We start from the raw sequence: 56,304 nt of genomic DNA on the forward strand, positions 1-56,304 counted from the left end.
GCTCTTCCTCGACAACGCCGACCGCAAGGTGCCGGCGCAGTTCAACGAGTACGACGAGCTCACGATCTCCCGCAAGATCGAGCGCGGCCAGGGTTCCGCCTATCGGATCAATGGCATGGAGACGCGCGCCAAGGACGTACAGCTGCTGTTCGCCGACGCCGCGACGGGTGCCCATTCCACCGCCTTGGTGAGCCAGGGCCGCATCGGTGCCATCATCGCCGCCAAGCCGACCGACCGCCGTGCTCTACTCGAAGAAGCGGCCGGCATCACCGGCCTGCATTCGCGCCGTCATGAGGCGGAGCTGCGATTGAAGGCGGCCGAAGCCAATCTCGCTCGGCTCGACGACGTCATCGTCACGCTGGAAAGCCAGCTCGCAGTCCTCAAGAAACAAGCGCGGCAGGCCTCGCGCTACCGCAACCTGCAGGACCACATCCGCCGGCAGGAAGCGATCCTGTTCCACCTGCTGTGGACGGATGCCGAGGCGCGGCTGAAATCCGCCGAGGAAGCCTTGATGGCGTCCGAGAGCCTGGTGGTGTCCCTCACCTCCTCCGCGGCCGTTGCAGCGACGCGCCAGGGAGAGGCGGCTGCCGTCCTGCCCGGCCTGCGCCAGGCGGAAGCGGAAGCGGCGGCCGAGCTGCAGCGCCTCACGATTGCACGCGCGCAGCTCGATCAGGAGGAAGCGCGGGTCGCACAGCAACGCGCCGATGCCGACCGCCAGCTGGCTGACATCGCCGCCGATACCGAACGCGAGACCGCGCTTGCCGCCGACGCAGCCGAAGCCCAGGCGACGCTGAAGACGGAATCCGAGGAACTCGCCGAAGTCGCCGCGCGCGAAGCCGCCATCGCCGAGGAGGCCGCGCGCGCGGTCGAGGTGGCCGCCGCCGAGGTCGAGGAGACCGAGACCGAGCTTGCCAACCTCACGCAGAACGTCGCCGCGGGCGAAGCGCGGCAGTCGGCTCTGTCGCGCCGGCGCGATGAATTGGCGGTTCGCCTCGAGCGCCTGCGCCAGCGCATTGCCGACGCCAATGCCGAACGCGACCGGTTGCAGGCCGAGATCGCTGCAGATGAATCGCTGAACGCCGCGCGTGCGGCAACCAACGACGCGGAGCACGCGCTGGAAGCGGCGCAAGGGGCCATGAGCATGGCCGAAGCGGCGCGCGAAAGCGCTGTCGACACCGAAGCCGCGGCGCGCGAGAAGCTGACCGCGGCGCAGTCTGCCCATACCTCTTTGAAAGCCGAGATCGACGCGCTGTCGGCGCTGTTCCAGGACAGCGATCAGCAGATCTGGCCGCCGTTGATCGACGCGCTCTCCGTCACGCCGGGCTACGAGGCAGCGCTGGGCGCGGCGCTCGGCGACGATTTGCAGGCTTCGGCCGATACCGGCGCACCGTTGCATTGGCGTGAGTTGGGCACTGATCCGTCGGCGCCGGCCCTGCCGTTCGGTGCGCGGCCTTTGTCGGATTTCGTGACCGGCAGCGCCGCCCTGCTCCGCCGCCTCTCCCAGGTTGGCGTTGTGGAGAACGAGGCGGGCTGTCGCGCGCTCGCGCTGCAACTGGCGCAGGGTCAGCGGCTGGTCGGACGTGACGGCTCGATGTGGCGCTGGGACGGTTTCACCATCCAGGCCGGCTCGCCGACCGCCGAAGTGCAGCGCATGCAACAGCGCAACCGACTCAAGGATGTGACCGCAGAGATGGAGGGCATCGCTGCCAACCTCTCGCGCGCCCATGCCGAATACGACCTTGCTAAGGCCGCCCTGTCGCAGGCTTCGGCCGATGAGCAGGCGAAGCGCCAGGAGCTGCAGGCCGCCTACCAGACGGCGCGCAACGCCCGCGAAGCGCTGACCCGTGCCGAGCAGGCGCTGAGCCAGGTGAATGCGAAGCTCACCGGCTTGCTGCAGTCGCTCGCCACGCTCGAGACCGATACCGCCGAAGCCGAGCAGCAGCTCGGTTCGACGGATGAAGAGATCGCCGGTTTGCCCGACCTGGGCGAAGCGCGCAACCGCATCGCCGAGCTGAAGCCGATCCTGACCGACCGGCGTGCGAAGCTGATCGAATGCCGCTCCACCGACGATCGCCTGCGCCGCGAGGCCCAGCAGCGCCAGCAGCGGCTGGAGCAGATCGAGCGCGAGCTTGGCTCCTGGGGCCAGCGCGCAGATGCGGCGGCGCGGCACCTCGAAGCGCTGGCGCAGCGCCGCGAGGCGATGGAAGCGGAGATCGCGCGCCTCGCCGCATTGCCCGAGCAGCTGGCACAGCAGCGCAACGAATTGCTGAGCCTGCTGTCCACTGCCGAGCAGGCGCGGCGCGATCGCGCCGACGAGCTGGCGGCGGCGGAGAACAGCCTCGCCGAAGCGGACCGTGCGCTGAAGAACGAAGAGCACCGCCTGGCCGAGATGCGCGAGAACAAGGTGCGCGCCGAATCCGCGGTCGAGCAGGCGCGCGAGGCCGAACAGTCGCTGACCGAGCGCATCCGTGAGCGCCTGGAATGCACGCCGGCGGACGTGCTGCCGCTGGCCGAGCTCGATCCCAGCGAGCCGCTGCCGGACAAGACCACGGTCGAGCAGAAGCTGCAGCGCCTGCTGCGCGAGCGGGAGAACATCGGCCCGGTCAACCTGCGCGCCGAGGTCGAATCCAACGAGCTGGACCAGCAGCTGGCCGGCATGCAGACCGAGCGGTCGGACCTGGTCAATGCGATCGCGCGCCTGCGCCAGGGCATCAACAGCCTCAACCGCGAAGGGCGCGAGCGTTTGCTGGCGGCCTTCGAGCTGGTCAACCGCCATTTCGAGACGCTGTTCACCCGCCTGTTCGGCGGCGGCCGCGCGCATCTGACGCTGACCGAGGCGGAGGACCCGCTGGAAGCCGGCCTCGAGATCCTCGCCAGCCCGCCAGGCAAGAAGCTGCAGGTCATGTCGCTGCTGTCGGGCGGCGAGCAGGCGCTGACCGCCACCGCCCTGCTGTTCGCCGTGTTCCTGGTAAATCCGGCGCCGATCTGCGTGCTGGACGAGGTCGACGCGCCGCTGGACGACGCCAACGTCGAGCGCTTCTGCAATCTGGTCGACGAGCTCGGCCGCGCCGGCGACACCCGCTTCCTGGTCATCACGCACCATCGCCTGACCATGGCCCGCATGGACCGCCTGTTTGGCGTCACGATGTCCGAGCGCGGCGTCTCGCAACTGGTGTCGGTCGACCTACAGGATGCGCACGAGTTGAAGGCGGCGCAGTAGGCGCTCTCCACGCCGGTTCTCACGCTCTTGGAGGCCACCATGAGCGCAGTCGCGGACCATGCTCTCTATCGCCTGCGGCGAACACGGCGCGACGGCGTCCCGCCCAAGCACTATCGCGGCACCTGGGTGCTGAGTGACGAAGCGACAAAGCAGGTGCTTGCGACCTGCGAGCTCTTGGGTGTGGTGACATTCCGCGAGCACGCGATCGTTGATAGCAGCGGGCAGGTTTGGCGCCTCAAGGCTAACCGTGCCATCATGCCGTCGCGCTGGTTGCTCAGCGATCCGACGCAGTGTTTGGTGCTGCAGTTCCACCAGCAGATTCTGCGCAAGTTCATCAATCCGTGGGGGCGGACCGGCCTTGTCCTGCTCGATCCGCATGGCAAGGAACTATTCCGTCTCCTCGATGGCAGCACCGGGCTGCTTGACCGGATATTCGGTCCACGCGTCCATGACTGGGTAATCATGGAGACGGGCCGGCCGGTTGCCAAAGTGGTCCGATTACCAAGGGAGCAAGAGGAAGCGAAACGACTGCTCGACTACGTGAACAAGCTGCTGGTGCGATCGGACCAGGGCTTCGCCAGCGAGGGTTCCGTGCACATCCTGCCACCCGCCGCGGCGCTCGCGCTGTTGATGCTGCTCAACGAGCTGACGGATTCATCTGCGGTGGCGTAGGACAACGTCCGATGGCGTCCTTGATCATTCGGCGCCTTCACACGTCAGCCGAGCAGTGCCATTGAATTCATAGAGCATGTAGGCCCGGCCACCGCCATGGGGCGCCAGGGACGGCGGGACGTATCGGCTCTCGAGCGCGATCGGCAGCGTCAGCGGGGCGCAGCCTCCGGCCGAGATCGCCACGCTTCTGGCGCGGCGCGCGTCCACGGGACGCAGCTTGCTGGTTTCATGGGTGCTATGCGCCCACCAATGGATGTTGTTGTCCCAGGACGGAGACTCGTCGAGAGCGATCTCGACGATAGCGCGGCCATCGGCATCCAGGAATGCGGCACGCCCGTCCGCCGTGATCTTTCTACCCCGCTGATTCTCCAGTGCTATGGTGATGGACGAAACGGAGACGAGCGGCAGCGCACAATAGCCGACAAGCACACAGAGCAGGAGGGCGGCGAAGACCTTCTTCAAGCTTTGTCAAACTCTCGAAACCGAATCCGTCAGCGCGACTATAGCCCATTCGTGTCATCCACGGTCTATCGATCACCGCTTGTCATTGCGCTGCCCCTTGCCTAGCGTCATCGCATCAGCCACGTCGGGGACGAGACGCTGAGATGGCCAGGAGCAACAAGAACAAGATCATGCGGCAGGGCACCGCGCCGGGGGCGAAGCCGAGCCAGCCGGCCGGCGGCACGCTCATCGCGCAGCAGACCTATTCCAACATCGCGACCTTCCTGCGCGTGCCCTATTCGCGCGACGTCGCGCACGCAGACAACGTGTTCCTGGGCGTGCCCTACGACACCGCCACCACCTTCCGCCCCGGCGCGCGGTTCGGACCGCAGGGCGTGCGGCTGGGATCGGCGCAGCTGTGCGAGCTCAAGAGTTTCCCGCAAGGATTTAATCCGCTGGAATACGTGAAGGCAGTGGATTACGGCGACGTCTACTTCGATCACGCCATGCCGCATACCATCCCGGACGCCATCGAGCGTACGGCCGCCGAGATCATCAAGCATGACGTCTTCCTGACCACCTTCGGCGGTGATCACTTCATCACCTACCCGCTGCTGAAGGCGCATGCCGCGAAGTACGGCCCGCTGGCGCTGGTGCATTTCGACGCGCATCCGGATACTTGGCCGGAGGTCGAAGGCAAAGAGGTCGAGCTCAATCACGGCACCATGTTCTATCGCGCGGTGAAGGAAGGGCTGATCGTGCCCGAGCGCTCGGTGCAGACCGGCATCCGCACATGGGTCGACGACAAGATGGGCCTCACCATCATCGGCGCGCCGGAGGTCCACGAGAAGGGCCCGGCCGCAGCCCTCGACAAGATCAGGAAGATCGTGGGTAGGCACCCGGCTTATTTGACCTTCGACATCGATTGCCTCGACCCGGCATTCGCGCCCGGCACCGGCACGCCGGTCGCTGGTGGGCTCTCCACCGCGCAGGCCTTCGCCATCCTGCGAGGCCTGGGCTCGCTCAACATCGTCGGCATGGATGTGGTGGAAGTGGCGCCGGCCTATGATCAGGCGGAGATCACCGCGATCGCCGCCGCGACCATCGCCTATGACCAGCTGTGCCTGCGCGCGATCAAGAAAGGCGCCAAAAGCCGCGCTTGAGACCCCCTGCGACAGCTTGCGCAGGTGCGCGCAAAAACGCAAATCTGCTCGCAGTTTCAATGATTTGGCCTGCGGCGAATCGCCTTGACAGGCCTTAGGTGCGTCCGTATGTTCCGCCGCGCGTGCGCCGGTCGATGGATCGGCGGCGGCGTGTGGCGTTGTGGCGGGGGCGCTTCTCAGGAACCCAGAGATGACCGAGAAAGACCCGCGCGACCTCGACAAGTTCGACGCGAAGCTCAAGGCGGCGCGCGACCGGATCGAAGGGCGCGGGGAGGGTTCGAAGAAGAGCTCCTATAACGACTCGCTCGTCGCCGTCGGCTATCGGATGAGCATCGAACTGGTGGTAGGTGTCTGCGTCGGTCTTGGCCTCGGCTGGCTGATCGATATGCAGATGGGCACCAGGCCGTGGTTCATGATCGGTCTCATGTTCCTGGGGATGGTGGCTGGGATTTTCAACGTCGTGCGGCTGTCCAAGGACGTCCAGCGGCGCATGGATAAAGATAAACGGGACTGACAAGGACCAGCAAAGGGTCCGGAGACAAGGACGGGGTCAATCGTGGCAGCAGAAGCGCATTCGCCGCTCGCGCAATTCGAAATTCAACCGCTGGGCGGCCCGATTCATATCGGCGGCCTCGACGTTTCCTTCACCAACTCCTCGCTGTGGATGGTCATCGCGGTCGCCGCGATCACGGCCTTCATGCTGCTGGGCACCCGCAAGCAGGCGATCGTGCCGGGTCGCTGGCAGTCGCTGTGCGAAGGCATGTACGACTTTGTGTCCAACATGCTGAGGGACAATGTCGGTCAGGAGGGGCGGGCATACTTCCCGTTCGTGTTCAGCCTGTTCATGTTCATCCTGTTTGCCAACGTGCTCGGGCTGCTGCCAGGGGCCTTCACGGTCACCAGCCATATCGTGGTGACCGGCGCGATGGCCCTCTTTATCTTCGTGATGGTGACGATCGTCGGGATCGTGCGGCACGGGCTGCACTTTTTCACCTACTTCGCGCCCCAGGGCGCGCCGATGTGGCTGATGCCGCTGATGATCCCGATCGAGATCATTTCCTACGCGATCCGGCCGATGACCCTCTCCATCCGACTGTTCGCCAACATGGTGGCGGGGCACGTGATGCTGGCTGTCATCGGCGGCTTCGCGTTCGCGCTGGGCGTCTGGGCCGGCTGGCTGCCGATCGCGGCTGTGACGGCGCTGTTCGGTCTCGAGTTGCTGATCGCCTGTCTGCAGGCTTATGTGTTCACTATCCTCACCTGTATCTATCTCCACGACGCAATCCACCTGCACTGAGAGCGTGCGGTCGGTGCCGAAGACGCAACCAACTAACTGAGAAGGAACCAACAACATGGATATCGAAGCAGCACGGTTTATCGGTGCGGGTCTCGCCGTGATCGCCTTGGGCGGGGCGGGCGCGGGTCTGGGCGTTCTGTTCGGCAATTACCTGAACGCGGCGGTCCGCAACCCGGCTGCTGCCGAAAAGTGGTTCGGCCGCATGATGATGACCTTCGCGCTGGTCGAAGCGACGGGCCTGTTCGCCTTCGTCGTGGCGATGATCATCCTGTTCGTCTAACCGCGCACATCCTGAGCGATCGCCCGCGGGGTCCGTTCCAGGGACTTCACGGGCGCAGGTCGCGGAGACAGCATCATGCCGCAGTTCAACCCCGAATATTTCGCGCCGCAGTTGGTGTGGCTGGTAATTACCTTCCTGGCGCTCTATCTGCTGATGTCGCGGCTGATCCTGCCGCGCATCAACGGCATTCTCGCCCAGCGCGAGGATCGGATCGACGGCAACCTGCAGCGCGCTGAAGCGTTGAAGGAGGAAGCGGCCCAGGTGCTGGCCGGTTACCAGAAGGCGATCGCCGATGCCCGGGCCCAGGCCCAGGCGGCGCTCGCCAAGGCAGCCGCCGACATTGCGGCCGAGACGGCGGCGCGCGAGGCCGAGTTCGCCAGGAAGATGGCGGACCAGACGGCAGCGGCCGAAGCGGGCATCCGGGCCGCCAAGACCCGGGCGCTGGCGGACGTGCGCGGCATCGCCGGTGAAGTGGCGGCGATGATGGCGGGCAAGGTCGCCGACACCTCAGTCGATGCAAATGCGGCGGCCGAGGCGGTCGACAGCGTGATGAAGGAGCGTACGTGATGACCCCCGAAGAAGCCGGCGGCCTCCACGCGATCCTCGAGAACCCGCATACCTGGGTCTATCTCGGCTTCCTCATCTTCGTCGTACTCGCGGGCCCGAAGATCTGGAAGGCCCTGGCGCAGATGCTCGACCGGCGGTCCCTCAAGATCAAGTCGGACCTCGACGAGGCGCAGAAGCTGAAGGACGAGGCGCAGGCGCTGCTCGCCGAATACCAGCGCAAGCAGCGCGACGCGATGCGCGAGGCGGAGGAGATCATCTCCAACGCCAAGGCGCTGGCCCAGCGCCAGATCAAGGACGCCGGCAAGAAGCTGGAGGAGAACCTGGCGCGGCGCGAAAAGGCCTCGCTGGAGAAGATCCATCAGGCGGAGGCCGCGGCCCTCGCGGAAGTGCGCCGCGAGGCGGTGGACGTGGCGACCGCCGCGGCGGCTCAGATCATCCGCAGCCAGATCGACGGCGTGCGCGGCGGCGCCCTGATCGACCGGGCGATCGCCGAGGTGGAGAAGAAGCTGCACTGAGCGCGGCGGATCTACCGACCAGACACGGAAGCCCGGGAGCGATCCCGGGCTTTATGTTTATCCCCGGCGGCTTGCGGCGTGGACAGGACCGGCGGGACGCGGCGGCTCCTCGGCGTTAGGCTCACCGGCAGGCGCCCTCCTTGCTCTCTTCAACATCCACCACCCGACGATCAGCATCAGGGCGCCCCAGACCAGGAAGCCGCTGTCCCAGTAGATCCACTGGTCGCGCGGGACGGTTTCGTTGACGTGATGCAGGCCGAGAATGTGGTGGTCGATAATGCCCTCCACCAGGTTGAACAGGCCGAAGCCGATCAGGAACGATCCGCACAGGTATTTTTCATTCCAATTGACGTGAGTGTGGCGCGCCTTTCGCCACAGGATGAAGAGGCCCGCCAGCGTGAACAGCCAGGTCGCGGCATGGAAGAGGCCGTCGAGCAGCGTATTGAGCTCCAGGTTGTCGACGGTGTTGGCCGGATACCCGGCGCTGGTAGCCATGTGGTGCCACTGCAGGATCTGGTGCAGCACGATGCCGTCGAAGAACCCGCCGAGGCCAAGGCCCAGCAGGATGCCGGCGGATATCGGGAACTGATTGGGCTTCTCGGGCTCTGCCATGCCCCGCAAACAAGGGCGGGGCAAAACCGTGCCGTCCCTAGAATGCGATCTCCGCGGCGGGTGCCACCTTCTCCACGATGCCCGACAGTACCCGGTTATGATGTCGGATGATCTGCTCGGCCGCGAGCACGCCGTTGTCCATTGTTGAATGTGCGTCGCCCGCCAGCGTAACCGCGTAACCGAGGGTTTGCGCGACCCGGCAGGCGGTATCGATGCAGAAATCGCTCTGCAGCCCCGCGATCACCAGTCGCCCAACACCAGCCACGCGCAGGCGCTGATCGAGGTCGGTATTATAGAAGGAGCTGCAAGCCCATTTCTGAATCACCGGCTCACCGTCGCGGGGCGCGACCTGCGGGTGGATCTGCCATGCCGCCGTGCTCGGGGCGAGCGGCCCACCCTCCTCGCAATGCTGCACATGAAACACCGGAACTCTGGTCGCCCGCGCGCGCTCGAGGAGGGCCGAGGCATTGGCCAGCAGGCGCTCCGGCTCGTGGCAGATCTCGTCCGGGCCGAACATGCCCTGCTGGATGTCGATGAGCAGAAGGGCGGTCCTTGGATTCGCTGAGGGCATGCCGGTGATCCTCCAATAGGAACGCTTGTCGTCGCTATCCGCGCAGCCAAGACCTGTTGCGCTAAGACGATGCTGGTTGGCGGTCAGGAACCACCAACCGAGCGATCTTGATGGCTACTCCGCCGCCTTCTTCGGTGCTTCCGGCTTCCAGCGCAGGACGGGCTGGCGGGCAGCGAGCGTCTCGTCGAGGCGGCGGCGCGGGGTGTGATAGGGCGCGCCTTTGAAATAGGCAGCATCGCCGGCTTTGGCGCGCTTCGCGAGGCCCTTCACCACCTCGATGTAGCGGTCGAGGCCGTCCTTGCTTTCGGTCTCGGTCGGCTCCATCAGCAGCGCGCCGTGTACCACCAGCGGGAAATACATGGTCATCGGGTGATAGCCCTCGTCGATCATCGCCTTCGCGAAATCGAGCGTGGTCACGTCAGTGCCATCGAGGAACTCGTCATTGAACAAGGCCTCGTGCATGCAGGTGCCGGGGAAGGCAGGCGTCATCTCGTCCTTGAGGCCGGCGAGGATGTAGTTGGCGTTGAGCACCGCATCGCCTGACGCCTGGCGCAGACCATCCGAGCCGTGGCTCATCATGTAGGCGAGCGCGCGCACGAACATGCCCATCTGGCCGTGGAAGCCCTTAAGGCGCCCGAAGGCGCTGCCGTTCCTCTCGACCAGATCGAAGCCGTTCGCCCCGTGCACGACGTAGGGCACCGGCGCATAAGGCGCGAGCGCGGCCGACAGCACCACAGGACCGGAGCCGGGACCGCCGCCGCCATGGGGCGTCGAGAAGGTCTTGTGCAAATTGATGTGCATGGCGTCGATGCCAAGGTCGCCCGGCCGCACGCGCCCGACGATCGCGTTGAAGTTCGCGCCGTCGCAATAGAAGTAGCCGCCGATCTCGTGGATCGCGTCGGCGATGTCGATGATGTCGTTCTCGAACAGGCCGCAGGTATTGGGGTTGGTGATCATGGTGCCGGCGACGTCGGGGCCGAGCTTGGCCTTGAAGGCCGCGAGATCCACGCGCCCACGATCGTCGGCCGGCACCGGATCGACCTCGTATCCGCAGGCCGCCGCCGTCGCGGGATTCGTCCCGTGGGCGGATTCCGGCACCAGGATGCGCTTGCGCGCATCGCCTTTCGCCAGCAACGCCGCGCGGATGGTCATGATGCCGCACAGTTCGCCATGCGCGCCCGCAGCCGGCGACATTGCGACGGCCGGCATGTTGGTCAAGGTCTTCAGCCAGTGTGCCAGCTGATCGATCAGCTCCAAGGCACCCTGCACGGTCGAGATCGGCTGCATCGGATGGAGATCGCCGATCCCCGGCAGCCGCGCGACCTTCTCGTTGAGGCGCGGATTGTGCTTCATGGTGCAGGAGCCGAGCGGATAGACGCCCATGTCGATGGCGTAGTTCTTCTGGCTGAGCTTGGTGTAGTGCCGCACCACTTGCGGCTCGGAGAGGCCCGGCAGGCCGATGTCGCTCTTGCGCTTGAGGGCGCCAAGCCGGTCCTTGTGCGGTGGGACGGCAGGCAGGTCGACGCCGCTGCGGCCCTTCATGCCCTGCTCGAAGATCAAGGGCTCTTCGATCTGCAGGCCCTTGTTGCCCGAGATCGTGCGCAGCACGCGGCGCTCGCTCTGGATTTGCGTCGGCGCGCTCATCTCAGCACCTCTTTGAGAGCAGCTTCATAGGCGGCGATGTCCTCATCGCTCACCGTCTCGGTCGCGGCAACCAGCAGTAGGTTCGCGAGCGATGCGTCGCCGGGATAGAGGCGCGACACCGGCACGCCACCTAGGATGCGCTTCCTGGCCAGCGCTTCGACGACCTCGGTTGCCGGCTTCGGCAGCGCGAGGGTGAATTCGTTGAACAAAGTTTCGTTAAACAACGTCACGCCCGGAATGGCACTCAGGCGATCGGCGAGCCGTGACGCGGTGGCATGATTGAGCTCCGCCAGCTTGGTGAGTCCCGCTTCGCCAAGCAGCGTCAGATGAATGTTGAACGCCAGCGCGCACAGCCCGGAATTGGTGCAGATGTTGCTGGTCGCCTTCTCGCGCCGGATGTGCTGCTCGCGCGTCGAGAGCGTCAGCACCCAACCGCGCTTGCCATCGACATCGACAGTCTGGCCGGTGAGACGGCCCGGCATCTGACGGATGAACTTGTCACGAGTGGCGAACAGGCCAACATAGGGGCCCCCGAAGCTGAGCGGCACGCCCAGGGACTGGCCCTCCGCCGTCACGATGTCGGCACCCATCTCGCCGGGCGGCGTGACAAGGCCGAGCGACACAACCTCTGTGACCGCGACGACCAGCAGCGCGCCGGCATCGTGGCAAACCTTTGCCAGATCAGAGAGATCGTGCACGTGGCCGAAGAAGCTGGGGTTCTGCACCACCACGCACGAGGTCTTGGCATCGATCAGCCGGCTAAGATCCTCAGCGCCTTTGGCATCAGCGGGTGCCGCGGTGACCTCGAAGCCGGTGAACTTGCCGTGAGTCTCGATCACTTCGCGATAGTGCGGATGCAGCCCACCGGAGAGCACTGCACGACTGCGCCGCGTGACGCGATTCGCCATCGTCACCGCTTCGCAGGTCGCGGTCGCACCGTCATACATGGAGGCGTTGGCGACATCCATGCCGGTCAGCAGCGCCACCTGGGTCTGGAACTCGAACAGATATTGCAGCGTGCCTTGCGTGACTTCCGGTTGGTACGGCGTATAAGAGGTGAGGAACTCGCCACGCTGGATCAGGTGATCGACTGACGCGGGAATGTGGTGGCGATAGGCACCGGCGCCAAGAAAGCTCGGACAGGAGCCGGTGCCGAGATTCTTCGAGGCCAGCGCGCCGATATGGCGCTCCACTTCGAGCTCGCTCTTGAAGCCCGGCAGATCGACCGGCTTGGTCAGGTGCACCGTCTGCGGCACGTCGCTATAAAGCGCATCGACCGACTGAACGCCGATCGCCGCCAGCATGGCGCGGCGGTCCTCCTCGGTCAGGGGGAGATAGCGCATCAGTGCAGCCCCTCGACAAACTTGTTGTACGCAGCCTCGTCCATCAGGGTTGCGAACTGGCCCTTGTCGGCGACCTTCAGCTTGGCGAACCAGCCCTTGCCCAGCGCGTCTTCGTTGACGGTCGCGGGGGTCTCGGTCAGCGTGCTGTTGACCTCGATCACTTCGCCGGAGACGGGCGCATAGACTTCGCTGGCGGCCTTGACCGATTCGACCATCGCGAGCTCCTTGCCCTTCTCCACTTTCTTGCCGATCTCCGGCAGCTCGACGAACACCACGTCGCCCAGCTGCTCCTGCGCGTAGTGGGTGATGCCGATGGTCGCAGTGTCACCGTCCAGCTTCACCCATTCATGTTCCTGGCTGTAACGAACTTCGCTCATTTCCCTCGTCTCCCCTTCGTCAACGGTGATAGCGATGCGGCACGAAAGGCATGCCGGCGACCTTCGCCGGCAATGCCTTGCCCCGCACCATCAACTGCACGCTTGTACCAATCGCTGCTAGATCGGCGCGCACATAGCCCATGGCGACCGGCCCACCGACCGTCGGGCCGAAGCCGCCGGAGGTGATTTCACCGATCACTTCGCCATGCTCATTGGCGATCTCGGTGTGCGCGCGGGCCGGCGCCCTGCCTTCCGGCAGGATGCCGACGCGCTTGCGCGATGGCCCTTCGGCCAGCTGGCGCTGCACGATGCCGGCGCCGGGGAAGCCGCCCTGCTCGCGTCTTCTCTTCTGCATGGCCCAGACCAGGCTTGCTTCTACCGGTGTCGTGGTCTCGGTGATGTCGTTGCCATAGAGGCAGAGACCGGCCTCCAACCGCAGCGAATCGCGTGCGCCCAACCCGATCGGCTTCACTTCCATGTCGCCCAGCAGCTTGCGTGCGACATTGTCCAGCTGGTCGTGTGCGACCGAAATCTCGAACCCATCCTCGCCGGTATAGCCGGAGCGCGTGACGAAGCACTCCGTGCCGCCGACATTGAGCGGCCGGCCGGTCATGAACTTCATATTCACGCTTTCGGGCGCGATCTTCTGCATCGCCGCCGCGGCGCGCGGTCCCTGGAGTGCCAGCAGGCCACGGTCGAACATCGGCTCGACCTCGCAGCGATTGTTAAGATTGGCCTGCAAGTGGGAGAGGTCCTGCTCCTTGCACGCGGCGTTAACCACCATGAGCAGGTGATCCTTATCGTCGCCGTTGCCGGCACGCGTGACCATCAGATCATCGAGGATGCCGCCCGCATTGTTGATGAAGAAGGAATAGCGCTGCTGACCGGGTGCCAGACCCAGGAAATCGGCGGGACACAGGCGCTCCAAAGCCGCCGCGACCTGCGCGTAGCTCTCGCCGCGCAACTTGATCTGACCCATGTGCGAGACGTCGAACAGTCCGGCGCCGCTGCGCGTGTGCTGATGCTCGGTCAGGATTCCCATGGGATATTGCACCGGCATCTCATAGCCGGCGAACGGCACCATCTTGCCGCCCATCTCAAGATGAAGATCGTAAAGCGGGGTGCGCTTCAGGTTTTCGGTGTTCTCACTCGCGCCCACAGACAGCCTCCGGATTGCGACCACGGATCATTCCGCGATCTGACAACCCCCCTCTGTCTGAGGACCTGAGAGATTTACCGACTTCCGCCGCGAAGAACAGATGCGACGGGAATTGGCTCTACTCCTTCGGTGGGAACCTGCCCAGGTGTGGGGCGGCCCGCTTTCCAGAGTTTTTATCCGATGCGGTCCTTTTGCCTGAGAGTTTCCGGGGGCGGTTGCTCCTTCGGCGCCGGCCGGCGGTCACTCTGGCCGCCGGACGATCTCTCCCGCAATCGGTCGAAACCGGGCGGAGCATCGCTCCGTGCAGGCTTGCCGTCAAGCGGCCAAATATCGCGAAATTGCGACCGAAATTGCTTGCCTGCGGATCGCCGAAACCACCGGCGAAATGCACAGGCCCCGAGTCGCAGTACGCGCGGCAACGCTCGTAGAGACACGTTGTTGGAAGATTATATTTTCAACGACTCGCGACGGAGCTGATCCATGAGCGCCACCGGCTTGGACGTGTTCGACAAGAGCCTGCAAACCACCCACATTTGGCTCAATGAAATCTGCGAGGAGGTCGGCCCCGATAAGCAGATCGCCTGGCATGTGCTGGGCTCCACCTTGCGCGCCCTGCGCGACCGCCTGCAGCCGGATCTGGCCGCGCATCTGGCGGCGGAGTTGCCGCTGGTGGTGCGCGGCGCCTATTACGACCGCTATCGGCCATCGGAGCAGCCGCGCCTCACTCGCTCGCGCGAGGAGTTCGTGAAGAGCATCGACGCCGACCTGAAGAACATCCGTCCCGTCAATCCCGACCAGGCCGCACAATGCGTGTTCCGCGTCCTCAACCATCACCTCCCGAAAGGCCAGATCGACAAGGTGCGCGCCGCCCTGCCGGAAGACGTACGCGAGATGTGGCCGGAGGGCGACGGACAAACCGCGACGGGTGAACAGCCGAAGCGCAGAGCGGCACGCGGGCTGTAGGCAACCCATCGAACCGCCGCGATTTACTGGCGCGACGCCGTCTTGAGGATGGTGTCCGCCAGCAAATTGTAGTCGCCGTTAAAGTGGTGGCCGCCCTTGGTCTTGACGATGGTGAACTTGGAGGAATCCAGCGTCGGGCAGAGGCTATCGGCACCCTCCTCCTCGCCGTAGAAGCACATGCGATTGGCGGCAGTGATCTTTTCGGCCTCCGGCTTGATCGGGAGCGCGCCGTCGTGGCTTCCGGAGAAGAGCCAGTCCGTGACATGGACGGCGAGCGTGGCATCGTGACCTGCGCCCAGCATCGCGACGGTCCCGATCCGGCTCTGCTGGTCCGCCGGCAGGTTGTTGACCATGAAAGGCAGGACGTCGGCGCCCAAGGAATAGCCGATCACCATGATGCGCGAGGGCTGCCATGCGGCCTCATACCAGCGCAGGATGCGGTCCAGATCACGTGAGGCCTGCTCCGGTGTCTTCTCCGACCAGAAGTATTGCAGCGAGTTCAGCCCCACCACGTTGACGCCGCTCTTGTTCATGGCGCCGCCCACATCGCGGTCGATGTTCGCCCAGCCGCCATCGCCGCTCACAATGATGGCGAACGGCTTGCCTTTCGGATTGGACAATCCGTTCTCGACCAGCGGCAGATCACTCAGGGAATCCGGCTTGGGATTCACGGCGTCATCCGCTGTCTTGCGGTCGACGATGCGCCGGAACGCATCCTTGAACTGCGGCAGCCAGTTCTTCTCCACGGAGAAGCCGTGGCCGACATCGGGCAAGGTCACGATGCTGGCGTTGGCGATTCCGTCCACGAATGCCTTGGTGGCCTTGGGGTCGCACACCTGGTCGACCTCACCCTGCAAGGCAATCCAGGGCGACGGTGTCGATTGCGCCTTGCCGTAGACATACGTGCCCTTGTGCTTCGGATCCTCCGTGTGCGTGAGCCCGCTGCCGTTGCAGAGCGGCTTCGGCGACAACAGGTCGGGGCAGAAGCCCATGGAGATCGCGCCGGCAAAGGTGCTCGGCGGAGCCTGGACGAGCGAAGCATAGGCCATGGTCGCACCGGAGGAATAACCGACCAGCACCGGCTCGACGTAATGGTTATAGCCGAATTTCGCTTGCAGCGCTTGACTGAGCCCCTGCAGGTCGCCAGCGCTGTAGGTGCATGACTTGTCGCTCTCGGCCGTCGCCTTGAGATAGTGCGTGATGTCGATGCCCGCGACCAGCGCATCCATGCCGGCGAGCGACTTCGCCATGTCCACCACGCCCTGGTTCCAGCCGCCGTCACCGGACACGAACAGGACGAGGTGGCGCGGCTTGTCGCTCTGCCGATAGATGTGCACGTCGCCGAAGGGACCATAGGAGACCGTGTCGCCCTTGGCGTGCGCAACCACCGACGTGGCGCAGGTTAGCAACAGCAATGCGGAGAGGGACAAGATTCGGCGGTTCATGGCTGTTCCTTTCGGTTCTTCTCGATGAGTTCTTCGACCAGCTCGGTCAGACGCTTGATCTCCTGCTCGCGCATCAGATCCATCTTCTGATGCAGCAGCTCGATTTCGAGCTCGGCTTTGAGGTTCACGTCGTAATCCTTCTCAGCTTTCTTGCGGTCGATATCCGCCTGCCGGTTCTGCGCCATCATGATGATCGGCGCGGCGTAGGCCGCCTGAAAGGACAGCAGGAGATTGAGCAGGATGAAGGGATAAGGATCCCACGCTTTCCCGCTGTACGCGTTGACCGCGATCCACAGGAAGAGCACCACGCTCTGGACGATGATGAACGTCCACGACCCGGTGACCGCCGCGACCAAATCGGCGACCCGCTCGCCCAGCGTCATTCCGTGCAGGGGCACCACGCGACGGGCCGGCTTGCGCCTCCGCAGATGCTTGAGGGCTTCCTTTTCCGAGATTGCGGGCGCTTCCGCGAGAAGCGCGTCGGCGTTCTGGTCCATGCTTGCGCACTCCGGTGATGGCGGGGATTCGACGGGCGCCGGCGATCAGCCGCGTGATCGTCAGCAGGATGAGAGGAATGGATAGGCCCGGCGGCGAGGCCAGGTAGCGCGGGCGCCAGTCCGGATCGAACTTGGCCTTGTATTGATAGAGCCCTTCGAAATTGTAGAACTCCTCGCCCAGATCGAAGATGGCCGTGCCGACCTTGTGCCACAGGGGTGCCAGCCGCCGGCGTTCCAGGCCGGAGAGCGGCGCCATGCCAAGATTGAACCAGCGATAGCCCTGGTCGCGGCCCCACAGCATCAGTTCCGCGAACAGAAGATCCATCACGCCGCGCGCACTGGCCGGATCGTAACGCATCAGGTCGATCGACACCTCGTCCCTGCCCTCGACCTCCCACAGATTGGCGAAGGCCATGATGACACCCCTGGCGTCGGTCACGACCGCGACCCGCGTGCGGACGATGTAGGCTTCATCGAAATAGCCGAGCGAGAAGCGTTTCTCGTGCGCCTTCTTGTGTGCGAGCCAAAAATCGGAGATCTGGCGGAGACGCGGCATCACAGCGGCGACCTCGGATGCGTCCAGGATCCTGAACGCGAAGCCCTGCTTGGTGAGCTTGTTGCGGGCGTGGCGCAGATTCTCCCGCTTCTTTCCTTCGAGCGTGAAACCCTGCAGCGGAACGCGCGCCTCTTGCCCAAGCTTCAGAGGCACCAGGCCGAGGTCGAGATAAAGCGGCAAGTGCCGTTCCGCCACCTGATAGAATACGGCCTTTGCGCCGTAGCGGTCAGCCTCCTCCCGGAACCGCCACAGCAGCCCATCGAAGGAGCTTTCCAGGCCAACCGGGTCGCCCATGGCGATCCAGTGGTTCCTGGTTGCGACATAGGCGATGAAGGCCTGCCCATCGTCAGACCAGAACAAGGCCTTGTCGCCGAGCAGCGCCAGGAATCCCTGCGTGTCCTCGGCGCCGCGGATGAGGGGCAGCGCCTGATCCAGCTCCTCCGGCGGGGCGATGGACAGTGCCTCGGGCCGGCGCACGTCGAGCATGTGGCGGATCAGCATCGCGATCACCAGCACGCCGACGGCGATCAACGAACGCAGGAAGCGCGACGCATCGTTCCCGTAGGAGAACTGCCACCAGAGCTCATGGGAATACTCGATGTGTTTGTACGAGAAGAAACCGAGCCAGGTCGTGCCGGCGATGACCACGGCGATCATGACCAACCAAGATGGGCTCAGCGGCTCCTGCAGCAGCGAGGACTTGCGATAGAAGTGGCGGCGCGACGCGTAGATGCCGCCGAACATCACGGCCAGGATGAGCGCCTCCTGCCAATCCAGGCCCTTGAGCAGCGACGCCGCGATGCCGATCGCCAGCAGGGACAGGGCTCCATACCAGGCCGCGTCGATGCGTTGCAGTACCGCGCGCGCCAGGAACAGCAGTACTACTCCGACCAGCGAGCCGGTCAGGTGCGAGAACTCGACCAGCGGCAGCGGGATCGCGCTGCGCAGCCACTTGATGTTGGCCGGCAAGGTCGGCGTCGCGCCGGAGGCCAGCAGCACGCCGCCGGTCAGGAACAGCAGCAGCGAGAAAACCTGGGGCACGGTCGCGGGAACGAGCCGCGAGGCCACGCGCCCGATCTTCGCGAACCGAGCGCGATTGGCATAGAGATCGTGTGCGATCAGGAGCAGGCCCGCACTCGCCAGTGGAATGAAATAGTAGATCACGCGATAGAGCACGAGGCCCGCGACGATCGCCGGATGCGACGCGGCGAACGAGGGGCCTGCCAGCCAGAGAAAGGCGCCCTCGAACACGCCCAGGCCGCCGGGCACCTGCGAGACCAAAGCGAGCAGCGACGCCATGGCGTAGATCGAGAGGAAAGCCGAGAAAGACAGGCCGGGCACATCCTTGATGAAGACCCAGAGCACCAGCGACGCCGCGATGAGGTCGAGGCTGGATACGATCGTCTGTCCTAGTGCCAATGACGGCGATGGCAGCGAGATCTCGACGCCTTTCACGCGCAGCGGCTTGCGCCAGCAGAAGATGACCGCCCAATAGGCAAGCAACGCGGCCAGGCTGCCGCCGAGCATGAGGTTGAATAGGCTAGCATGGCCTAGTGCGCTACGCTCAGCGCCGGGTGCCAAGGCGGTTCCGATCAGCCCGAGCGTCAGGACCCCTATGATGTAGGTCAGCGCGAGGAACAGCGAGATCTTGGCGACATCCCGGCCAGGCACGCCGGCATCGTTGTAGAAGCGGTAACGCACCGAGCCGCCCGACGCCCAGGCGTGGCCGGTATTGTTGCTGATGCCATAGCCAATAAAGGAGGTGAGCAGGATTCTTGAGAGCGGAACGCGGTGGCCGGTGAAGCGCAGGGCCAGCAGATCATAGCCCGCTAGGATTCCGTAGTTCAGTGCGGTCAGCAGGATCGCAGCGGCGATGAGGTGCCAAGGCACATGGCGCCAGCTGTGCGACAGTTCGGTGAACTGCCAGTGCTTCAACTCATGCTGGACGACCACGAGGGCAAGGCCAAACAGGACAACCGGCGCCCATCGCAGCAGCCGATCGAGCTTCCCGGCAAGCGCCACGGCCACCCAGCGGCGCGATGTTTTCTGTGGTTCTTGAAATGTCGCGTCGATTGTCCCGGGGGACGCTGACCGCTCACCTGCGGCGAGCGAAGCGGACTCGGTCTTGATCACGTCGGCCTCCATCCATGGTTATCCCGCGGCCTTGCTCGCCTGTGGCGAGGCTGACCAGCATGGATAGGCTGATTGAGGCGCGAACTATCGCGGCCGCTTGTAAGCGTGGGATGTCGGCCGCTACCGACTTTGTAACGAAATGCGTCAGGCGGCCGTCATGACAGCGGCCGCCCGGAAAAGACCATGAGTATTTGAACTGCGGTGACCCGACGATGAGAGGCCAAGCCGGGCTACATCTTACATCGGCGGCATCTTGTCCAATTTCGGTAGTGCCGGGCCAAGGTGGTCCCTAGCGCAACCGCGGACGGTGTACGCGCGTTCCGTCAGGAGTATTTGAACCTCGGCGCCCAGCCAGCCGGACCTTCGGGCAGCAGGTCGAGGATGTGCCAGACCGTGCTGAAGTCATCGAGCGGGTGGAAACCTGTGTCTGACAGCCGCACGATCCGCTTCTTCTCGCGGCGGAGCACGGAGATGCCGGGCTGCCAGCCGCTGTCCTCGGAGCCGTAGCCCATATCGCTGGCGAAGCTGGTTCCCTGATGGCTCACCATCGGGAAGCGCCAGCCACGCGCGGCGGCGAACTCCTGCTGCACGCCCGGCGCGTCGGGGCTCGATATCGCAAAGGAGGCGCGGTCGGCGAGATGGTGATAGACACCGTTGAACCCGTCAGCCCACAGCGTGCAATACGGGCATCGGCGGCCCATGTTGTGGATCATGAAGAGCTCTTCCCTCTTGCCGAACAGGTCCGACAGCTTGCGTTTTCCATCCGGAACTGCGAACTCGTAGTCGCGCACCTCTTCCGGCTCGGTCTCGGCCAGCGTCTTGCGCATCTTCTCGCGCAGCTCAGCGATGTTCTTGCGGTACCCCGCGAGCTTTTCCGAAGCTTGCTTGTATTTCATGGCCACACCTTGAGATGCTCAGCCTTCGTACTCGTCGTTACGCCGCAGCCAGCGCATGATGCCCTCGCCCTCGTCCCGCCCTTTCGGCGTCAGATCGATGTAGTGATAGGCATTGTTCATCATATCGAGGCCGCGCGCATAGCAGGAATAGGTGTGGAAAATCGCGCCCGACTTGTCCTTGTAGAAGACGCTGATGCCGGGCAGCTCCGGCGCCTTCATCTTGACCTTGCCGTAATTGTAATCCAGATCGCCCGCCTCAAGCTGCTCCGACGTGAAGGAGACGCGGTAATCGTAGTTGAAATCGTTGCTGCCGGAGGACACCCACTTGAAGGTCCAGCCGAGCCGCTTCTGGTAGGCCTGGAGCTTGGCGAGTGGCGCACGCGAGATCGCGACCAAGCTGATGTCGCGGTGCTTCAGATGGACCGGCAAACGCTCGAAATTGTCGGCCCAGAAGGAGCAGCTCTTGCAGCCGGCGTCCCAGCCGGGGTCGAACATGAAGTGATAGACGATGAGCTGCGACTTGCCCGCGAACAGATCGCCCAGGCTTTCCTTGCCGTTCGAGCCATCGAAGCTGTAAGTCTTCTCCACCTTCTCCCACGGGAGCTCGCGCCGCTGGCGGCTGAGCTCGTCGCGCAATCGGGTGAACTCCTTCTCCTTGGCGAGGAAGTCGCGGCGGGCTGCGATCCACTGGTCCTGCGAGACGATTCGATGCTGATCCATAATACGGCCTCCGTACAGCAGCACATGACCTTTCTCATGTGATGGTTGATGGGTTCTAGCGACGCTTTTTGTTTCTGCCCCGCGGCTTCTTCCTGCCGCGGTTCTCTTCCATCTCGGTCAATGCGACGGCCAGGACATCGAACTGCTCCTGCCAATATTTGCTGTAGCGGTTGATCCACACCGCCGCGTTGAACACCGGTCCGGCCTCCAGCCGGCAGCGGCTGATCCGTCCGGTGCGCTCCTGCTGAATCAATCCGGCGCGCACCAGCACCTGAATGTGGCGCGACACCGCCTGCAGCGAGATGTCGAACGGCGCGGCCAGCTCCGAAACCAGCGCCGGCTCGCGGTCCAGCCGCTCCAGGATCGCGCGCCGGACCGGATCCGACAGCGCGAAGAATACCCGATCGAGGATGTCGCTCTCGCTCTCCTCGCTTTCGCCGACGACCCGCAGGACTGCCGCATTGCTCATGGCGTCATAATTATCAACGTATCAGTTGATTGTCAACATCTTTGTTGATTATCAGCGCAAACATGTTTCCGTTATCGCCGGGCGAAGACCCGGCGATCCAAGTCTGGACGAGACTGTGGGGAGGAAATTGGGTCACCGGGTCTCGCAGCTTCGCTGCGGCCCGGTGATGATGACGAAAAGGACGATTGGCTTGGAGACGAGCTATTCGCTCGCGAGCGGGAAGACCTACCGCGGGTTCTTGCGGTTGTACGCGAGTTCTTTTTCGCTCAGCATGAAGCCGACATAGATGCGGTAATAGTCGCCGTTCTCGCCCTGCTTCAGGGGGATGCGCGGCTGCAGCTCCTCGATAACGATGCCCTGGGTGGCGTTGTTCTCGAAGGAGACCTGAGTGTCGAACACTTCTCGCGTCAATGGCCGCCCGCCGGCACCGGTGACGGCCATGAAGTAGTTGAACTTGGCGGTGCCTTCGCGGTCCTTCGGGCCGCGCTGGGCGAGAAACTTCACCTGAATGTCATAAACGATGGCGCGCTTGCCGTCGCTGGTCTCCTCATAGACGCAATTCCGGGCCGGCAGGACCTGATCGATTTTCGCTTCGAACAAGGTGTCGGATAGGTCCTGGCTATCGCTCTGGAACTTGGTCATGTAGGCGAGCTCGCGCACCGGCGAGACCACGGGGCAGGGATAGGCGGCAATGTTCTCCTCGCTGGCGCAGGACCCGGTGAGGAGCAGCGCGGCCGCGCCGGCCAGGATGCGGAATGCGCGCCGCGCGCCTCCGGTCGACGTGATTGGAAGGTGCATCATTGGATCCGTTGCTGGAAAAAGCCGGCTGGAATCATGGCAGCTTGGAGTGGGTTCCGTCGCAGAATGGCTTGCCGCCGGAATGCTTGCAGCCGCAGAAGAACACCGTCTTTGTCTCCGTCGCGTCATATTGGATGGGGGAAAATTCGCTGCCTTTGTGGGAGCCGTCGCAGAAAGGCTGGTTCTTGCTCCGACCACAGGCGCACCACCAATAACTCTTGCCGGTCGTCACCTCGAATGGGAAAGGCGATCGTTGCGCGATCGTAGGTTCGGCCATGCAAAATCCCCAAAGACGGCGCAATTCGGTCGCGCCGCATCAATAAGCTAGAGTCTAGCGGAAGGCCCCGCGCCGGCACAAGACGGATGCGCTATTTCGCCCCCGGCGCCTGCGGAAATCGGCGGTTGCCGGAGGGGCCGAAAAGGGGCTATTGGAGCAGCGGAGACGGACTGAAGCCATGCCCAAAGATGCCTTGACCCTACTGCTGGCGGCGCCGCGCGGTTTCTGCGCCGGCGTGGACCGCGCCATCCAGATCGTGGAGCGCGCCCTCGAGCGCTATGGCGCGCCGGTTTACGTCCGGCACGAGATTGTCCACAACCGGCACGTGGTCGAGGAGCTGGAGCGCAAGGGCGCGGTGTTCGTCGAGGACCTGGAGGAGATTCCAGGCCGCTACCCGGTCGTGTTCTCGGCCCACGGCGTGCCCAAGTCGGTACCGGAGGATGCGGAGCGGCGCAACCTGCTCTATCTCGACGCCACCTGCCCGCTGGTCAGCAAGGTGCATCGCGAGGCCGAGGTGCATTTCGCCGCCGGCCGCCACATCATCCTGATCGGCCATGCCGGCCATCCGGAGGTGATCGGCACCATCGGACAGCTGCCGCAGGGCGCGGTCACGCTGGTCGAAACGGCGGAGGATGCGGAGGTGATCGCGCCGCCCGTCGGTTCAAGCCTGGGCGACCGGCTCGCCTACATCACGCAGACGACGCTGTCGATCGACGACACCATCGGCATCATCGACGTGCTGCGCCGCCGCTTTCCCAAGATCCACGGCCCGCGCAAGGAAGACATCTGCTACGCCACCACGAACCGTCAAGCGGCGGTCAAGGTGATCGCGCCGAAATCGGATCTGCTGCTGGTGATCGGCGCGCCCAATTCGTCGAACTCGCAGCGCCTGGTGGAAGTGGCGCGCGGCGCGGGCTGCCCCAAGGCCTATCTGGTGCAACGCGAGGCGGAGATCGACTGGCGCTGGTTCGAGGGCGTGAAGACCGTCGGCATCACCGCCGGCGCATCCGCACCCGAAGTGGTGGTGCAGGAAGTGATCTCCGCCATCCGGCAGCGCTATCTCACCCGGATCCAAGAGATCTCGGTTACCGAAGAGACCACCCACTTCAAGCTTCCTCGCGCCCTGACTGCCTGAAAGTGGCCGCCTGATGATGACCGTCTGATGGCCGTCTATACCGAGGTCCCCGACAACGAGCTCCGCGGCTTCGTGGAGCAGTACGAGATCGGCGAGGTGATGGCCTGCAAGGGCATCGCCGAGGGCGTCGAGAACAGCAATTACCTGCTGCACACGACACAAGGCAGCTACATCCTCACGCTCTATGAGAGGCGCGTGCAGCGCGAGGATCTGCCGTTCTTCCTTGGCCTGATGCAGCATCTCGCATCCAAGGGGCTGACCTGCCCGACGCCGCTCAACGGCAAGGACGGGCAGGCCCTGCGCGAACTATGCGGTCGCCCCGCTGCGATCTGCACCTTCCTGGAAGGCATGTGGCCGCGCCGGCCGAACGAGCGCCATTGCCAGCTGCTGGGCGCCGCGCTGGCGGACTTGCATGTGAAGGGCCGCGACTTTGCGATGCAGCGGCCGAACAACCTGTCGCTCGCCGGCTGGCGCGAGCTCGCGGCCAAGACCGAGGCGCGCGCGGACGAAGTCGAAGCGGGCTTGGCCAAGCTGATCGCGGAGGAGCTGCGCCATCTCGAGGCCAATTGGCCCAAGGAGCTCGAGATCGGCGTCATTCATGCCGATCTTTTTCCGGATAATGTGTTCTTCTTGGGCGACAAGCTGTCGGGCCTGATCGATTTCTATTTCGCCTGCACCGATTTCCTGGCCTACGATCTCGCCATCTGCATCAATGCCTGGTGCTTCGAGATTGACGGATCCTTCAACGTCACCAAAGCGCAGAAGATGGTGCGGGCTTACGATTCCCATCGCAAGATCCCGGAGGCGGAGATCGCGGCGCTGCCGACCCTGGCGCGCGGATCCGCCCTGCGCTTCCTGCTAACGCGGCTCTATGACTGGCTCAATCATCCGCCGGGTGCCTTCGTGCAGCCGAAGGATCCGCTGGAGTATCGCCGCAAGCTCTCCTTCCATCAGCAGTGCAAGTCTGCCTCCGCCTACGGCATCTGATGAGCACGAACGCATCCCCCAAGATCGTCGAGATCTTCACCGACGGCGCCTGCAGCGGCAATCCCGGCCCGGGCGGCTGGGGTGCGGTATTGCGCTACGGCAACGTCGAGAAGGAGATGAATGGCGGCGAGCCGGAGACGACCAACAACCGCATGGAGCTGATGGCCGCCATCATGGCGATCGAGGCGGTGAAGCGGCCCTGCGAGATCCACTTGCATACCGACAGCGAGTATCTGCGCAACGGCATCACAACCTGGATCCACAGCTGGAAAGCGCGCGGCTGGAAGACGGCCGACAAGAAGCCGGTCAAGAACGTCGATCTCTGGCAGCGCCTCGAGCACGCGATCGAGACCCACGACGTGCATTTTCACTGGGTCAGGGGCCATTCCGGCCACAAGGAAAACGAGCGCGCGGATGAGCTGGCAAGGCTCGCAATCCGGCAGATGCGTGATGCGAGTATTATGTGAGAGCCCCCCTGCCCGGTCGCAGATACCCAGCACCGCTCTCGCTTCCATTCTCACGTCACCCCGGCCTTGAGCCGGGTCCACTTTTCCGTCGCACGGGGCCCTTGCCTATACTGCGTGCGCTTTCAGCAACTCGTACGGCTGCTCGATGGATCCCGGCTCAAGGCCGGGATAGGAGTAGGCAGCGACGTCGCCGCATCTCTCTCACGCCGCCGCGACCACTTCGATCTCCACCAGCCAGTCGCTCGACAGGGTCTGCGCGACGATGCCGATGGTGGGGATGATGCGGCCATTCAGCGCTTTCACGCGCGCCTTGGCATTCTCCTCGGCATACGCCGGATCGCGCAGGTAGCTGGTCAAACGCACGATGTTGTCGACACTCATGTCCGCGCTGGCGAGGATGGTGCGGATGTTGGACCAGATGAGGTCGAGCTGCTCGCTCAGACTCTTGCCGGCAACACCCTTCTCATCGAGGCCCATGGTGCCGGCCACATAGAGGAACCGCGTCGGCTCCTGCACCTCCATCGCGTGGACATAGTCGCTGGTCGCCGGATAGATCCCGTGCGTCGGATTGCGGACGATCATCTTCATGTTGCTTCCTCCCGAACCTGTACACGAAAAATCGGCGGCCTCGCGGCCGCCGATTCCTTTTCGCGACCGCTCTTGCCTACAGCGCCTTCATGATCGCTTCGGCGCTGGAGACTTCAAACGCTCCCGGCGCCTCGACGTTCAGCGCCTTCACGGTGCCGTCATCGACCACCATGGCATAGCGGCAGGCGCGGGTGCCCATGCCGTAATTGGTGCCGTCCATGGTGAGGCCGACCGCCTTGGAGAAATCCGCGTTGCCGTCCGCCAGCATCAGCACCTTGTCGCCGACACTCTGCGCCTTGCCCCAGGCATCCATCACGAACGCATCGTTGACGGACAGGCAGACGATCTGGTCGACGCCCTTTTTCCTGATCGCCTCGGCATGCTGCACGAAGCCCGGCAGGTGCTTGGCCGAGCAGGTGGGCGTGAAGGCACCGGGCAGAGCGAACAGCACGACCTTCTTGCCCTTCAAGAGATCGTCCGTCTTCACCGTCTGGATGCCGTCCTTGTCCATATATTTCAAGGAAACAGAGGGGATCTTGTCCCCGACTTTGATACTCATTTTTGTGTCCTTTCTGCTTCTCCCGGTGACAGTGCGGGGGTGAGGATAGGCCGCGTCGCCGCCGCTCTCAAGCGGCATAAGACGACATTCTTCGTGCGGGAATTTCCCGCCCGGACTCAGCGTTTTCCGGCCCGATCCAGCGCGTTCGTCACCGTCTCGGTCGTCAGCAATTCGGGCAGCGCGATGCCGGCCGGCGCCCCTGGCCCATACACGATGTTGAAGGGAATGCCGTATCGGCCGTGACGGCCGAGGAAGTCGGCGATCTTCGGATCGGGGTTGGTCCAGTCGGCGCGCATCGCGACCACATTGTCCTGCTGCAGGCGGTCGGCGACCGGGTCCCGGTCGATCACCAGCTTCTTGTTGGCCTGACAGGTGATGCACCAATCCGCCGTCACATCGACGAAGACAACCTTGTCCTGCGCGACGAGATCCGGGATCGCCGCTTCATCGAACGCAATCCAGTCGGACCCACCGCGGACCGCCGCGCCCACGCTGAGGAAGCCGGTCTGAGTGCCGATGATCGACATGAGCCAGATCGCAGTGCCGACCAGGCTCAGCCCCAGCAGGCCTTTGAGCCAGCGCATCCAGCGACCCGGGCGCGGCAGGAACGTTACCAGGCGGGGCGCTGCGGCAACCGCGAGATACGGCAGGGCAAGACCGAGCCCAAGCGCCAGGAAGATGCCAAGGATTTCGCCGGGGCCGCGCGACAAAGCGAAACCGACCGCTGTTCCCACGAAGGGCGCGGAGCACGGTGTCGCGAGCGCAGTCGCCAGCACGCCCGTGAAGAACGACTTGGCATGATCGTTGCCGACCCGCGCTTCGCTCGCAACCGCGACACGGCCGACGAAAGCCGGCATCGGAATCTGGAACAGGCCCCAAATGTTCGCCGCGAACAGCAGGCACACGATCGCCATCAGGGCGAGGAAGGCCGGCTGCTGAAACTGGATTCCCCAGCCGACGCTGGCGCCTCCCGCCTTCACGGCGATGAGCCCGCCCGCCAGCACCAGGAAGGACGTGACGATGCCGGCAGACGTCCACAGGAACGCGCCGCGCAGGTGCATGAGCTCGCGGCCGGCGGCATCCAGCACGCCGGTCAGCTTCAGCGCCAGCACCGGCAGCACGCAGGGCATGACGTTGAGGATGAGGCCGCCCAGCAGCGCAATGCCGAGAATGGGCAAGATCGACATCCAGGACGAAATCGATGCGGCAGAGACGATCGCGGTCGGGCGTGCCGTCAGCTCCATGCCGCGATCGCCGTCGAACACGGTGAGGATGAGGTCGCTGTTGGCGACATCAGGTCCGTTGCCGATCCGCTCCATCGGCACGGAAAGGCGCGCGCTCTGACGGTCGGCCGACAGTTCCACCTTGGGCGGGCCGAAATAGATGTGTGGCGCGCCTTCGACGATCACGTCCGGCTTGTTCAGCACTTCGCCCGTGCTCTTCACGTCGATGACAAGCTGGCTCTGCTGGTCCACGGCGACCTGGTCGACCGACCAGCCTAGCCGCTCGCCGCTCTTGGGCACCAGCGAGGCGAACCGGTTGACGAGTGGGGCAAACCGACTGGGGTCCGCCGCGCCGCCCGGCAGATCGAGCGCGAGATCTCCTTCCTGCGGCACGCAGATCTGCTCGCACACCAGATAGCGGATCTTCGCCTTGAGGGAGATGGGTTCACCGGGAACTTCCGGCGTCACCATCAGCGGGAAGGCAACTTCCTCGCCATAGCCAAAGGTCTGCAAGCCGAACAGCTCGAAGCGATGCGGGACCGGCCACATCAGTTGCGCGTCCGCCACATTGTCCGACCCCGCAACATCGACCTGCGGCGGATAGCCGGCATCGCCGGGCGCGCGCCAATACGTCTTCCAGCCAGGATGCAAGACAATATGCAGCGCCAGGGGAACGGACGTGAGGTCGCCGGTGCCCTCCACCGCCGAGAGCAGTTGGGCGCTGGATTGCGGTGTCTGGAACAATCGACTGGCGGGCTCATTATTCGCATAGACATGCGGAATCGAGCCGACGGCTGCCAACATGCAGAACACCGCCAATCGGATGATGCAGCCAATCGATTTCCGGCGATTCATCATTTGCCAACCAACTAGGGCGATAATACGTTGAGGGCAGACCGGCATCAGTCACAAAATTGTGCTGATGGCGACCTTGCTGGCGGATCAAACCAACCCTAGGTGAGAGCCATGGGCAAGAGATTGATACATCAGGGTTTCATCACCGGCCAGCTGCTGGTGGCGATGCCCACCATGCGTGACCCGCGTTTCACCCGCACCGTGATCTATATGTGCGCTCACACCAGTGATGGTGCCATGGGTCTTGTGATCAACCGTCTGGTTGGTTCCCTGTCCTTCCCGGACCTGCTGGAGCAACTCGGCATTCCGTCGAGCCCGACGAGCGAGCATATCCGCATCCGGAACGGCGGACCGGTCGAGACCGGCCGCGGCTTCGTGCTGCACAGCGCCGACTACCACGACGATGCGACCCTCGCGATCGGCGAGGAGGTCGGCCTCACCGCCACGCTCGACATCCTGCGCGATATTGCCGCAGGCCAGGGCCCGAAGCGCAGCCTGCTCGCGCTCGGCTATGCCGGCTGGGGACCAGGGCAGCTCGATTCGGAGATTCAGGCCAATGCGTGGCTGTGTGTCCCGGCGGACGAAGAGCTGATCTTCGACGACAAGCTGACCGATAAGTGGGAGCGCAGCATCGAGAAGATCGGCATCGACTTCCGCCTGCTCTCCGGCGATATCGGAAACGCGTAACGCGCGACAGCGCGACACGCCTCAGCTCCATGTCGCGGCAATCAGCGACGAGCGTCCACACGCGCACCTGTGAACGGGTTCCAGCCGATTGCCGCCAGTGCAGTCCAGGCGGTGGGCGCCAAGTGCGGCAAACGGTAATAGTAGAAATCATCGAATGTACTGGCCGGTGACAGTCCCAACCCGGTCGTCAATCGCACCTTGCTGGACGCCCAGATGAACCCGTCAGGGCTGAACTGGCCGTTGAGTTTCGATAGCAGACGGTCGGCTTCTTGCGTCTGCCCCAGCGCACGATAGGTCAAAGCGGCCTGCGCCGTCCCCTCCCACCAGATTCCATCGCGATCGTCATTGAAATCGAATCCGCCGGAAACGGCATGATGCTGCTCGACGTAGCGCATCGATGCAGACCAGGCCTCCGGCGCATCGGACAACAGGGGCGGCCAGAGCTGCGCATCGAGCCCCGCATTGCCGCGGTTCGGCGTGACGCCGTCGGGCGTGGTGCCGACCCAGAAATGGCCGCTGGCCTGATCCCACTGCGCGGCAACGAAGGCACGCGCGGTTTCGGCGTTGCGTTGCCAGTACCCGCCGGGCTCCAGGCGTGCCAACCACTCGAACACTGCTGCCAGATCGGTATTGTGCTCCGTCGACTTCCAGGTGAGCCGCTCCGGCGTGTCGTCATAGCCGTAGATGCCGCCGTCGAAGCCGGCGGGCCGGCGTGGATCCAGAGTGGTGTTTACGGCCCAACGCGCCAGCCGTGCAGCCGCCGCGCGATAGCGATCATCCTGCGTCTGCTCCGCCATGGTCAGCAGGGCGAGCGCAGCCCACGCGACGTTGCCGGTGGCCGTGCCGACTTGATACGGGTCTTCAGCCCAGCGGCCTTCCTGATCGCTCCACCAGCCCATGGGCAGAACCGGCCGCTCCGTGATCGGACCAGGGCGGTACGCGTTGCGGATGCGACCGGTCGCGCCGCTGCGATCACGTTCGCTCGCCGCCAGCAGCGCATCCGCGACCCGCAGCGCGGCATCGCGGTGACCACAGGCGACGAGCGCGATCACAGCAAGCGCGTTGTCGTAGGTATAGGCGCCAGGGAGCGTCGGCCCACTCTCGCTGCTCACGTCGGCAGAAGAATCGTAGCTTTGCAGAAACAGCGGCTCGGTGCCGGGCGTCGCGTTCACGCGCGCCAGCAGCGAGTCACAAGCACGCGCCGCCACCTGTCGGGCCGGCGACTCCGCAGCCGAACCCGCGGAAAGCCAGAGCGCAGAGAACAGAACGGACGCGATGAGCCGAACACCCAAGATCATGGTCGATATCCCTGTCGTCCAATAGGTGCGTCGCTAAGCCCTGCGATCCACCAGGCGCGGCCGGGGCGCGGCGTTGCCCAGCATGCCACGCGAGGCCATCAGGTCGTCGAGCTGCAGCTCGTGCAGGATGTGGTCGCGCCAAGCGCCGTTGATGCGCAGATATTGGCGCGCGAGACCGACGGTACGGAAGCCGAACTTGTCGAGCAGGGCGCGGCTCGGCACGTTTTCCGGAATGCAGGCGGCCTCGACGCGGTGCAAGCCGAATTCCTGGAACGCCGCCGGCAACAGCAATCGCAGGGCCGCCGACATCAGGCCCGAGTTGGCGTAGGGCTCGCCCATCCAATAGCCGAGGCTGGCATATTGCGCGGCGCGCCGGCGCACGCCGGTGAGGTTGACACCGCCGACCAGCGCATTGTCCGAGGTGCGGAAGATGTGGAAGCCGTAGCCACGATCATCGCGCCAGTCGCGCACGGTGAGCCGCACGCGCTTGCGATACGCGGTGCGGGTCAGCATGTCGCTTTCCCACACCGGCTCCCATGGCTCGAGGAAATCGCGGCTCTGCTCGCGCAGCGCCTGCCAGGCACGGTAATCGGCAAAGCGCGGGGGGCGCAGGCGCACCTTCGCATCCGCTAGCTCCGGCGGCAGCGGCACATAGCTGGGTCCAAGGTCGAACATGCGCATCAGGGGAGGCGGCGTGTCAGCGCCCCATACTCCATCACCCGTCCGACCGGCCCCATGGATGTCAACGTGGGTGGGGATTGCGTGAGGCGCCGCGCCAGACGCGCGAGATCGTCGATGGTGACCGCATTGATCCGCGCCACGGCTTCGGCGGGCGGAATCGGCCGCCCATAGACCAGAAGCTGGCTCGCCAGCTGCTCGCAGCGGGCGCTGGGCTTCTCGCGCGACATCAGGGTGGCGGCGCGCAGCTGGGCCTTCGCGCGCTCCACCTCCTGGTCGGTCAAATCGTGCGGCAGCTTCGCGAGTTCGTCGCACACGACCGGCAGGAGCTCCGCCACCTCTTTCTCGCCGGTGCCGGCATAGACGCCGAAGATGCCGCCGTCGGCATAGGAGCTGGCGAAGGAATGGATGGAATAGACCAGGCCGCGCTTCTCGCGGATCTCCTGGAACAAGCGCGAGGACATGCCGCCGCCCACCAGCTGCGACAGCACAGCGGCGACGTAGTAGTCGGCATCGGTGTAAGTGACGCCCTCGAAGCCGAGCACGAGGTGTACCTGCTCCAGATCGCGGGTGTAGCGTCCGTCACCACCTGCGTAGCGCGCCCGTTCCGACGGCGGCACAGCACCGGCCGGCAGGCCTGCGAACAGCTTCTCCGCCATCTCGACCAGCGCGTCGTGGTCGATCCGGCCTGCAGCCGCGAGAACCATCTGTCCGGCGCGATAGCGGCTCGCCATGTAGCCGGCGACCACATCCCGCGGTAGGTCGCGCACGATCTCCGCGCGGCCCAGGACCGGACGCCCCATCGCCTGGTTGGGAAAAGCGGTTTCCTGGAAATGATCGAAAACGATGTCGTCGGGCGTGTCCTCCGCCTGCCCGATCTCCTGCAGCACGACCGCGCGTTCGCGCGCCAGCTCCTCGGTATCGAAGACCGAGTTCTGCAGGATGTCGGCGAGGATATCGACCACCAACGGCGTGTCCTCGGCCAGTACCTTGGCGTAGTAGGCGGTCTGCTCGCGGCCGGTATAGGCGTTGAGGAAGCCGCCGACATCCTCGATCTCCACCACGATGTCGCGGGCGCTGCGCCGCCTCGTCCCCTTGAACGCCATGTGCTCCAGGAGGTGCGCGACGCCGTTGTGCTCCGCCGGCTCGTTGCGCGTGCCGACGCCGGCCCACACGCCGAGGGACGTCGTCTCGACCGAGTCCATCCGGTCGGTCGCCACGCGGAATCCGTTGGAAAGAGTGGTGACGCGGACACTGTCCGCCGCGGGGATGCTCATTCAACCATTCCGATCGTTGCGCCGGTGGGACAAGACATAATCCTGCACCGCGCGAACGTCATTGGGCAAGCCGGCCATCCGCTCCGGCCGCTCATAGAGATCGGCCAGGAACTCCGGCAATCTGGGCCGGATTCCCGTGGCCTTTTCCACCGCATCGGGGAACTTCGCCGGGTGCGCCGTGGCCAGGGCCACGATTGGGGACTCGCGGTCGGCGCGGCAAGCCGCCGCCGCGTGGATGCCGATGGCGCTATGGGGATCGATCAGGTCCCCGGTCGTTCGATAGAGTTCGCCCATTGCGCGCAGCGTCCCGGGATCATCCAGCGCGGCGGCGCGGAATAGGCCCTCGATGCGGCCCCAGCTTTCCTTCGGCGCGGCGAACGTTCCGGTCTGGCGGAATGCAGTCATGGCCTCAGCGAGCCGCTTGCCGTCGCGGTCGTAGAGATCGAACAGCAATCGCTCGAGGTTGGAGGAGACCTGGATGTCCATGCTGGGCGACAGGCTCGGCTCGACGCCGCTGATCTCCATGCGCCCTGTCTTGAAGAAGCGCGCGAGGATGTCATTGCGGTTGGCGCCGACGATGAGCGGTGCGAGATCGAAGCCCATCTGGCGCGCGACGTAGCCCGCGAAGATGTTGCCGAAATTGCCGCTCGGCACCGAGAAGCCGATGCGCCGGTCGGGCGCGCCGAGCGCCACGGCAGCGGCGGCGTAGTAGACCACCTGCGCCATCACGCGCGCCCAGTTGATCGAGTTGACCGCCGACATATTGATGCGATCGCGGAAGGCGTGATCGTTGAACATCGCCTTCACCAGGTCCTGGCAATCGTCGAACGAGCCATCGATCGCGATATTAAAGACGTTGGCGGAGTCGATGGTCGTCATCTGCCGGCGCTGCACCTCCGACACGCGGCCCTTCGGATGCAGCATGAAGATGTCGATGCCGGCGCGGTCGCGGCAGGCCTCGAGCGCGGCAGAGCCGGTGTCGCCGGAGGTCGCCCCGATGATGGTAACGCGCTCGCCACGCTTCGCCAGGGCATGGTCGTAGAGCCGGCCCACCAACTGCAGCGCCACGTCTTTGAAGGCCAGGGTCGGCCCGTGGAACAGCTCCATGAGCCAGAGATTGTCATCGAGCTGCTTCATCGGCACGACCGCCTGGTGGCGGAAGACGCCATAAGAGCCGGCGATCATCGCCTGCAGATCGGCGTTCTCGATCTCCGCCCCGACAAAGGGCTGCATGATGCGGAAGGCGATCTCTTCATAGCTGAGGCCGCGCAGCTTGCGGATGCCATCCGGTGTCAGTTTGGGCCAGGTCTCAGGCACGTAAAGCCCGCCGTCGCGGGCAAGCCCGGCCAGCAGAACATCGGTGAAGCCAAGCGCGGGAGCCGCGCCGCGGGTCGAGATGTAGCGCAAATCGGGTTCCTCAGCCGGAAAACGGGGCAGACCTTAGTGGCCGTGTAGCTTTGCCGCAAGGCGCGGACGGAACCAGTGATATTTCGGCATGGTTCCGTTTCCCAGCCAGCTGCCATCCCGCTCCTTCTCGTCACCCTGGACAAACGCAGCGCGATCCGGGACCACAACGCCCCTTGGCGCCAAGCCCATCCATGGACCCCGGATCACGCCGCTCTGCGGCTGTCCGGGGTGCCCGTGGAGTGTGCGTAGGGTCTCAGCTCAAATACCGCCGCTCCAAATGCCGCTTGAACACGTTGACATCCAACGGACGGCCGGTGGCGCGGGTGACGATCTCGGGCGTGGTGAGGCTGGAGCCGAGGCTGTGGACGTTGGTCTTGAGCCAGCCTTGCAGGGTCGTGAACTTGCCCTGCTCGATCTCGGCGGGGATTTCGGGATGGGCTTGGCAGGCGGCGTCGAATAGCTGCGCGGCGGTCATGGCGCCGAGGCTGTAGCACGGGAAATAGCCGAACGCGCCGTCATACCAATGGACGTCCTGCAGGATGCCCTCCCGGTCGGACGGCACGTCCAAGCCGAGCAGTTTCTTGAATTCCTCGCGCCAGACGCCGGGAACGTCCGCAAGCTGGAGTTCGCCGCGGAACAGCGCCTTCTCAATCTGGTAGCGCAGGATGATGTGCGCGGGATAGGTCACCTCGTCGGCATCGACGCGGATGAAGCCCGGCTCCACGCGGCTATAGATCAGCTGCAAGTTCTCCGGCGATAGAGCTCCATCAATGCCGGGGAAAGTCTCGCGCAGCAGCCCCGAAAGATATCGGCAAAACTGCGCGCTGCGCGCCGCCTGCATCTCCATCAGCAGGGATTGGCTCTCATGCACCACCATGCCGCGGGCGCTGCCCACCGGCTGCAGGCGCCAGTCGACAGGCAGGTTGCGTTCGTAGAGCGCGTGGCCGGTCTCATGGATCACGCCCATCAGCGCCTGGACGAACTGGTCCTCCCTGTAGCGCGTGGTGATGCGCACATCCTCCGGCACGCCGCCGCAGAAAGGATGATGGCTCTCATCCAGCCGGCCGTGCCGGAAATCGAAGCCGAGGCGCTCCATCACGCGCTTGGCGAGATCCTTCTGCACCGCCTGCGGGAACGGACCCTTGGGCTCGATCGGCTGGCCGCGGCGGGCTTGATGCTCCAGCACGCGCGGCAGGAAATCGGGCAGGAAGGCGCCGTAATCGGCGAACACGCGGTCGATATCAGCCTCGCGCGCGCCCGGCTCGTACTGGTCCATCAGCGCCTCATAGGGGCTGCAGCCGAGCTTTTCCGCCTTCGCTGCCGCGGCCTGGCGCATGAGGTTCAGCACCTCCGAAAGCAGCGGGTAGACCGCCGCGAAATCCGCCTTGGGCCGCGCCTCGCGCCACACGGCCTCGCAGGCGGTCGCCGCCTTGCTCATCGCCTCCACTAGGCCGGCATCGAGGGCCGTCGCGTGGGTGTGGCTGCGGCGCATCTCCTTGAGGTTGGCGTGCTGCCAGTCACTGAGGTTGGCCGCCTCCGCGTCCGCCTCGTCCAGCAGATCGCCTGTCAAGGGATCGGTCAGGATCTCGTGGCACACCACATCCAGGGTCGCCAACTGTTCCGCGCGCGCCGGACGGCCGCCATCAGGCATCACCGTCGACAGGTCCCACTGCAGCATGCCGGCGGCCTCCCGCAGCGCAGAGAGGCGCCGAAAACGCTGTTCCAGCCGCGCATAGGCGCCGGCCGGAGCGTCCACAGGCTTGTTCATGGTTTGCGCTCGCGCTCCAGCTTCAGATGGTAGAGCACATAGATGACCGCGAGCGCCACCGCGAGCAAGCCCCAGGTGATGGCGTATTGCAGATGATCGTTGGGGATCTCGATCCGCGTCTGTCCGCCGACGGGGTATTTGCCGGGATTTTCCGCCGGCCCGGCGTCGACATAGAGATCGCGGCGGATGTCGGCGTCCGAGGCCGCCGCCATCGCCGGTAAATCGACATAGAACCACATGTTCTTGCCGGGCTCGTTGTCGGGCTGCATCCAGGCCTTGCCGGGCGGCACGCGGACGATGCCCTCGACTGTCTGCGCGCCGGTCAGCTGCCCTTCCGGGCGCCTTTCCGGTGCCTTGCGCTCGATCGGGACCCAGCCGCGGTCGACCAGCACCAGGCCGCCATCGGCCGGCGCGAAGGGCGTCAGGACGTGGTAGCCGGGATTGCCGTTGAGGGAGCGCGCGCCGAGATACAGCTCCTTGTCATGGAGGAAAGAGCCTTCGAGCCGGACGCGGCGGTATTCGAGGCTGGCCGGATTGACGCCGACCGCGGGAAGGGCAACCGGCTCCGCCGCCACGCGCGTTTCGCGCTCGGCGATCAGGTTCTCTTTCCAATGCAGCCGCTGCACCTGCCAGATGCAGAGACCGACCATCGCGATGAAGACCGGCACGGAAAACAAGGTCGGCCACAGGGTCGGCCGGAAGCGAAGCTTGCTCAACATGGGACTATGCTTGGTGCTCGCCGGCTTCATGCTTGTACTGCAGACCGATCATGATGCCCTTGGCCGGGCGCAGCAGCCAGAGCGACAGGCCGATGACCACGATCGGCCACAGGATGGCATGCACCCAGATCGGCGGCTCGAACAACGCCCAGACCAGGAATACCAGCGGCACCGTGATGATGAGGACAATGAACATCACGAACACTGCCGGCCCGTCGCCGCTATCCATGGTGCCGAGCTCGAGCCCGCAGGACTCGCATTTGTTCACGAGCTTCAGATAGCCGGAAAACAATTTGCCGCGCCCGCAGCGCGGGCAGCGGCAGTTGAAACCAGCTGAGACCGGCGAGACGCTCATCGCCTCGCCGCCCCAGAAATGTCCGTTCGCCTAGTGGGCCGGATGCGGCGCATTGATGCCGCCCCAGATGTAGACGAAGATGAACAGGAACAGCCACACCACGTCGACGAAGTGCCAATACCAGGCGGCGGCTTCGAAGCCGAAATGATGCTCCGGCGTGAAGTGCCCCCTGACCGAGCGCACGAGGCAGACGATCAGGAAGGTGGTGCCGACGATTACATGGAAGCCGTGGAAGCCGGTCGCCATGAAGAAAGTCGAGGCGAACACCGTCTGCGAGAACCCGTAGGGCGCGTGGGCGTATTCATAGGCCTGGACCGCGGTGAAGAGCAGGCCGAGGGCCACCGTGAGGGTGAGGCCCTGGATCAGCCCCTTGCGATCGCCCTCACGCAGCGCGTGGTGCGCCCAAGTGACCGTGCAGCCAGAGGTCAGGAGGATCAGCGTGTTGAGCAAGGGCAGCGAAAAGGGATCGAAGGTCAGGATCCCTTCCGGCGGCCACACGCCGCCGATCGCTTCCTTGGGGAACAGCGAGGCGTCGAAGAAGGCCCAGAAGAAGGCCGCGAAGAACATCACCTCCGAGGCGATGAAGAGCGACATGCCATAGCGCAAGCCGATCTGCACGACCGGCGTGTGATGACCCTGATGCTCCGCCTCCTTGACGACGTCCCACCACCACATGAAGAGCGTGGCGACGACGATGAAAGCGCCCGGCGCGATCCACCACAGCCCGTAGCCGTGCATGAATTGTACGATGCCGAAGGTCAGCACGACGGCGCCGATGGAGCCGGTCAGCGGCCACGGGCTGGGATCGACCAGATGGTACGGATGGTTGGGCTTGTGGGCGCCGTGCGCGCCCCCGTGGGCGGCGGTGTGAGCATCCGTGTGAGTCGCACTCATCTTTGGTTCCTTCGTCTCGCCTCTACGTTCAATTTAGCGAGCCGGGCTGGCCCCCGCCAGCCTGGCCATGTCGCGCCTGCCCGACCTTCCGCTCCGCCGTGCCGTCATTGCTGGCTCGGAAGAAGGTATAGGACAGGGTGATATCGTTGATGTTCTTGAGCGCCGGATCGTCGAGCAGCGCCGGATCGATGAAGAAGCTCACCGGCATCTCGATCCGTTCGCCGGGCTGCAGCGTCTGCTCGGTGAAGCAGAAGCACTCGATCTTGCTGAAGTAGGGACCGAACACGTCCGGCGACACGTTGAAAGTGGCGCGGCCGGTCACCGGCTTTGACTCGAGATTCTCGGCGACGTAGTAGGCAAGCTTGTTTTCGCCGACCCTGAGCGCGATCTGCCGCTGCATCGGCTGAAACCGCCAGCCGAGGCCCCCCGCCACGTCGGCAGTGAAGGTGACACGCACCACGCGATCGGAGATCTCCGTCGGCGCTATCTCGGCGCGCTGCGGCGTGCCGCCGAAGCCCGTGACCTGGCAGAACAGGCGATAGAGCGGCACCGAGGCATAGGCGAGCCCCGTCATGCCGGCGACCACGCCCACCAGGATCATGAGAACGCGAAGATTTCGCTGTTGCTGCGAAGGACGGCTCATGATGTCAGCCCCCCTTCATCTTCACGATGGTGACGATATAGACGATCAGCACGAACGCGGCGAGGGCAAGGAAGATCGCCCAGTTGCGCGCGCGCTGCCGGCGCTGACGTTCACGTTCGCCATTGGCGGGAGTTCGCGTATTCATGAGCCGATCAGACCCACCAAGCCGGATACACGATCCAGGATGAGCGCCGCAAAGTGCCCGAAGAGGTACACCAACGAGAAGCCGAACATCGCCTTGGCTGCACGGTGGCCTTGCCGCTCGCGCAGCACGGTGATGGCGTGTCCGATGAAAGCGGCATTGAGGCCGACGGCGGCCGCTCCATAGATGACGCCGGCAACGCCAAGCAAGACCGGCGCCAGCGCGATCGGCGCCAGCAAGAGGGTATAGGCGAGCATCTGGATCTTGGTCGCGCGCTGGCCAGCAACCACCGGCATCATCGGAATGCCGGCCTTGGCATAATCGCCCTCGCGGAACAAGCTGAGCGCCCAGAAATGCGGCGGCGTCCACATGAAGATCAGCAGGAACAGCGAGATCGAGACAAGGCTGATGTCGCCGGTGACCGCGGCCCAGCCGATCATCGGCGGAAAAGCCCCGGCGGCGCCGCCGATCACGATGTTCTGAGGCGTGCGGCGCTTCAGCCACATCGTGTAGATCACGACGTAGAAGAAGATGGTGAAGGCGAGCAACCCGGCCGCCACCCAATTGACCGCAAGGCCCATCAGCATCACCGAGAACACGGCGAGCACGCCGCCGAAACTGAGCGCCGCGTCGGGCGAGACCGCGCCACGCGGGATCGGCCGGCCGCAGGTGCGGTTCATGATCGCATCGATATCGCGGTCGTACCACATGTTGATCGCGCCAGATGCCCCGGCGCCGACCGCGATGCAGAGCACCGCCACCGCGCCGATGAGCGGGTGGATATGCCCGGGGGCGACCGCCAGCCCGGCGAAGCCAGTGAACACCACCAGCGACATCACCCGCGGCTTCAGCAAGGCGATGAAGTCGCCGACGCTGCCGCCGGATGTGGATAGGCCGGCGTGCTCGCTGAGCAAGGATGGGGCGACGCGAGTCATGCAGTCAGTCGTCTCTCACGTGGGATGAATGCGGCCGCCCGCATTCATCCCAATCCTCAAGTTCAGTGCGCTTCGCTCTTGATCTGCGGCAGATCGTTGAAGGTATGGAACGGCGGCGGCGAGCTCAGAGTCCACTCCAAGGTCGTCGCCCCCACACCCCACGGATTGTCGGCGGCCTTCCGGCCGGCGAACACCGTGTAGAGCGCCACACCGATGAACCATACGGTCGCGACGGCAGAGATGTACGAGCCGATCGACGACAGCTGGTTCCAGAAAGTAAACGCCTCCGGATAATCGGGATAGCGGCGGGGCATGCCCTGCAGGCCCAGGAAGTGCTGCGGGAAGAAGGTCAGGTTGACGCCGATGAACGTCAGCCAGAAGTGGATCTTACCCGCCCATTCCGGATACTGCCGCCCCGACATCTTGCTGATCCAGTAGTAGAACCCGCAGAAGATCGCGAACACCGCGCCCAAGCTCAGCACGTAGTGAAAGTGGGCCACCACGTAATAGGTGTCGTGGAACGCCACGTCGATCGGCGCATTCGCCAGGATGACGCCGGTGACGCCGCCGATCGTGAACAAGATGATGAGGCCGACCGCCCACAGCATCGGCGTGTCGAAGCGGATCGACCCGCCCCACATGGTCGCGATCCAGGAGAAGATCTTCACGCCAGTGGGCACCGCGATCACCATGGTCGCCGCCATGAAATAGGCGCGCGTGTCGACATCCATGCCGACGGTGTACATGTGGTGCGCCCACACGACGAAGCCGACCAGGCCGATCGCGACCATCGCGTAGGCCATGCCGAGATAGCCGAACACAGGCTTCTTCGAGAAGGTGGACACCACCTGGCTGATGATGCCGAAGCCCGGCAGGATCAGGATGTACACTTCGGGGTGGCCGAAGAACCAGAACAGATGCTGGAACAGGACCGGATCGCCGCCGCCTTCGGGCTTGAAGAAGTTGGAGCCGAAATTGCGGTCCGTCAGCAGCATGGTGATCGCGCCGGCCAGAACCGGCAGCGACAGCAGCAGCAGGAACGCCGTCACCAGCACCGACCAGACAAACAGCGGCATCTTGTGCAGGGTCATGCCCGGTGCGCGCATGTTGAAGATGGTGGTGATGAAGTTGATCGCGCCGAGGATCGAAGCCGCGCCCGCCATGTGCAGCGCGAAGATGCCCATGTCGACCGCGCGCCCGCTCTGGTACGTGGAGTCGGACAGCGGCGGATAGAGCGTCCAGCCGGTGCCGGCGCCCTCATCCACGAAGGCCGAAGCGACAAGCATGATCAGCGCGACGACCGTCAGCCAGTAGCTGATGTTGTTCATGCGCGGGAACGCCATGTCGGGCGCGCCGATCATGAGCGGCACGAACCAGTTGCCGAAGCCGCCGATCAACGCCGGCATGACCGTGAAGAAGATCATGAGCAGCGCGTGCGCCGTGATCACCACGTTCCACTGCTGCCCGTCGGGGTTCGCATCGTCGCCGAAATACTGGATACCCGGCTCCATCAACTCTGCGCGCATGTAGATGGAGAAGGCGAGGCCCAACAGGCCGGAGACGACGGCCAGGATCAGGTAAAGGGTGCCGATGTCCTTGTGGTTGGTCGAATAGAACCAGCGCACAAAGAAGCCAGGCTTGTGATCGCCGTGGTCGTCGTGACCGTAATGCGAATGGGACGTTGTAACGGGGCTCATGGCTGCAATCCCTCGAGACGAATTCTGCGTTTACTCAGCGGCCGCGACGGTCTTCGCCGGCGGTGTGCCGTCGACCTTGGCGAACTTCTGCTGCGCTTCCGTGACCCAGCGCTGGAACTCCTCCTTGGCGACCGCGCGCACCTTGATCGGCATGTAGGCGTGGCGCACGCCGCACAATTCCGAGCACTGGCCGTAATAGATCCCGGGCTTCTGGATGTTGAACCAGCTCTCATTGGTCCGGCCCGGGATCGCGTCGTGCTTCACGCCGAACGCCGGAACGGTCCAGGCGTGGATGACATCGGTCGCCGTGATCTGGATGCGGATGTTGGTGTCGATCGGCAGGACCACCTCGTTGTCGGTGTCGAGCAGATAGATCTGGTTCTGCTGGAGGTCGGCCTTCTCCACCATGTTGGCGTCGAAGGTGAAGTTGCCGTTGTCGGGATATTCGTAGCTCCAGTACCACTGATGCCCGATCGCGCGGACCGTGAGGCCCGGCTCTGGAATCTCGAGCTGGCGATAGAGCAGCGGGAACGAGAACACCGCGATGAAGACCAGGATCAGCGCTGGAACGATCGTCCAGGCCACCTCGAGCAGCGTGTTGTGGGTGTTCCGCGATGGCACTGGGTTCTTCGACTCGCGAAACTTGAACCAGACGATGACGAGCAGCGCCAGGACAAAGAAGCTGATGACCGTGATGACGGGCAGCAGCACCCAGTCGTGAAGGAATACCATTTGCTCCGCGAGGCTGGTCGCCGGAGCCTGCAATCCCACGCCCATCGCATGGGGGCCACCGATCGTCTGTTCCGTATCCTGCGCCAGCGCCGGCATCGAACCGGCGGTCAGACCGGCCGCCACCGCGAAAGAGCAAATCTTCGGCAATCTCATATCGTTTTCCCGTTCCTATCCGCCTGGGTGCTCGGCAGTTCAGTCCGCCCGTCGGCCGAACACTGGTCGGCCGCAACGCAGCTTCGTTAAGCTCTAGGCCGGTCGGACGCTAGACCGCGCGCGACAACCAGCGCGGCCGCAACCCCCGTCCCCACGGTCGGCGGCAAGCTACACCCCTGCCCCCGAAACCTCAAGCATTCCGGGGGTTTGTGCAGCATCAGCAGGCTCGTTGGAAAGCTTGAGACTGCGGCTGTGCGACGATCCGCCGCATAAATCGCAGCGGGCTGAATTGATCCAGATCGTTTCACGTCGCAACCATTGCCGACTGACAGAGTGGATCGGGACGGCTATCGTGCCCACATTGTTCAAAGCCATATTGTCGACCCACTCGACTTACGGAGCACACTCATGTCCGCCATCGCCATGACCGACGACCTGTTCTTCAATCGCGCCGGCCTCGACCGTGCACGGGCCGAACGGACGGTCGCCGACGCCCTGAAAGGCGGTGACGACGGCGAGCTGTTCCTGGAATTCAACCAGTCGGAAGCGCTTGCCTTCGACGACGGCAAGCTGAAAAGCGCCAGCTTCGACGTGACCCAGGGCTTCGGCCTGCGCGCGGTGGCGGGCGAAGCGCATGCCTATGCTCATGCCAGCGACCTCAGCGACGACGCGCTGCAGCGCGCTGCCGAGACTGTGAAGGCGGTCCATGCCGGCTATGGCGGGACCCTGGCCGAGGCGCCGCAGGGCACCAACCGGCACCTCTATTCCGACGACAATCCGCTGGCCAAGATGGAGTTCGGTGCCAAGGTCGCGTTGCTGCAGGAGATCGACGTCTATGCTCGCGCCAAGGACCCGCGGGTGAAGCAGGTGATGGCCTCGATCTCTGGCAACTGGCAGGCCGTGCAGATCATCCGCGGCGATGGCAGCCGCGCGGCCGACATCCGGCCGCTGGTGCGGCTCAACATCGCCGTCATGGTCGAGGAAAACGGCCGCATGGAGACCGGTAGCCACGGTACCGGCGGGCGGTTCGCCTACGAGTTGGTTGTTGATCCCGCTCATTGGAAGGCCAGCGTCGATGAGGCGCTGCGCCAGGCCCTGGTCAACCTCGGCTCCGTCTCCGCCCCTGCCGGCGAGATGCAGGTGGTGCTTGGACCCGGCTGGCCCGGCATCCTGTTGCATGAGGCGATCGGCCATGGGCTGGAAGGCGACTTCAATCGCAAGAAGACCTCGGCCTTTGCTGGCCTGATGGGCAAGCAGGTGGCGTCCAAGGGCGTCACGGTGATCGATGACGGCACGATCAATGACCGGCGCGGCTCACTCACCATCGACGATGAGGGCACGCCGAGCCAGCGCACCGTGCTGATCGAGGACGGCATCCTGACCGGCTATATCCAGGACCGGCAGAATGCGCGGCTGATGGGCATGAAGCCGACCGGCAACGGCCGGCGCCAAAGCTTCGCGCATCATCCGATGCCGCGCATGACCAACACCATCATGCTGGGCGGCAGCCACGAGCCGGAGGAAATCATCCGCTCGGTGAAGAAGGGGCTCTACGCCGTCAACTTCGGCGGCGGACAGGTCGACATCACCTCGGGCAAGTTCGTGTTCTCTGCCTCGGAAGCCTATCTCATCGAGAACGGCAAGATCGGTCCCGCGGTCAAGGGGGCCACCCTGATCGGGAATGGTCCGGACGTGCTGACCAAGGTCTCCATGATCGGCAACGACATGAAGCTCGACCCCGGCATCGGCACCTGCGGCAAGGACGGCCAGGGGGTGCCCGTGGGCGTCGGCCAGCCGACCATGCGGGTCGACGGCCTCACGGTGGGGGGAACGGCGGCGTAGGTCGCCGAGCGGACCTCCTTGACCATCGATTGGGGCTCGTGCAGGGTCCGCCGCGGGGGTGCTGTAAACACCGCGGCTGATTGCCGGATCGTCGGCCGGCGCGTCCCCCTGCTCTGTCCACTCTAGTCAGGCTCACTCATGATCGCTGACCGAGATGCCGTCTGGTCAACGGCATTAGACGACCTCAGGCGCATCGCTGTCTTCGTCCTAGCGCTCAATGCGCTCCTGGCCGTCATCATGGGATTGCTGCGCAACGGCATGCCAGGCCTGTCGGAGCTGGTGTCCGTCTTCGCCGCAATTTCAACCTTGGCCATCACCGCACCGTTCCATGCGGGAAGGCTCTTCTCCACGCCTAGGCTTCATCTGCAGCTGTTCGGCCCGCTAATCGTTGCCGCCGGGCTGGTTGCTCTCGCCCTCACCTATCTCGGCCGCATCGGCGCATGGAGCATCATTGTGCTTGCAGCGATCTCGGCTGCGCCGATCATCTGGCAAGTTGCCCGCGGCGCGAGCATCCGACGCGCGCCGCTCTGGCTGGGTCTGCTGATCCTCTCGGCCCTGCTGCTCGGGCTCGATTTCGCCGGCACCAAGTATTCCAGCTTCTTCGCCGACGAGCTCGCCTTGTTTGGCCGCACCGACGGAGACCAGTTCTACCAGGGTGCGCTGGTTGCATCGCTGGCCAATTTCGGGCTCCCGAGCATGGCGATCGATGGCCTGCAGCCGATGCACTACCATTTCGGATTCAACTGGATCACGGCTCGGGTGAGCGCTGCCGTTCCTGGCGACCCGATCGCAGCCGTCGTTGCCTCCAAGATATTCCTGTTCGTCCCGCTGATCTGGTTCGTCGTCGCCTTGGCTGCCGGCATCTGGCGCGCGGCGTTGCTGCCGCAGCTCCGTGTTGCGCCGCTCGCGGCGGTCGGGTCGATCGCGCTGTTCATTCTGCTCGCGACCTACGTCGACGTCGGGAACATCGTCTACGAAAGCGAATCCATGCTGGCGGGCGCCGCGCTCGGGCTGCTGCTGTTCCCGGGCGTCCTGCTGCTTGCCCTCGATCGCGACGCGTCCCGCAGCTGGCGCATGATCGCTGTCGTCATCTGCAGCCTCGGCTTGTGGCCGCTCGCGGCCTGCAAGATCTCCATGGGCTTCGTTTTCGCCGGCGTGTTCGGCATCTCCATGCTGCTGGTGCACGGGCTGCGCCGTGCCGAGCTCTGGGTGGGGGGCGTGTTATCGGTCCTGGCCTTCGGGACAGCCCTGTTGATGTTCAACGACCCTGGCTCGGAGGGAGCGGAGTGGCTGGGTCGGATCCACTACTTCGAGTACGGGTTCGATCGCGGCAATTGGCTGCTGCCGGTCGCCGCTCACGTTGAGACCATCCTGGCCCTGCTCTTCCTGTGGGGACTCTGGGGGGAGCTGAACCCATGGCGCAGGCAAGCCTTGTGCGCCTTGCTGGCCGGCGCAGCGGTGGCGAATATCCCGGTCCTGCTACTGCGCATCGAAGGCGGCGACGCGCTCTATTTCCTCTACGCGCAGGCCTGGCTCGCCACGACCATCAATGTGGCACTGTTCCCGCGGCTCTGGGCCGTGTCAGCACGCTACTTGCGCACGATCAGGCCGTGGCTCCCCGCCGGCCTCGCAACGCTGCTACTGGTCGGACTCATCGCGCAAGGCGCAAGTTATGCCACGGGGCGCTTCAACAGCTTCGTGTCGGCGAGCGCGCTGCTGCGCACGGGCGATCGCAGCTACTACGCGGACGACAAGAAGCGGGTGTGGCGCGAGGATCGCAAGCGCGCCTTGCAGGAAATCGGCTTAGCCAAGCTGCTGACCGGATCACCGGCGCAGCCGGACGGAGCCGCGCTGGCCGAGCGGTTGCGAGCCTTGCGCGCCGAGTTCGGGACCAGCGCAGCGGTCTTCGTGCCGGCGGAAAACGAAGCCTATTGGGAGATGGCGCGCGACTGCGACGCGAAGAGCCTGTTCCCCATCGCTGTCGCCGGACTGCCGCAGGTGCTCGGCTACTATGCAAAACAGGAGACCTGCCGCCAGGATGCCGCGTGGTTCGGCTTCCCACCGCCGCCGGCCGAGCCCGCGCTCCACCAGACGGAGGAAGCAGTCTGCCGGCGCGCGTTGGAGACCGGATTTCAGACCGTCATTTGGGTAGACTCGTTGGCAGCGGAAGACGTGCGCGTCGTTCCCTGCGAAAGAAGCTGAGGCATCACGCGCCGCCCTTTGTGATCCGGCGCGGCAGGGTCTCGATCTCCGCCACGTCCTCGCCGCGCTGCCCAGCCGGCTCTTCAAAGCCGATGCGCTCCCGCACCAGATAGAGCGGCCGCTGCTTGGCCTCGGTATAGATTCGGCCGATATACTCGCCGAGGATGCCGAGGGTCATCAGGTTGAGCCCGCCCATGAACAGCACAGCGACCATCAACGACGCATAGCCCGGAACGTCGACGCCCTGCACCAGCACCCGCAGTACAAGGTATGCGGCATAAGCCAATCCGATCACGGCGAAGGTGGCGCCGACATAGCTCCACACCCGCAGCGGCGCCGTGCTGAAAGCAAAGATGCCGCCGAGTGCGAAGTTCCACAGACGCCAGTATTTCCACTTGCTCTGGCCTTCCTCGCGCGCGGCCCGAACGACCGAAACGCTAGCGCTCCTGAATCCGACCCAGGAATAGAGCCCCTTCATGAACCGGTTGCGTTCCGGCAGGGCGTTCAGCGCATCGACCACCCGGCGGTCCAGCAAGCGGAAGTCGCCCGCATGTTCCGGGATCGGCGTATCGGCAACGCGGTTGAACACGCGATAGAACCAGTCCGCCGTCTTGCGCTTGGTGAAGCTGTCGCTGGTGCGGTCCGTGCGCACCGCATAGACGATCTCGAACCCCTCGCGCCACTTCTGTACAAGATCCAGAATCGCTTCCGGCGGGTCCTGCAGATCGACGTCGATGGGGATCACCGCCGCGCCACGGGCCGCCTCGAGCCCGGCCGATAGGGCGATGTCTTTGCCGAAATTGCGCGAAAGGATAACGAGCTTCACCGCCGCGTCGCGCTCACGGCAGCGCAGGATCTCGGCCACCGTCGCGTCCTTGCTGCCGTCGTCGACGAAGATGATCTCGTAATCCTGGTCGTTGCAGGCTTGACGCACAATCGGTGTGACGCGCGCCACAAAACCATCGATCGTGCCGGCCTCGTTCAAGACGGGGACCACTAGGCTGAGTATCGGTGCTGTCATGTGGGAACGATCACCGCATTGTCGTGGTGGTACGAAGATATATCAGGCCGCTCCACCCGGTCCATGCCGTGTTCGGCGGCGTGAGCCAGCATCAGGACTTGCGTTCCCGCCAAAGCAGAAAGGCGCTCGGCAGGCCGACGATGCTGACCAATATGAAGGCCGCGCGGAGGACGAGCGCCACCACGAAGCCGTGCGATGCCACCACGCCCGCCAGGCCAAGCAGGGCCACATTCGCCGATTCGAAGGTGCCGAGGCCGTTGATCGAGATCGGAGCGGCGCCAATGATCATGCCGCCGCCGACCGTGAAGGCGACCGCCGGCAAGCCGATATCCTCTCCGATATCCAGGAGGATCAGCTGCGACATTGTCACTACCAGCGCGATGTTGAGGATGTTGGCGAGCCAGAAACCGAGTGCCGCGCGGCGATGCCGCCGCATGCGCGTTTGCATTCGACCGGTTTCCGTCAGGATGGTCGCGAACAGATGCCATGCGGTTTGCATGAAGCCGCCACCGCTGGGGCCGATTGCCGGCGATCGCTGCCCGAGCCAATAGAGGATGAAGATCAGAACCAACACCGCCCCGACGCCGCCGACGGTGATGATCGCGCGCAGCCACGGCTGAAGCCATGGCATGGGGAGCAGGGCGGCGACCGATACCAGACAAACATAGACCGCCAGCTGCATCAGGCGCTCGTACGCGATGGCGCCGATCGCAGTCGAAGCGCGGCCGTAGGACTTGGTGAGCAGCACCACCCGCAGCCCGTCGGAGCCTAGTGTTCCGGGAAGGAAGTTGGTCAGGAACAACCCAGCAAAGACGGAATGCCAGGAGCGCGCCCAGGATTCACGCATGCCCAGCATGTCGAGCAAGGCCCGCCAACGCAGCACGAATGCCGCTTGCGCCAGAAGGCAAACCGCAAATACCGCGATAAGCCCGCCGAGCGACAGCGCTGCCGCGGCCTTGCGCATCGTTTGCCAGTCCACGATGGCGATCAGCGCCGCCAGGAGGCCGAGGCTGACCGCGGCCTGCAGAAGCCGGATCAGCACATGCCCGCCGCGCGGTTTGCGCTGCGTCAGCACCGGTCGGATATCCGGGCGGGAACCATTGTGACGCGCGCTATCCTGTCGAGCCGGAGCGGCGCGCCGGCAATGCATCCAGGATCTTCTGCCGCTCTTCCGGCGGCGAAATGATCCAGTCGCGAATCTCGTCGATGGTGCGGTAGCAGCCGATGCACCAGCCGGTCTTGGGATCGATCTGGCAGACGCTGATGCAGGGCGACGCCGGCCCGCTCGCCAGGAGGCGGCGGCGCTCTTCGCGGCGCTTCTCGCGCGCCAGGCGGCGTTGGTCTTCCGTGACTTCGCTCATGATGCCATGCAGGATCGCTTACCCCAGCCTTCGTCTTATGCAAGGGCATTTCATGCCCGGGCGCGTGCGGTTCTTATCACGCACCGGAGAGTCTTGAACAGCGGCCTGGGTCCGCAATAGTCCCGCCAACCTTAATCTTTTCTTTCCATAGGGGGCGATAGGGTCGCGCTGAGTTGGGGTCGTATATGACACTGCCGGGAATCTAAGCCCTATGCGACGGGAAACATCGAACCGCATCCGGTTCATCCTGGAGGAGCTGGTGCCGGGCTTCCTGCGCGACAGCAAGGCGTTCGGCTGGCTGTTGCGGCTGGGCGGCGGCGCCCATGTCAAGGCAATGGCCGAATTCAGGCGTCGGGCGCCGTTCCTCACGCCCGAAGAGTATCGCGCGCTCTATGAGGCGCATCCACGCGTTCATGGCGAGACCGACTGCTCGGCCGCCTGCATGGACCTCATCCGCCAGAACGCAATCGGACCCGACATCTGCGATGTCGGCTGCGGCACTGGATATCTGCTCAACGCGCTGGCGGAGGCACCCGCGCTCAAGGAGTGCCGGTTCACCGGGGTCGATTTCGTGCTGGGCAAGACCCGCGGGGCGCCGAACATCACGTTCCGTGAATGCGACATCATGCGCATGCCGTTTCCCGATCGACACTTCGATACGGTGATCTGCACGCATGTGCTCGAGCACATCCTGGACCTGCGGGCCGCCCTCGCGGAACTGAGGCGGGTTACCAAACGTCGATTGATCCTGGTCGTGCCGCGCGAGCGGGAGTTCGAATACAACTTCAATCCGCACTTTCATTTCTTTCCGTACCCCCACTCCTTCCTGAAGATGCTGTTTCCGATTCCGGCACAGCATCAGATCCAGTCCGTCGGTCGCGATTTCTTCTACATGGAGGATGTCGACGCCGACGCCGCGCGCGGATTGGCGTCCATCTAGCGAGGGTCTAATATCCCTCCAGCCAGACTGCGCAACAGCGGGGGAGGAGCGCCAGTGCCGCCGACGACCGGCCATTGGGGGCGGATCATCGCCGTTACCCGCCTGACGACCGGGCTCATCCTGTTCCTCTATGTCCTCACCCACAATCTCAACCACGCGCTCGGGTTGGTTTCGCTCGCGGCGATGGAGGCCGGGCGCCTCGTCTTTCTCGGCTTCTGGCGGCCGCTCGAGCCGATCCTCCTGCTGGCGGCGCTGCTGCATCTTTCGATCGGGCTGCGCGCGCTCTATCGGCGCAAGAGCCTCAGGATGCCGCGCCTGGAAGCGAGCCAACTCGTGCTCGGCTTGAGCGCACCGCCGTTGATCATCCTGCACATCCTCGGCACCGCCGTTGCCCATGCGCTCTATGGAGTCGATGACCGCTACGCTTATGTGCTGTGGGCCGCCTGGACGGCGGCGCCGATCAATGGCGTGCTGCAGAGCTCAGCTCTCGTCGTGACCTGGATCCATGGCTGCATCGGCCTCAGTTATTGGCTGCGCGTGAAGGCGTGGTTTCCGCCCTGGCGCCCCTGGCTCGGCGCGCTTGCGCTCTTGATCCCGGTGCTGGCGCTGCTGGGCTTCGTGGCCGGCGCGCGGGAAGTGGCCGCACTCGCCGCCGACCCCAACTGGCCAGCAATCCTGGATGCTAAAATCAACCTGCCCGCTCAGGACCAGGTGGCATTCCTTGACGAAGTGGGCGACTGGCTGCTGCTCGGCTTTGCCGCCATCGTCGCCGGCGTGTTCGCAGGCCGCGGCGTGCGCGCGCTAGCCACGCGCCGGCGTGCGATCACGGTCTCCTATCCCAACGGGAAGCGGGTCGTTATCCAGCCTGGCACTAGCCTGCTGGAAGCCAGCCGCATCGGCGGCATCCCGCATGCCTCGGTATGCGGCGGACGTAGCCGCTGTTCCACCTGCAGGGTGCGGGTGATCGAAGGCGTCGACTTGCTGCCTCCTCCACAGGAGGAAGAGGATCGCGTGCTGGCCCGCATTCACGCGCCGCCAGGCGTGCGTCTCGCCTGCCAGACGCGTCCGACGGCGCCGGTCACCATCCAGCCGCTCCTGTCGCCGGAGATCACGGCACCCAAGGCCTTGTTCCGCGGCGACCTCAGCCAGGGCAAGGAGCAGGAAGTGGCTATCCTGTTCGCCGACTTGCGCGGCTTCACCAGCATGGCGGAGCGGCGCCTGCCCTATGACGTGGTGTTCCTGCTGAACCAGTATTTCCGACTGATGGGCGAAGCGATCCTGGCAGCAGGCGGCCATGTCGACAAGTTCATCGGCGACGGCGTCATGGCGGTGTTCGGTCTCAAGGGCCGGCCGGAGCTGGCCTCGGCCCAGGCGCTCGATGCGGCCCGCCGCATGGCGACGGCGCTCGAGATCTTCAACGTGCAGCACCGTGCCGAGCTAAAGGCGCCGTTCCGCATCGGCATCGGCATTCATTTCGGGCCGGCGATCGTGGGCGAGATGGGCTTCCCGCCCGCCCTTTCGCTGACCGCGATCGGCGACACCGTGAACACTGCCAGCCGGCTTGAGACCGCCACCAAGGAAGAGAACTGCCAGCTGCTCATCTCCGAGATCGTGGCGCACGGGGCCGAGCTGCCGGTGGACATGGGCCGGCGCTGCGAGATCATCCTGCGCGGCCGCGAGCAGACGCTGATCGCCATTGCGATCGATGACGCAGCGACCGTTCCCGTATCGGCATGAGGGGGCTTCGTTGACGCACCGCCATTCGCCCGACCTGGTCCCGCTCCGGCTGGACCACGCCTATCTGCGCGGGGCGCCGGAGAGCGCCTATTGGTCGATCGCGCCGCACCTGATCCAGCAGGGGACGGATTCGTCCTGCTCGCTCGCGACCGCCGTGATGCTGATCAACGCGGTGCGCGGGCATGAAGGCCATCTGCGCAGTGCCGGTCCGGTCAGCGAAGCGAGCTTGCTGGACAGGCTGGGCGATCAGGCCTGGCGCGCGGCAGTCGCGCAGAACGGCGACGGGCTCAGCCTCACTGAGTTCGCCGCGGCCATGGAGCGCGCGCTGCACTGCTATGAGTGCGCCGGCAGGTGGAACATCGCAATCACGCCCGTGACCGACGCCGACGCAGCGATCGCGGATTTGCGCGGGGCATTGATCGAGATGGAGAGCGGCGGATCGGGATTCGCGGCTGCCAATTTCCATCTCGATCTGTTCTACGGCGATGGCGTCGATGTCGGGCACTTCTCGCCGATCGGCGCCTATGACGCGGCGCGCGACCGTGTCCTCATGCTGGACGTCTACAAGAAGGATTACGAGCCGGTCTGGGCCCCGTTGCCGCGCCTTGCCAGGGCGATGGCGACACAGAGCAGGAAAACGGGCGAGCCGCGTGGTTATGCGGTAGTGCAGCGAAGATAGGCGCCCCCTCTTACGCCTCTCAGCTGTCACCCCGGCCAAGCGAAGCGCGAGCCGGGGTCCATCTCTCCGCCGCTTATGCGTTTGAACCGTGGACCCCGGATCACGCCGCTTCGCGGCTGTCCGGGGTGACATAGGAGGGCAAACTGGCGCCGGGTGGCCGTTACGACAGCCCGTGCTCTTCCTTGTAGTCGTCGATCTCGTCGGCGAGGTCGTCGTATTCGTCGCAATCGCCGCAGGCTTTCTTGAGCACGTCCAGGCGCTCCTCGGCTTTGGCGAGGTCGTTCATCTCGAGATAGAGCTCGCCCAGATACTCGTTGGCACCGAGATGGTCTGGCTCGAGGTTCAGCGCCTTTGTGTAATAGGTGAGGGCCTTGGCCTTGTCGCCCAGCTTGCGGTTGGCATAGCCGAGCAGGTTCAGCGCATCGGCATATTCGCCCTTTTCCTTGATTGACTTCTGCAGCAGCGGGATCGCCTTGGCGTATTCCTCGTCATCGATCAGATCCTCGGCCTGCTTGTATGGGTCGGCCTTCGACGAGTCCGGCGTCGAACTGGTCCCCAGCGCATAGGCGGTACCCGGCAGCGCCATCAAGCCCAGCACCACGATGGCCGCGGCGCGAAGATCGCCTCGCTTCATCACATGCCCCTCCCTCTCATCTAGTTGCCCAACCTACCATGCCGGCGGCAGCGCGCACCGACAGTGAAGCAAGTCACAGATGATGCGACGCTGACGCGCATTCCGCCATCACAAGAGCGTGACGCTGGTTACCCGCTATAGCGCTCTTCTTCCCACGGGTCGCCGTGATTGTGATAGCCACGCACCTCCCAGAAGCCCGGCTGATCCTCGGCCGCGAATGTGATGCGTTTGATCCACTTGGCACTTTTCCAGAAATAGAGCTGGGGCACCAGCACGCGCAAAGGGCCGCCATGCTCGACCGTCAAAGGCTCGCCTTCCCAGTGGGTCGCCAGGAGCGCATCGGGCACCGCGAACTCCTCGAGCGGCAGATTGGTGGTGTAGGTGTCATAGGACTGGAACAGGACGAACTTGGCTTCGGGCTTCGGTCGCGCCAACTCTAGCAAATCCGCCACCGCAAGGCCGCGCCAGCGATTGTCGTAGCGAGACCAGGCCGTCACGCAATGGATGTCGCTGACCGACTCCGATTGCGGCAGATCCGTGAAGGACTGCCAATCCAATGTGACCGGGTTCTCCACCAATCCATCGACCGTCAGGCGCCAGAGCTTGAGATCGATCCTGGGCTGCGCGCCGAGGTCAAGAACGGGCCAGGTCTTCACCTCGCGCTGGCCCGGCGGCAGGCGCTCGGATTCGGGCCGCGCCTTCCGGCCGGTCAGCAGGCGGCCCTCGGCGGCCCATTCCTGCTTGCGGCGGATCAGCTTGTCGCGGAACTGGCCCGTCTCATTGTCCTGGCCTGGCATACTCGAAACTCCCAAATGTTCTGAACATGGGCCCCAATTGGGATTACGGAAGAATAGTCACGCAGATTTCGCACTCCAATGCCAATTTCACACTGACTTCATGCGTGATAGGCTGTAACCTTTCTTGCATTTACACATGCCAGCCTGTAACAACGGCCGGTAGGATTCGGCCAATTTTCCGCTATTTGGCTGTAAAATAAGGGACTTCTGGGATGTCCGAATTGCGCCTGGCGCACGGCCTGCGTTTCGAAGAGCTCTATAACGCTGCCGGCCTGGCGCGGATCGATGCCTTGTTCGTCGATCACCTGCGCGTTTCGGACGAAGGCTTAGCAGGCCGCCTGATGGCGGCGCGGGTCGAACCGGACAAGCTCGATGCCAAGGCGGAATCGGCACTCGTCATCGCGGTGGCCGCCCACCTGGACGATTTCGTGGGCGAGCTGTTCGGCATCACGGATGAGCTCGGCGCTCTTCGCAAGCGGCACACGGACTTGGCGCCGCTCTATTCCGTGAAGCGCCTGTTCGTGCAGCGCCGCGCCCTCAAGGCGCACAACGAAGCCGCGGCCGCTACGCTCGATGCGGATGCGTTGCGCACGGAGCTGACGGCTCTCTTCGGCGGGAAGTTCGATGAGCTGACTTTCGCGACCCACGTCGACACGTGGCTGAAGGACGAAGCCAGTCACGCCCACGCACTCGATCTCGCGACGAAGTACGCGGCCTGGGCGACCCAGACGCCGGCCGGCAAGGCACTGCATCGCAAGGGCGTGCTGTTCAAGGCGCCGCGCAAAGTCGACCCGATGCATCTGGTGCATCTGGAGTCGGAGACGCGACACGGCATTCCGACGCTGAAGCTCAGCGAGGACAAGTTGCGTGCACGCGAAGGATTCCACCTGACCGATCCAGGTATGGACCTGAACCACGCGCTGGATCAGGCCAACTACTGCATCTTCTGCCACAACCAGGGCAAGGACAGCTGCTCGCGCGGGCTCAAGGAAAAGGACGGCACCTTCAAGAAGAGCGTCTTCGGCGTAACCCTCGCCGGCTGTCCGCTCGACGAGAAGATCTCCGAGATGCACACGGTGAAGGCTGACGGTCTGCCGATCGGCGCCGTCGGCATCATCGCCATCGACAATCCCATGTGCGCGGCGACAGGCCACCGCATCTGCAACGACTGCATGAAGGCCTGCATTTATCAGAAGCAGGACCCGGTCGATATCCCGCAGGCGGAGACGCGCTCGCTCAAGGACGTGCTCGGTCTGCCCTGGGGCTTCGAGATCTACAGCCTGCTGACACGCTGGAACCCGCTCAACATCAAGGCGCCGATTGCAAAGGCGGCGAGTGGCCGTCGCGTGCTGGTGGTGGGCCTCGGACCCGCCGGCTATACGCTGGCGCACTATCTGCTGAATGACGGCCACACTGTGGTCGCGATCGACGGCCTCAAAATCGAGCCGCTCGATTCGGCGCTCTCAGGCGTCAAGCCGGACGGCAAGCGCGTCGGCTTCAAGCCGATCAAGCATCTCTCCGAATTGCAGGAAGACCTGAACGACCGCGTGATGGCGGGCTTTGGCGGCGTCGCCGAATACGGCATCACCGTGCGGTGGGACAAGAACTTCCTGAAGATCATCCGCCTGCTGCTGGAGCGGCGCGCTCAGTTCGCAATGTTCGGCGGTGTGCGCTTCGGCGGCACCATCACCGCCGAGCAGGCGTTTGCGATGGGTTTCGATCACATCGCGCTCGCGCTGGGTGCCGGCAAGCCAACCCTGCTGTCGATGCCCGGCGGCCTGGCGCGCGGCGTGCGCATGGCCTCGGACTTCCTGATGGCGCTGCAGCTGACCGGCGCGGCCAAGCAGGATTCGATCGCGAACCTGCAGCTCCGTCTGCCCGCAGTGGTCATCGGCGGCGGCCTGACCGCCATCGACACCGCGACCGAGGCGATGGCCTATTACCCGATGCAGGTCGAGAAGTTCCTGAAGCGATACGAGACCCTGGTCGCCGAGCATGGCGCCGAGGGCGTACGCGCCAGGTTCTCGCCGATCGAGCTGGAAGTCGCGGACGAATTCATTGCCCATGCCAAGGCGTTCCGCGCCGAGCGGGCGCGGGCAGCCGCGGCGCGCGAAGCGCCGAGATTCTCCAAGCTGATCGATGGTTGGGGCGGCGTCACCATCGCCTATCGCCGGCGCCTGATCGATTCGCCTTCCTACACGCTGAACCACGAGGAAGTGGAAAAGGCGATGGAGGAAGGCATCCGTTTCACCGAGGGCCTGACGCCGACGCGCATCGACGAAGACAAGACCGGCCACGCCGAGCGCATTCATTTCAAGAACGCGGACGGCGCGGAAGTCTCTCTCCCCGCGCGGGCGGTGCTGGTCGCAGCGGGCACGCGACCCAACACCGTCCTCGCGCGCGAGCATGCTGACCACTTCCATGTCGACGGCCAGTATTTCCAAGCGCTGAACGACGAGGGCGCAGTGGTGAAGCCGGAGAAGCTCGCTAAGCCGGCCGAGGTGCGCGTGATCACCGAGATGCGGGCCGACGGCCGCGCGACTTCGTTCTTCGGCGACCTACACCCTTCTTTCGCCGGCAACGTGGTGAAGGCGATGGGCAGCGCCAAGCTGGGTTGGCCGGTCGTGGTGCAGGCGCTGGAACGTTTGCCGGCGGCCACCAGCACTGACCACAGCACGTTCCTCGCCGATCTCAATCGCCGTCTGCGCGCGAAGATCCGCACGGTCAACCGACTGACGCCGACCATCGTCGAGGTCGTGGTGGAGGCGCCGCAAGCAGCCGCCAACTTCCTGCCCGGCGAGTTTTACCGTCTGCAGAATTTCGAGACCCTGGCTCACAAGACCCGCGACACGCGCCTCACCATGGAAGGTCTGGCGCTAACCGGCGCCTGGACTGACGTGAAGGAAGGCCTGGTCGGCCTGATCGTGCTCGAGATGGGCGGATCCTCCGACCTGTGCGCCTGGCTGCAGCCGGGCGAGCCGGTGATCCTGATGGGCCCGACCGGCACGCCGACCCATACGCCGGCGGGCGAGACCGTGCTGCTGGCGGGCGGCGGCCTCGGCAACGCGGTGTTGTTCTCGATCGGACGCGCGCTCAAGGCTGCCGGCTCAAAAGTCGTCTATTTCGCCGGCTACAAGAAGATCCAGGACCGCTACAAGGTCGAGGAGATCGAGGCGGCGTCCGACGTGGTGGTGTGGGCGAGCGACGAGGCGCCGGGTTTCACCGCCGACCGGCCGCAGGACAAGGCGTTCGTCGGCAACATCGTGCAGGCGATCCT

General features: G+C 64.6%; 54 protein-coding genes, 1 pseudogene and 1 riboswitch (2 of these 56 running past the window's edge). Of the genes and pseudogenes, 19 read left to right on the forward strand and 36 right to left on the reverse strand.

The genetic code is table 11. The features are described 5' to 3' along the window. Both DTX69_RS04600 and DTX69_RS04605 read left to right on the forward strand, forming a co-directional pair. Positions 1-3,220, forward strand: partial view of a chromosome segregation SMC family protein gene (locus DTX69_RS04600; protein WP_119300321.1) — the 3' portion only. 245 nt of this gene lie to the left of the window's left edge; 3,220 of the gene's 3,465 nt are visible here — the last part of the coding sequence; its start codon lies off the left edge, out of view; it ends in the stop codon at positions 3,218-3,220. A gap of 39 nt (positions 3,221-3,259) precedes the next feature. After that, a complete protein-coding gene (locus DTX69_RS04605; RefSeq protein WP_119300322.1) occupies positions 3,260-3,892 on the forward strand; it encodes a hypothetical protein in 633 nt (210 codons plus the stop codon). Between the two features lie 24 nt (positions 3,893-3,916). On the opposite strand, the gene DTX69_RS04610 is transcribed toward DTX69_RS04605, so the two are convergent. Continuing rightward, on the reverse strand, positions 3,917-4,354 hold the full coding sequence (locus tag DTX69_RS04610; RefSeq protein WP_119300323.1) for a hypothetical protein: 438 nt from the start codon (positions 4,352-4,354) through the stop codon (positions 3,917-3,919). A gap of 143 nt (positions 4,355-4,497) precedes the next feature. Here DTX69_RS04610 and speB point away from each other — a divergent pair, with 143 nt between their 5' ends. The 6 genes from speB (at position 4,498) to DTX69_RS04640 (ending at position 8,155) form a co-directional block, all read left to right on the forward strand. Beyond that, positions 4,498-5,496, forward strand: a complete 999-nt coding sequence (speB, locus tag DTX69_RS04615) for an agmatinase (RefSeq protein WP_284735541.1) — start codon at positions 4,498-4,500, stop codon at positions 5,494-5,496. A gap of 190 nt (positions 5,497-5,686) precedes the next feature. Beyond that, positions 5,687-6,010, forward strand: a complete 324-nt coding sequence (locus DTX69_RS04620) for an AtpZ/AtpI family protein (protein ID WP_119300324.1) — start codon at positions 5,687-5,689, stop codon at positions 6,008-6,010. Between the two features lie 42 nt (positions 6,011-6,052). After that, entirely contained in the window at positions 6,053-6,793 is a 741-nt protein-coding gene (locus tag DTX69_RS04625; RefSeq protein ID WP_119300325.1) for a F0F1 ATP synthase subunit A, read from the forward strand. A gap of 55 nt (positions 6,794-6,848) precedes the next feature. After that, positions 6,849-7,073: a F0F1 ATP synthase subunit C gene (locus tag DTX69_RS04630; RefSeq protein ID WP_119300326.1), complete on the forward strand. Its 225-nt coding sequence runs from the start codon at positions 6,849-6,851 to the stop codon at positions 7,071-7,073. A gap of 75 nt (positions 7,074-7,148) precedes the next feature. Continuing rightward, positions 7,149-7,640 (forward strand): F0F1 ATP synthase subunit B family protein, encoded by a 492-nt coding sequence (locus DTX69_RS04635; RefSeq protein WP_119300327.1) that lies wholly within the window; start codon positions 7,149-7,151, stop codon positions 7,638-7,640. Then, on the forward strand, positions 7,640-8,155 hold the full coding sequence (locus tag DTX69_RS04640; RefSeq protein WP_119300328.1) for a F0F1 ATP synthase subunit B family protein: 516 nt from the start codon (positions 7,640-7,642) through the stop codon (positions 8,153-8,155). The genes DTX69_RS04635 and DTX69_RS04640 overlap by 1 nt, the downstream gene beginning before the upstream one ends. Before the next feature lie 57 nt (positions 8,156-8,212). On the opposite strand, the gene DTX69_RS04645 is transcribed toward DTX69_RS04640, so the two are convergent. The 6 genes from DTX69_RS04645 to gcvT all read right to left on the reverse strand — a co-directional run bounded on the left by DTX69_RS04645 (position 8,213) and on the right by gcvT (position 13,861). Next, entirely contained in the window at positions 8,213-8,767 is a 555-nt protein-coding gene (locus DTX69_RS04645) for a DUF2243 domain-containing protein (RefSeq protein WP_119300329.1), read from the reverse strand. 37 nt (positions 8,768-8,804) lie between these two features. Further along, the gene (locus tag DTX69_RS04650) at positions 8,805-9,338 is read right to left on the reverse strand and encodes a cysteine hydrolase family protein (protein ID WP_119300330.1); all 534 of its coding nucleotides are present in this window, start codon (positions 9,336-9,338) and stop codon (positions 8,805-8,807) included. Between the two features lie 114 nt (positions 9,339-9,452). Continuing rightward, positions 9,453-10,982, reverse strand: a complete 1,530-nt coding sequence (gene gcvPB, locus DTX69_RS04655; RefSeq protein ID WP_119300331.1) for an aminomethyl-transferring glycine dehydrogenase subunit GcvPB — start codon at positions 10,980-10,982, stop codon at positions 9,453-9,455. After that, positions 10,979-12,325, reverse strand: coding sequence for an aminomethyl-transferring glycine dehydrogenase subunit GcvPA (gene gcvPA, locus DTX69_RS04660; RefSeq protein ID WP_119300332.1), 1,347 nt, complete (start codon positions 12,323-12,325; stop codon positions 10,979-10,981). The genes gcvPB and gcvPA overlap by 4 nt, the downstream gene beginning before the upstream one ends. After that, positions 12,325-12,702 (reverse strand): glycine cleavage system protein GcvH, encoded by a 378-nt coding sequence (gene gcvH, locus DTX69_RS04665; protein ID WP_119300333.1) that lies wholly within the window; start codon positions 12,700-12,702, stop codon positions 12,325-12,327. The genes gcvPA and gcvH overlap by 1 nt, the downstream gene beginning before the upstream one ends. Positions 12,703-12,721: 19 nt before the next feature. Further along, positions 12,722-13,861, reverse strand: coding sequence for a glycine cleavage system aminomethyltransferase GcvT (gcvT, locus tag DTX69_RS04670; RefSeq protein ID WP_119300334.1), 1,140 nt, complete (start codon positions 13,859-13,861; stop codon positions 12,722-12,724). A gap of 173 nt (positions 13,862-14,034) precedes the next feature. Then, a riboswitch (glycine riboswitch) is annotated at positions 14,035-14,140 on the reverse strand. A gap of 201 nt (positions 14,141-14,341) precedes the next feature. Between gcvT and DTX69_RS04675 the strand changes: the two genes are divergently transcribed. Then, positions 14,342-14,824 (forward strand): DUF2267 domain-containing protein, encoded by a 483-nt coding sequence (locus tag DTX69_RS04675; RefSeq protein ID WP_119300335.1) that lies wholly within the window; start codon positions 14,342-14,344, stop codon positions 14,822-14,824. Between the two features lie 23 nt (positions 14,825-14,847). On the opposite strand, the gene DTX69_RS04680 is transcribed toward DTX69_RS04675, so the two are convergent. The 8 genes and pseudogenes from DTX69_RS04680 to DTX69_RS04715 all read right to left on the reverse strand — a co-directional run bounded on the left by DTX69_RS04680 (position 14,848) and on the right by DTX69_RS04715 (position 22,615). Continuing rightward, positions 14,848-16,269, reverse strand: a complete 1,422-nt coding sequence (locus tag DTX69_RS04680; protein WP_119300336.1) for an AcvB/VirJ family lysyl-phosphatidylglycerol hydrolase — start codon at positions 16,267-16,269, stop codon at positions 14,848-14,850. Beyond that, positions 16,266-16,766, reverse strand: coding sequence for a DUF1003 domain-containing protein (locus tag DTX69_RS04685; RefSeq protein WP_119300337.1), 501 nt, complete (start codon positions 16,764-16,766; stop codon positions 16,266-16,268). The genes DTX69_RS04680 and DTX69_RS04685 overlap by 4 nt, the downstream gene beginning before the upstream one ends. Before the next feature lie 52 nt (positions 16,767-16,818). Further along, positions 16,819-19,467: pseudogene (gene mprF / locus DTX69_RS04690) on the reverse strand (bifunctional lysylphosphatidylglycerol flippase/synthetase MprF); the annotation flags it as partial. Positions 19,468-19,778: 311 nt separating this feature from the next. Next, positions 19,779-20,351 (reverse strand): DUF899 family protein, encoded by a 573-nt coding sequence (locus tag DTX69_RS04695; protein WP_119300338.1) that lies wholly within the window; start codon positions 20,349-20,351, stop codon positions 19,779-19,781. 18 nt (positions 20,352-20,369) lie between these two features. Further along, positions 20,370-21,071: a DUF899 domain-containing protein gene (locus DTX69_RS04700; protein WP_119300339.1), complete on the reverse strand. Its 702-nt coding sequence runs from the start codon at positions 21,069-21,071 to the stop codon at positions 20,370-20,372. Positions 21,072-21,126: 55 nt separating this feature from the next. Further along, complete coding sequence (locus tag DTX69_RS04705; protein ID WP_119300340.1) at positions 21,127-21,540, reverse strand: ArsR/SmtB family transcription factor; 414 nt, start codon at positions 21,538-21,540, stop codon at positions 21,127-21,129. A gap of 225 nt (positions 21,541-21,765) precedes the next feature. Beyond that, positions 21,766-22,341 carry a hypothetical protein gene (locus DTX69_RS04710; protein WP_119300341.1) on the reverse strand — a complete coding sequence of 192 codons (576 nt, stop codon included), beginning with the start codon at positions 22,339-22,341 and terminating at the stop codon, positions 21,766-21,768. Positions 22,342-22,372: 31 nt separating this feature from the next. Then, positions 22,373-22,615 carry a CDGSH iron-sulfur domain-containing protein gene (locus DTX69_RS04715; RefSeq protein ID WP_119300342.1) on the reverse strand — a complete coding sequence of 81 codons (243 nt, stop codon included), beginning with the start codon at positions 22,613-22,615 and terminating at the stop codon, positions 22,373-22,375. A gap of 178 nt (positions 22,616-22,793) precedes the next feature. Here DTX69_RS04715 and ispH point away from each other — a divergent pair, with 178 nt between their 5' ends. From ispH to rnhA, 3 genes are read left to right on the forward strand one after another with little or no spacing between them, the layout of a single operon-like run. Beyond that, a complete protein-coding gene (ispH, locus tag DTX69_RS04720; protein ID WP_119300343.1) occupies positions 22,794-23,750 on the forward strand; it encodes a 4-hydroxy-3-methylbut-2-enyl diphosphate reductase in 957 nt (318 codons plus the stop codon). A gap of 27 nt (positions 23,751-23,777) precedes the next feature. Next, positions 23,778-24,737 (forward strand): homoserine kinase, encoded by a 960-nt coding sequence (locus tag DTX69_RS04725; RefSeq protein WP_119300344.1) that lies wholly within the window; start codon positions 23,778-23,780, stop codon positions 24,735-24,737. Further along, positions 24,737-25,204, forward strand: coding sequence for a ribonuclease HI (gene rnhA, locus DTX69_RS04730; protein WP_119300345.1), 468 nt, complete (start codon positions 24,737-24,739; stop codon positions 25,202-25,204). Before DTX69_RS04725 ends, rnhA begins: the two co-directional genes overlap by 1 nt. A gap of 201 nt (positions 25,205-25,405) precedes the next feature. On the opposite strand, the gene DTX69_RS04735 is transcribed toward rnhA, so the two are convergent. The 3 genes from DTX69_RS04735 to DTX69_RS04745 all read right to left on the reverse strand — a co-directional run bounded on the left by DTX69_RS04735 (position 25,406) and on the right by DTX69_RS04745 (position 28,378). Beyond that, positions 25,406-25,792 carry a RidA family protein gene (locus DTX69_RS04735; RefSeq protein WP_119300346.1) on the reverse strand — a complete coding sequence of 129 codons (387 nt, stop codon included), beginning with the start codon at positions 25,790-25,792 and terminating at the stop codon, positions 25,406-25,408. A gap of 76 nt (positions 25,793-25,868) precedes the next feature. Next, positions 25,869-26,351 (reverse strand): peroxiredoxin, encoded by a 483-nt coding sequence (locus DTX69_RS04740; protein WP_119300443.1) that lies wholly within the window; start codon positions 26,349-26,351, stop codon positions 25,869-25,871. Positions 26,352-26,467: 116 nt separating this feature from the next. Then, the gene (locus tag DTX69_RS04745; RefSeq protein ID WP_284735543.1) at positions 26,468-28,378 is read right to left on the reverse strand and encodes a protein-disulfide reductase DsbD family protein; all 1,911 of its coding nucleotides are present in this window, start codon (positions 28,376-28,378) and stop codon (positions 26,468-26,470) included. 162 nt (positions 28,379-28,540) lie between these two features. On the opposite strand from DTX69_RS04745, the gene DTX69_RS04750 reads away from it, so the two are divergent. Then, positions 28,541-29,116, forward strand: a complete 576-nt coding sequence (locus DTX69_RS04750; RefSeq protein WP_119300347.1) for a YqgE/AlgH family protein — start codon at positions 28,541-28,543, stop codon at positions 29,114-29,116. A 41-nt stretch (positions 29,117-29,157) separates the two neighbouring features. Here DTX69_RS04750 and DTX69_RS04755 read toward each other — a convergent pair whose 3' ends face one another. From DTX69_RS04755 to coxB, 13 genes are all read right to left on the reverse strand, one after another. Then, complete coding sequence (locus tag DTX69_RS04755; protein WP_119300348.1) at positions 29,158-30,414, reverse strand: hypothetical protein; 1,257 nt, start codon at positions 30,412-30,414, stop codon at positions 29,158-29,160. A gap of 33 nt (positions 30,415-30,447) precedes the next feature. Then, entirely contained in the window at positions 30,448-31,089 is a 642-nt protein-coding gene (locus DTX69_RS04760; RefSeq protein WP_119300445.1) for a GNAT family N-acetyltransferase, read from the reverse strand. A gap of 5 nt (positions 31,090-31,094) precedes the next feature. Continuing rightward, positions 31,095-32,369, reverse strand: coding sequence for a M16 family metallopeptidase (locus tag DTX69_RS04765; RefSeq protein ID WP_119300349.1), 1,275 nt, complete (start codon positions 32,367-32,369; stop codon positions 31,095-31,097). Then, on the reverse strand, positions 32,370-33,776 hold the full coding sequence (thrC, locus tag DTX69_RS04770) for a threonine synthase (protein ID WP_119300350.1): 1,407 nt from the start codon (positions 33,774-33,776) through the stop codon (positions 32,370-32,372). Positions 33,777-34,029: 253 nt separating this feature from the next. Next, positions 34,030-35,544, reverse strand: a complete 1,515-nt coding sequence (locus DTX69_RS04775; protein ID WP_119300351.1) for a carboxypeptidase M32 — start codon at positions 35,542-35,544, stop codon at positions 34,030-34,032. Continuing rightward, the gene (locus DTX69_RS04780) at positions 35,541-36,263 is read right to left on the reverse strand and encodes an SURF1 family protein (protein ID WP_284735544.1); all 723 of its coding nucleotides are present in this window, start codon (positions 36,261-36,263) and stop codon (positions 35,541-35,543) included. Before DTX69_RS04780 ends, DTX69_RS04775 begins: the two co-directional genes overlap by 4 nt. 4 nt (positions 36,264-36,267) lie before the next feature. Further along, positions 36,268-36,618, reverse strand: a complete 351-nt coding sequence (locus DTX69_RS04785; RefSeq protein WP_119300353.1) for a DUF983 domain-containing protein — start codon at positions 36,616-36,618, stop codon at positions 36,268-36,270. A gap of 30 nt (positions 36,619-36,648) precedes the next feature. Continuing rightward, complete coding sequence (locus tag DTX69_RS04790) at positions 36,649-37,512, reverse strand: cytochrome c oxidase subunit 3 (protein WP_119300354.1); 864 nt, start codon at positions 37,510-37,512, stop codon at positions 36,649-36,651. Positions 37,513-37,540: 28 nt separating this feature from the next. Further along, the gene (locus DTX69_RS04795; protein ID WP_119300355.1) at positions 37,541-38,155 is read right to left on the reverse strand and encodes a cytochrome c oxidase assembly protein; all 615 of its coding nucleotides are present in this window, start codon (positions 38,153-38,155) and stop codon (positions 37,541-37,543) included. A gap of 4 nt (positions 38,156-38,159) precedes the next feature. Beyond that, entirely contained in the window at positions 38,160-38,300 is a 141-nt protein-coding gene (locus DTX69_RS29975; RefSeq protein WP_162916669.1) for a hypothetical protein, read from the reverse strand. Continuing rightward, on the reverse strand, positions 38,297-39,232 hold the full coding sequence (gene cyoE / locus DTX69_RS04800) for a heme o synthase (RefSeq protein WP_119300356.1): 936 nt from the start codon (positions 39,230-39,232) through the stop codon (positions 38,297-38,299). Before cyoE ends, DTX69_RS29975 begins: the two co-directional genes overlap by 4 nt. 62 nt (positions 39,233-39,294) lie before the next feature. After that, entirely contained in the window at positions 39,295-40,929 is a 1,635-nt protein-coding gene (gene ctaD, locus DTX69_RS04805) for a cytochrome c oxidase subunit I (protein WP_119300357.1), read from the reverse strand. Between the two features lie 30 nt (positions 40,930-40,959). Beyond that, positions 40,960-41,814, reverse strand: a complete 855-nt coding sequence (coxB, locus tag DTX69_RS04810) for a cytochrome c oxidase subunit II (RefSeq protein WP_119300358.1) — start codon at positions 41,812-41,814, stop codon at positions 40,960-40,962. A gap of 408 nt (positions 41,815-42,222) precedes the next feature. Here coxB and tldD point away from each other — a divergent pair, with 408 nt between their 5' ends. Together tldD and DTX69_RS04820 are read left to right on the forward strand one after the other, a co-directional pair. Further along, on the forward strand, positions 42,223-43,656 hold the full coding sequence (gene tldD, locus DTX69_RS04815; RefSeq protein WP_119300359.1) for a metalloprotease TldD: 1,434 nt from the start codon (positions 42,223-42,225) through the stop codon (positions 43,654-43,656). A gap of 138 nt (positions 43,657-43,794) precedes the next feature. Beyond that, positions 43,795-45,858, forward strand: a complete 2,064-nt coding sequence (locus tag DTX69_RS04820) for a hypothetical protein (RefSeq protein ID WP_119300360.1) — start codon at positions 43,795-43,797, stop codon at positions 45,856-45,858. A gap of 4 nt (positions 45,859-45,862) precedes the next feature. Here DTX69_RS04820 and DTX69_RS04825 read toward each other — a convergent pair whose 3' ends face one another. The 3 genes from DTX69_RS04825 to DTX69_RS04835 form a co-directional block, all read right to left on the reverse strand. Then, positions 45,863-46,879 (reverse strand): glycosyltransferase family 2 protein, encoded by a 1,017-nt coding sequence (locus tag DTX69_RS04825; RefSeq protein WP_119300361.1) that lies wholly within the window; start codon positions 46,877-46,879, stop codon positions 45,863-45,865. Positions 46,880-46,970: 91 nt separating this feature from the next. Next, positions 46,971-47,954, reverse strand: coding sequence for a lysylphosphatidylglycerol synthase transmembrane domain-containing protein (locus tag DTX69_RS04830; protein WP_162916671.1), 984 nt, complete (start codon positions 47,952-47,954; stop codon positions 46,971-46,973). A gap of 37 nt (positions 47,955-47,991) precedes the next feature. After that, positions 47,992-48,240, reverse strand: a complete 249-nt coding sequence (locus DTX69_RS04835) for a DUF1289 domain-containing protein (RefSeq protein ID WP_119300363.1) — start codon at positions 48,238-48,240, stop codon at positions 47,992-47,994. Positions 48,241-48,451: 211 nt separating this feature from the next. Between DTX69_RS04835 and DTX69_RS04840 the strand changes: the two genes are divergently transcribed. The 3 genes from DTX69_RS04840 to DTX69_RS04850 are packed head-to-tail and all read left to right on the forward strand — an operon-like array spanning position 48,452 to position 51,596. Continuing rightward, positions 48,452-49,180 carry a class I SAM-dependent methyltransferase gene (locus DTX69_RS04840; protein ID WP_119300364.1) on the forward strand — a complete coding sequence of 243 codons (729 nt, stop codon included), beginning with the start codon at positions 48,452-48,454 and terminating at the stop codon, positions 49,178-49,180. A 54-nt stretch (positions 49,181-49,234) separates the two neighbouring features. Continuing rightward, positions 49,235-50,917 (forward strand): adenylate/guanylate cyclase domain-containing protein, encoded by a 1,683-nt coding sequence (locus tag DTX69_RS04845; protein WP_284735545.1) that lies wholly within the window; start codon positions 49,235-49,237, stop codon positions 50,915-50,917. 10 nt (positions 50,918-50,927) lie between these two features. After that, complete coding sequence (locus DTX69_RS04850; protein ID WP_162916672.1) at positions 50,928-51,596, forward strand: phytochelatin synthase family protein; 669 nt, start codon at positions 50,928-50,930, stop codon at positions 51,594-51,596. 160 nt (positions 51,597-51,756) lie between these two features. Here DTX69_RS04850 and DTX69_RS04855 read toward each other — a convergent pair whose 3' ends face one another. Together DTX69_RS04855 and DTX69_RS04860 are read right to left on the reverse strand one after the other, a co-directional pair. Continuing rightward, entirely contained in the window at positions 51,757-52,230 is a 474-nt protein-coding gene (locus DTX69_RS04855) for a tetratricopeptide repeat protein (RefSeq protein ID WP_119300366.1), read from the reverse strand. 128 nt (positions 52,231-52,358) lie between these two features. Further along, on the reverse strand, positions 52,359-53,027 hold the full coding sequence (locus DTX69_RS04860) for a sulfite oxidase-like oxidoreductase (RefSeq protein ID WP_119300367.1): 669 nt from the start codon (positions 53,025-53,027) through the stop codon (positions 52,359-52,361). 212 nt (positions 53,028-53,239) lie between these two features. Here DTX69_RS04860 and DTX69_RS04865 point away from each other — a divergent pair, with 212 nt between their 5' ends. Continuing rightward, a protein-coding gene (locus tag DTX69_RS04865) for an FAD-dependent oxidoreductase (RefSeq protein ID WP_119300368.1) crosses the window boundary here: on the forward strand, positions 53,240-56,304 show its 5' portion. 406 nt of this gene lie beyond the right edge of the window; only the first 3,065 of its 3,471 coding nucleotides appear in the window; its start codon is at positions 53,240-53,242; its stop codon lies off the right edge, out of view.

It is taken from the genome of Dongia deserti (genome assembly GCF_003574735.1).
GTDB classification, from domain to species: Bacteria; Pseudomonadota; Alphaproteobacteria; order Dongiales; family Dongiaceae; genus Dongia_A; species Dongia_A deserti.

Coding starts and splice junctions, on each gene's coding strand:
- DTX69_RS04605 (WP_119300322.1), top strand. CDS start 3,260: ATGAGCGCAGTCGCGGACCATGCTCTCTATCGCCTGCGGCGAACACGG.
- speB (WP_284735541.1), top strand. CDS start 4,498: ATGGCCAGGAGCAACAAGAACAAGATCATGCGGCAGGGCACCGCGCCG.
- DTX69_RS04620 (WP_119300324.1), top strand. CDS start 5,687: ATGACCGAGAAAGACCCGCGCGACCTCGACAAGTTCGACGCGAAGCTC.
- DTX69_RS04630 (WP_119300326.1), top strand. CDS start 6,849: ATGGATATCGAAGCAGCACGGTTTATCGGTGCGGGTCTCGCCGTGATC.
- DTX69_RS04635 (WP_119300327.1), top strand. CDS start 7,149: ATGCCGCAGTTCAACCCCGAATATTTCGCGCCGCAGTTGGTGTGGCTG.
- DTX69_RS04640 (WP_119300328.1), top strand. CDS start 7,640: ATGACCCCCGAAGAAGCCGGCGGCCTCCACGCGATCCTCGAGAACCCG.
- DTX69_RS04645 (WP_119300329.1), bottom strand. CDS start 8,767: ATGGCAGAGCCCGAGAAGCCCAATCAGTTCCCGATATCCGCCGGCATC.
- DTX69_RS04650 (WP_119300330.1), bottom strand. CDS start 9,338: ATGCCCTCAGCGAATCCAAGGACCGCCCTTCTGCTCATCGACATCCAG.
- gcvPB (WP_119300331.1), bottom strand. CDS start 10,982: ATGAGCGCGCCGACGCAAATCCAGAGCGAGCGCCGCGTGCTGCGCACG.
- gcvPA (WP_119300332.1), bottom strand. CDS start 12,325: ATGCGCTATCTCCCCCTGACCGAGGAGGACCGCCGCGCCATGCTGGCG.
- gcvH (WP_119300333.1), bottom strand. CDS start 12,702: ATGAGCGAAGTTCGTTACAGCCAGGAACATGAATGGGTGAAGCTGGAC.
- DTX69_RS04675 (WP_119300335.1), top strand. CDS start 14,342: ATGAGCGCCACCGGCTTGGACGTGTTCGACAAGAGCCTGCAAACCACC.
- DTX69_RS04680 (WP_119300336.1), bottom strand. CDS start 16,269: ATGAACCGCCGAATCTTGTCCCTCTCCGCATTGCTGTTGCTAACCTGC.
- DTX69_RS04685 (WP_119300337.1), bottom strand. CDS start 16,766: ATGGACCAGAACGCCGACGCGCTTCTCGCGGAAGCGCCCGCAATCTCG.
- DTX69_RS04695 (WP_119300338.1), bottom strand. CDS start 20,351: ATGAAATACAAGCAAGCTTCGGAAAAGCTCGCGGGGTACCGCAAGAAC.
- DTX69_RS04700 (WP_119300339.1), bottom strand. CDS start 21,071: ATGGATCAGCATCGAATCGTCTCGCAGGACCAGTGGATCGCAGCCCGC.
- DTX69_RS04705 (WP_119300340.1), bottom strand. CDS start 21,540: ATGAGCAATGCGGCAGTCCTGCGGGTCGTCGGCGAAAGCGAGGAGAGC.
- DTX69_RS04710 (WP_119300341.1), bottom strand. CDS start 22,341: ATGATGCACCTTCCAATCACGTCGACCGGAGGCGCGCGGCGCGCATTC.
- DTX69_RS04715 (WP_119300342.1), bottom strand. CDS start 22,615: ATGGCCGAACCTACGATCGCGCAACGATCGCCTTTCCCATTCGAGGTG.
- ispH (WP_119300343.1), top strand. CDS start 22,794: ATGCCCAAAGATGCCTTGACCCTACTGCTGGCGGCGCCGCGCGGTTTC.
- DTX69_RS04725 (WP_119300344.1), top strand. CDS start 23,778: ATGGCCGTCTATACCGAGGTCCCCGACAACGAGCTCCGCGGCTTCGTG.
- rnhA (WP_119300345.1), top strand. CDS start 24,737: ATGAGCACGAACGCATCCCCCAAGATCGTCGAGATCTTCACCGACGGC.
- DTX69_RS04735 (WP_119300346.1), bottom strand. CDS start 25,792: ATGAAGATGATCGTCCGCAATCCGACGCACGGGATCTATCCGGCGACC.
- DTX69_RS04740 (WP_119300443.1), bottom strand. CDS start 26,351: ATGAGTATCAAAGTCGGGGACAAGATCCCCTCTGTTTCCTTGAAATAT.
- DTX69_RS04745 (WP_284735543.1), bottom strand. CDS start 28,378: ATGTTGGCAGCCGTCGGCTCGATTCCGCATGTCTATGCGAATAATGAG.
- DTX69_RS04750 (WP_119300347.1), top strand. CDS start 28,541: ATGGGCAAGAGATTGATACATCAGGGTTTCATCACCGGCCAGCTGCTG.
- DTX69_RS04755 (WP_119300348.1), bottom strand. CDS start 30,414: ATGATCTTGGGTGTTCGGCTCATCGCGTCCGTTCTGTTCTCTGCGCTC.
- DTX69_RS04760 (WP_119300445.1), bottom strand. CDS start 31,089: ATGTTCGACCTTGGACCCAGCTATGTGCCGCTGCCGCCGGAGCTAGCG.
- DTX69_RS04765 (WP_119300349.1), bottom strand. CDS start 32,369: ATGAGCATCCCCGCGGCGGACAGTGTCCGCGTCACCACTCTTTCCAAC.
- DTX69_RS04775 (WP_119300351.1), bottom strand. CDS start 35,544: ATGAACAAGCCTGTGGACGCTCCGGCCGGCGCCTATGCGCGGCTGGAA.
- DTX69_RS04780 (WP_284735544.1), bottom strand. CDS start 36,263: ATGTTGAGCAAGCTTCGCTTCCGGCCGACCCTGTGGCCGACCTTGTTT.
- DTX69_RS04785 (WP_119300353.1), bottom strand. CDS start 36,618: ATGAGCGTCTCGCCGGTCTCAGCTGGTTTCAACTGCCGCTGCCCGCGC.
- DTX69_RS04790 (WP_119300354.1), bottom strand. CDS start 37,512: ATGAGTGCGACTCACACGGATGCTCACACCGCCGCCCACGGGGGCGCG.
- DTX69_RS04795 (WP_119300355.1), bottom strand. CDS start 38,155: ATGAGCCGTCCTTCGCAGCAACAGCGAAATCTTCGCGTTCTCATGATC.
- DTX69_RS29975 (WP_162916669.1), bottom strand. CDS start 38,300: ATGAATACGCGAACTCCCGCCAATGGCGAACGTGAACGTCAGCGCCGG.
- cyoE (WP_119300356.1), bottom strand. CDS start 39,232: ATGACTCGCGTCGCCCCATCCTTGCTCAGCGAGCACGCCGGCCTATCC.
- ctaD (WP_119300357.1), bottom strand. CDS start 40,929: ATGAGCCCCGTTACAACGTCCCATTCGCATTACGGTCACGACGACCAC.
- coxB (WP_119300358.1), bottom strand. CDS start 41,814: ATGAGATTGCCGAAGATTTGCTCTTTCGCGGTGGCGGCCGGTCTGACC.
- tldD (WP_119300359.1), top strand. CDS start 42,223: ATGTCCGCCATCGCCATGACCGACGACCTGTTCTTCAATCGCGCCGGC.
- DTX69_RS04820 (WP_119300360.1), top strand. CDS start 43,795: ATGATCGCTGACCGAGATGCCGTCTGGTCAACGGCATTAGACGACCTC.
- DTX69_RS04825 (WP_119300361.1), bottom strand. CDS start 46,879: ATGACAGCACCGATACTCAGCCTAGTGGTCCCCGTCTTGAACGAGGCC.
- DTX69_RS04835 (WP_119300363.1), bottom strand. CDS start 48,240: ATGAGCGAAGTCACGGAAGACCAACGCCGCCTGGCGCGCGAGAAGCGC.
- DTX69_RS04840 (WP_119300364.1), top strand. CDS start 48,452: ATGCGACGGGAAACATCGAACCGCATCCGGTTCATCCTGGAGGAGCTG.
- DTX69_RS04855 (WP_119300366.1), bottom strand. CDS start 52,230: ATGAAGCGAGGCGATCTTCGCGCCGCGGCCATCGTGGTGCTGGGCTTG.
- DTX69_RS04860 (WP_119300367.1), bottom strand. CDS start 53,027: ATGCCAGGCCAGGACAATGAGACGGGCCAGTTCCGCGACAAGCTGATC.